The organism is Corynebacterium sp. MSK150, assembly GCF_030229215.1.
GTDB lineage: Bacteria > Actinomycetota > Actinomycetes > Mycobacteriales > Mycobacteriaceae > Corynebacterium.
In genome coordinates, this window is sequence record NZ_JASPHM010000009.1 from 54648 (window position 1) to 103339 (window position 48692).

General features: G+C 58.5%; 49 protein-coding genes and 3 pseudogenes (1 of these 52 only partly in view). 22 read left to right on the forward strand and 30 right to left on the reverse strand.

The genetic code is table 11. From position 1 onward, the window contains the following. From betT to QP941_RS07150, 3 genes and pseudogenes are all read left to right on the forward strand, one after another. Positions 1-255, forward strand: partial view of a choline BCCT transporter BetT gene (gene betT / locus QP941_RS07140; protein ID WP_284868511.1) — the 3' end only. It extends 1995 nt beyond the left edge of the window; 255 of the gene's 2250 nt are visible here — the last part of the coding sequence; its start codon lies beyond the left edge, outside the window; it ends in the stop codon at positions 253-255. A 45-nt stretch (positions 256-300) separates the two neighbouring features. Next, positions 301-1878, forward strand: coding sequence for an aldehyde dehydrogenase family protein (locus tag QP941_RS07145; RefSeq protein ID WP_284868512.1), 1578 nt, complete (start codon positions 301-303; stop codon positions 1876-1878). A 149-nt stretch (positions 1879-2027) separates the two neighbouring features. After that, positions 2028-3324 (forward strand): annotated as a pseudogene (locus QP941_RS07150) (IS3 family transposase). A gap of 239 nt (positions 3325-3563) precedes the next feature. Here the strand turns inward: QP941_RS07150 and QP941_RS07155 are convergent. After that, entirely contained in the window at positions 3564-4109 is a 546-nt protein-coding gene (locus QP941_RS07155; RefSeq protein WP_284868514.1) for an NADPH-dependent FMN reductase, read from the reverse strand. Between the two features lie 38 nt (positions 4110-4147). After that, a pseudogene (locus QP941_RS07160) lies at positions 4148-4838 on the reverse strand (alpha-ketoglutarate-dependent dioxygenase AlkB). A gap of 189 nt (positions 4839-5027) precedes the next feature. Between QP941_RS07160 and QP941_RS07165 the strand changes: the two are divergent. Together QP941_RS07165 and QP941_RS07170 are read left to right on the forward strand one after the other, a co-directional pair. Continuing rightward, complete coding sequence (locus QP941_RS07165; protein WP_284868516.1) at positions 5028-5459, forward strand: MepB family protein; 432 nt, start codon at positions 5028-5030, stop codon at positions 5457-5459. Between the two features lie 118 nt (positions 5460-5577). Further along, entirely contained in the window at positions 5578-6288 is a 711-nt protein-coding gene (locus QP941_RS07170) for an ASCH domain-containing protein (protein ID WP_284868517.1), read from the forward strand. A gap of 94 nt (positions 6289-6382) precedes the next feature. On the opposite strand, the gene QP941_RS07175 is transcribed toward QP941_RS07170, so the two are convergent. Next, positions 6383-6712: a hypothetical protein gene (locus tag QP941_RS07175; RefSeq protein WP_284868518.1), complete on the reverse strand. Its 330-nt coding sequence runs from the start codon at positions 6710-6712 to the stop codon at positions 6383-6385. A gap of 170 nt (positions 6713-6882) precedes the next feature. Here QP941_RS07175 and QP941_RS07180 point away from each other — a divergent pair, with 170 nt between their 5' ends. Both QP941_RS07180 and QP941_RS07185 read left to right on the forward strand, forming a co-directional pair. Further along, a complete protein-coding gene (locus QP941_RS07180; RefSeq protein WP_284868519.1) occupies positions 6883-7548 on the forward strand; it encodes a sugar O-acetyltransferase in 666 nt (221 codons plus the stop codon). Further along, entirely contained in the window at positions 7549-9816 is a 2268-nt protein-coding gene (locus QP941_RS07185; protein WP_284868520.1) for an ATP-dependent RNA helicase, read from the forward strand. Here QP941_RS07185 and QP941_RS07190 read toward each other — a convergent pair whose 3' ends face one another. Beyond that, a complete protein-coding gene (locus QP941_RS07190) occupies positions 9817-10587 on the reverse strand; it encodes a TSUP family transporter (protein ID WP_284868522.1) in 771 nt (256 codons plus the stop codon). A 118-nt stretch (positions 10588-10705) separates the two neighbouring features. Here QP941_RS07190 and QP941_RS07195 point away from each other — a divergent pair, with 118 nt between their 5' ends. Further along, the gene (locus QP941_RS07195; protein ID WP_284868523.1) at positions 10706-11797 is read left to right on the forward strand and encodes an AbrB family transcriptional regulator; all 1092 of its coding nucleotides are present in this window, start codon (positions 10706-10708) and stop codon (positions 11795-11797) included. On the opposite strand, the gene QP941_RS07200 is transcribed toward QP941_RS07195, so the two are convergent. Further along, on the reverse strand, positions 11794-13464 hold the full coding sequence (locus QP941_RS07200; RefSeq protein ID WP_284839396.1) for a DUF885 domain-containing protein: 1671 nt from the start codon (positions 13462-13464) through the stop codon (positions 11794-11796). The two genes, QP941_RS07195 and QP941_RS07200, sit on opposite strands and share 4 nt — an antisense overlap. A gap of 69 nt (positions 13465-13533) precedes the next feature. Next, a complete protein-coding gene (locus QP941_RS07205; RefSeq protein WP_284767222.1) occupies positions 13534-14103 on the reverse strand; it encodes an LOG family protein in 570 nt (189 codons plus the stop codon). A 108-nt stretch (positions 14104-14211) separates the two neighbouring features. On the opposite strand from QP941_RS07205, the gene QP941_RS07210 reads away from it, so the two are divergent. Beyond that, complete coding sequence (locus tag QP941_RS07210; RefSeq protein ID WP_239279337.1) at positions 14212-15345, forward strand: ROK family transcriptional regulator; 1134 nt, start codon at positions 14212-14214, stop codon at positions 15343-15345. On the opposite strand, the gene QP941_RS07215 is transcribed toward QP941_RS07210, so the two are convergent. From QP941_RS07215 to kdpF, 14 genes are all read right to left on the reverse strand, one after another. Next, positions 15328-15924 carry an HAD-IA family hydrolase gene (locus tag QP941_RS07215; protein WP_239279338.1) on the reverse strand — a complete coding sequence of 199 codons (597 nt, stop codon included), beginning with the start codon at positions 15922-15924 and terminating at the stop codon, positions 15328-15330. The two genes, QP941_RS07210 and QP941_RS07215, sit on opposite strands and share 18 nt — an antisense overlap. Positions 15925-15937: 13 nt before the next feature. After that, on the reverse strand, positions 15938-16291 hold the full coding sequence (locus tag QP941_RS07220) for a hypothetical protein (protein ID WP_239279339.1): 354 nt from the start codon (positions 16289-16291) through the stop codon (positions 15938-15940). A gap of 82 nt (positions 16292-16373) precedes the next feature. Further along, entirely contained in the window at positions 16374-16871 is a 498-nt protein-coding gene (locus QP941_RS07225) for a ferritin (protein WP_239279340.1), read from the reverse strand. 285 nt (positions 16872-17156) lie between these two features. Then, positions 17157-18638: a SulP family inorganic anion transporter gene (locus QP941_RS07230; protein WP_284868524.1), complete on the reverse strand. Its 1482-nt coding sequence runs from the start codon at positions 18636-18638 to the stop codon at positions 17157-17159. Positions 18639-18659: 21 nt separating this feature from the next. Further along, entirely contained in the window at positions 18660-19172 is a 513-nt protein-coding gene (locus tag QP941_RS07235) for a phosphoribosyltransferase (protein ID WP_150851023.1), read from the reverse strand. Between the two features lie 73 nt (positions 19173-19245). Beyond that, entirely contained in the window at positions 19246-20649 is a 1404-nt protein-coding gene (gene amn, locus QP941_RS07240; protein ID WP_284868525.1) for an AMP nucleosidase, read from the reverse strand. Positions 20650-20882: 233 nt separating this feature from the next. Beyond that, positions 20883-22031, reverse strand: a complete 1149-nt coding sequence (locus tag QP941_RS07245; protein ID WP_284868526.1) for an MFS transporter — start codon at positions 22029-22031, stop codon at positions 20883-20885. Continuing rightward, complete coding sequence (locus tag QP941_RS11675; protein ID WP_005326349.1) at positions 22024-22329, reverse strand: ArsR/SmtB family transcription factor; 306 nt, start codon at positions 22327-22329, stop codon at positions 22024-22026. The genes QP941_RS07245 and QP941_RS11675 overlap by 8 nt, the downstream gene beginning before the upstream one ends. A gap of 585 nt (positions 22330-22914) precedes the next feature. Next, entirely contained in the window at positions 22915-23628 is a 714-nt protein-coding gene (locus tag QP941_RS07255) for a response regulator (RefSeq protein ID WP_284767216.1), read from the reverse strand. Beyond that, complete coding sequence (locus QP941_RS07260) at positions 23621-26215, reverse strand: ATP-binding protein (RefSeq protein ID WP_284868527.1); 2595 nt, start codon at positions 26213-26215, stop codon at positions 23621-23623. The genes QP941_RS07255 and QP941_RS07260 overlap by 8 nt, the downstream gene beginning before the upstream one ends. Positions 26216-26227: 12 nt before the next feature. Continuing rightward, positions 26228-26779: a potassium-transporting ATPase subunit C gene (locus QP941_RS07265; RefSeq protein WP_284868529.1), complete on the reverse strand. Its 552-nt coding sequence runs from the start codon at positions 26777-26779 to the stop codon at positions 26228-26230. A gap of 17 nt (positions 26780-26796) precedes the next feature. Further along, complete coding sequence (kdpB, locus tag QP941_RS07270; RefSeq protein ID WP_284868530.1) at positions 26797-28860, reverse strand: potassium-transporting ATPase subunit KdpB; 2064 nt, start codon at positions 28858-28860, stop codon at positions 26797-26799. After that, positions 28857-30572 carry a potassium-transporting ATPase subunit KdpA gene (kdpA, locus tag QP941_RS07275; RefSeq protein ID WP_284868532.1) on the reverse strand — a complete coding sequence of 572 codons (1716 nt, stop codon included), beginning with the start codon at positions 30570-30572 and terminating at the stop codon, positions 28857-28859. Before kdpA ends, kdpB begins: the two co-directional genes overlap by 4 nt. Further along, positions 30569-30664: a K(+)-transporting ATPase subunit F gene (gene kdpF, locus QP941_RS07280; RefSeq protein ID WP_086589010.1), complete on the reverse strand. Its 96-nt coding sequence runs from the start codon at positions 30662-30664 to the stop codon at positions 30569-30571. The genes kdpA and kdpF overlap by 4 nt, the downstream gene beginning before the upstream one ends. A gap of 532 nt (positions 30665-31196) precedes the next feature. Between kdpF and QP941_RS07285 the strand changes: the two genes are divergently transcribed. After that, positions 31197-32186, forward strand: coding sequence for an esterase/lipase family protein (locus tag QP941_RS07285; RefSeq protein ID WP_284769374.1), 990 nt, complete (start codon positions 31197-31199; stop codon positions 32184-32186). Here QP941_RS07285 and QP941_RS07290 read toward each other — a convergent pair whose 3' ends face one another. Genes QP941_RS07290 through bioB form a run of 3 tightly spaced genes read right to left on the reverse strand, consistent with a single transcriptional unit; the run spans position 32187 to position 34373 of the window. Next, entirely contained in the window at positions 32187-33110 is a 924-nt protein-coding gene (locus QP941_RS07290) for a Sir2 family NAD-dependent protein deacetylase (RefSeq protein ID WP_284769375.1), read from the reverse strand. Positions 33111-33120: 10 nt separating this feature from the next. Beyond that, positions 33121-33393 (reverse strand): biotin synthase auxiliary protein BsaP, encoded by a 273-nt coding sequence (gene bsaP / locus QP941_RS07295; protein WP_284769376.1) that lies wholly within the window; start codon positions 33391-33393, stop codon positions 33121-33123. Then, on the reverse strand, positions 33393-34373 hold the full coding sequence (bioB, locus tag QP941_RS07300; protein WP_005326317.1) for a biotin synthase BioB: 981 nt from the start codon (positions 34371-34373) through the stop codon (positions 33393-33395). Before bioB ends, bsaP begins: the two co-directional genes overlap by 1 nt. A gap of 78 nt (positions 34374-34451) precedes the next feature. Here bioB and QP941_RS07305 point away from each other — a divergent pair, with 78 nt between their 5' ends. Together QP941_RS07305 and QP941_RS07310 are read left to right on the forward strand one after the other, a co-directional pair. Next, a complete protein-coding gene (locus QP941_RS07305) occupies positions 34452-35762 on the forward strand; it encodes a M20/M25/M40 family metallo-hydrolase (protein WP_284868535.1) in 1311 nt (436 codons plus the stop codon). 22 nt (positions 35763-35784) lie between these two features. Then, a complete protein-coding gene (locus tag QP941_RS07310; RefSeq protein WP_239279309.1) occupies positions 35785-36345 on the forward strand; it encodes a hypothetical protein in 561 nt (186 codons plus the stop codon). A 22-nt stretch (positions 36346-36367) separates the two neighbouring features. On the opposite strand, the gene QP941_RS07315 is transcribed toward QP941_RS07310, so the two are convergent. The 3 genes from QP941_RS07315 to QP941_RS07325 are packed head-to-tail and all read right to left on the reverse strand — an operon-like array spanning position 36368 to position 37855. Next, complete coding sequence (locus QP941_RS07315; protein ID WP_250409468.1) at positions 36368-36673, reverse strand: CHY zinc finger protein; 306 nt, start codon at positions 36671-36673, stop codon at positions 36368-36370. After that, positions 36651-37490, reverse strand: coding sequence for a hypothetical protein (locus tag QP941_RS07320; protein WP_284868537.1), 840 nt, complete (start codon positions 37488-37490; stop codon positions 36651-36653). The genes QP941_RS07315 and QP941_RS07320 overlap by 23 nt, the downstream gene beginning before the upstream one ends. Beyond that, entirely contained in the window at positions 37490-37855 is a 366-nt protein-coding gene (locus QP941_RS07325; RefSeq protein WP_284868539.1) for a heme transporter, read from the reverse strand. Before QP941_RS07325 ends, QP941_RS07320 begins: the two co-directional genes overlap by 1 nt. Positions 37856-37973: 118 nt before the next feature. Here QP941_RS07325 and QP941_RS07330 point away from each other — a divergent pair, with 118 nt between their 5' ends. From QP941_RS07330 to QP941_RS07360, 7 genes are all read left to right on the forward strand, one after another. Further along, positions 37974-38408 carry a hypothetical protein gene (locus tag QP941_RS07330; protein WP_284868540.1) on the forward strand — a complete coding sequence of 145 codons (435 nt, stop codon included), beginning with the start codon at positions 37974-37976 and terminating at the stop codon, positions 38406-38408. Further along, entirely contained in the window at positions 38405-39205 is an 801-nt protein-coding gene (locus QP941_RS07335) for a PrsW family intramembrane metalloprotease (RefSeq protein ID WP_284868541.1), read from the forward strand. Before QP941_RS07330 ends, QP941_RS07335 begins: the two co-directional genes overlap by 4 nt. Positions 39206-39300: 95 nt before the next feature. Next, entirely contained in the window at positions 39301-40497 is a 1197-nt protein-coding gene (locus QP941_RS07340) for an HNH endonuclease signature motif containing protein (protein WP_284868542.1), read from the forward strand. A 28-nt stretch (positions 40498-40525) separates the two neighbouring features. Further along, entirely contained in the window at positions 40526-41104 is a 579-nt protein-coding gene (locus QP941_RS07345) for an LURP-one-related/scramblase family protein (RefSeq protein ID WP_284868543.1), read from the forward strand. A gap of 670 nt (positions 41105-41774) precedes the next feature. Further along, positions 41775-42392, forward strand: a complete 618-nt coding sequence (locus QP941_RS07350; protein ID WP_284868544.1) for a class I SAM-dependent methyltransferase — start codon at positions 41775-41777, stop codon at positions 42390-42392. Positions 42393-42967: 575 nt separating this feature from the next. Further along, positions 42968-43552 (forward strand): TetR/AcrR family transcriptional regulator, encoded by a 585-nt coding sequence (locus tag QP941_RS07355; RefSeq protein ID WP_284868545.1) that lies wholly within the window; start codon positions 42968-42970, stop codon positions 43550-43552. Further along, on the forward strand, positions 43549-43908 hold the full coding sequence (locus tag QP941_RS07360) for a DoxX family protein (protein WP_284868546.1): 360 nt from the start codon (positions 43549-43551) through the stop codon (positions 43906-43908). The genes QP941_RS07355 and QP941_RS07360 overlap by 4 nt, the downstream gene beginning before the upstream one ends. Before the next feature lie 123 nt (positions 43909-44031). On the opposite strand, the gene QP941_RS07365 is transcribed toward QP941_RS07360, so the two are convergent. Both QP941_RS07365 and QP941_RS07370 read right to left on the reverse strand, forming a co-directional pair. Further along, positions 44032-44514 (reverse strand): hypothetical protein, encoded by a 483-nt coding sequence (locus tag QP941_RS07365; protein ID WP_284868547.1) that lies wholly within the window; start codon positions 44512-44514, stop codon positions 44032-44034. 73 nt (positions 44515-44587) lie between these two features. Further along, positions 44588-45793, reverse strand: coding sequence for a type I restriction enzyme subunit R domain-containing protein (locus tag QP941_RS07370; RefSeq protein ID WP_284868548.1), 1206 nt, complete (start codon positions 45791-45793; stop codon positions 44588-44590). 141 nt (positions 45794-45934) lie between these two features. Here QP941_RS07370 and QP941_RS07375 point away from each other — a divergent pair, with 141 nt between their 5' ends. Then, complete coding sequence (locus QP941_RS07375; protein ID WP_284868549.1) at positions 45935-46618, forward strand: hypothetical protein; 684 nt, start codon at positions 45935-45937, stop codon at positions 46616-46618. Positions 46619-46838: 220 nt separating this feature from the next. Next, on the forward strand, positions 46839-47348 hold the full coding sequence (locus QP941_RS07380) for a hypothetical protein (protein WP_284868550.1): 510 nt from the start codon (positions 46839-46841) through the stop codon (positions 47346-47348). Between the two features lie 294 nt (positions 47349-47642). Here the strand turns inward: QP941_RS07380 and QP941_RS07385 are convergent, their stop codons facing one another. Both QP941_RS07385 and QP941_RS07390 read right to left on the reverse strand, forming a co-directional pair. After that, positions 47643-48020, reverse strand: coding sequence for a hypothetical protein (locus QP941_RS07385; RefSeq protein WP_284868551.1), 378 nt, complete (start codon positions 48018-48020; stop codon positions 47643-47645). After that, positions 48010-48462, reverse strand: coding sequence for a hypothetical protein (locus tag QP941_RS07390; RefSeq protein ID WP_284868556.1), 453 nt, complete (start codon positions 48460-48462; stop codon positions 48010-48012). The genes QP941_RS07385 and QP941_RS07390 overlap by 11 nt, the downstream gene beginning before the upstream one ends. Between QP941_RS07390 and QP941_RS07395 the strand changes: the two are divergent. Continuing rightward, positions 48432-48608, forward strand: a pseudogene (locus QP941_RS07395) (IS3 family transposase); the annotation flags it as partial. The gene QP941_RS07390 and the pseudogene QP941_RS07395 overlap by 31 nt on opposite strands. Between the last annotated feature and the right edge of the window lie 84 nt (positions 48609-48692).

A 48692-nucleotide genomic window follows, 5' to 3' on the forward strand; every position in this document is an offset into this window, starting at 1 on the left:
CTCTTCCCAGTCGCGGCCGAGCGCCCCGACTTCAGCACAGGCGAGGGCGATGAGTACTACCGCCTCGAGGTCTACGATATGACCGGTTCGCTGGGCTATGACGTCTACGGCTATTCCGAGAACCAGATCATCAACAACGTGCTGGACCTTTACGAGCGTCACCTGGCCTTCCTTTACATGCAGCAGACCCAGCCGGGCGATTCCGATGTCTCCGATGGCGCCGAGCCCGAGCGCACCTGGCGCGAAGATAGCTAAGCTGGCCAGTACAACTACCTCTATGAGAGAAAGGTTGCTTTTCACTTGAGCACCCAGAACACTTTGTTCGACCCCACCCAGACCGAGCTGCTGAAGGGCGTGCATGCCGACGGCGCCCCGAAGTCCCTGTTCATCAACGGTAAGTGGGAAGCCGCCCAGAGCGGCGAGACCCGTACCATCATCTGCCCGGCCGATGGCTCCACCGTCGGCCTGGTTTCCGAGGCCTCCGACGAGGACACCGAGCGTGCCATCAAGGTTGCACGTGAAACCTTCGACAACGGCGAATGGGCCAATACGCCGGCTGCCGAGCGCGGCAAGCTCGTCATCCGCGTGGCCGATTTCATCCGCGAGCACAAGGAACTTTTCGCACAGGCCGAGTCCGCCGATACCGGCAAGCGCTACGAGGAATCCCTGGGCGATATGGATGACATCGCCAACGCCTTCGAGTTCTTCGGCACCCTGGCCCAGCACCAGGCCGGCCGCGTAGTCGACCCGCAGGATCCCAACCTGCGCTCGCGCATCGACGCCGAGCCCGTTGGCGTCTGCGGCCTGATTACCCCGTGGAACTACCCGCTGCTGCAGGTCTCCTGGAAGGTCGGCCCGGCCCTAGCCGCCGGCAATACCTTCGTCCTCAAGCAGGCGGAGCTCACCCCGCACACCGCCATGCTGCTCATGGCCGCCCTTAAGGAATGCGGCCTGCCGGACGGCGTGGGCAACCTCATCACCGGCGCCGGCGCTAACTGCGGCAACCCGCTGTCCCAGCACCCAGACGTGGACATGGTCTCCTTCACCGGTGGCCTGGTCACCGGCAAGATCATCGCCAAGAATGCAGCCGAGACCGTCAAGCGCACCGCGCTCGAACTCGGTGGCAAGAACCCGAACGTCATCTTTGCCGATGCCGACTTCGACGTCGCCGTGGACAACGCCCTCAATGGCGCCTTCTTCCACTCCGGCCAGGTCTGCTCCGCAGGCTCCCGCATCGTCGTGGAAGAGTCCCTCCACGATAAGTTCGTCGACGCCTTGGTAGAGCGCGCCAATAAAATCAAGATCGGCGGCCCGACCGATGAAAAGGCCGAGACTGGCCCGCTCATCTCTGCCGAGCACCGCGAGAAGGTCGCCGCCTACGTAGACAAGGCACGCGAGCAGGGCGCCAAGATCCTCACCGGTGGCCGCGCCGCCACCAGCAAGGACACCAACGGCCAGCACGGCACCGGCACCACCGACCTGGGCGCCGGCGTCTACTACCTGCCAACCATCATTGATGGCGCTACCCGCGAGATGGATTGCGTGCACGACGAGGCCTTCGGTCCGACCGTGACCATCGAGACCTTCACCACCGAGGAGGAGGCCATCGCCATCGCCAACGACACCGAGTACGGCCTGGCTGGCGCCGTCTACACTTCCGACGCCGGCCGCGCCGAGCGCGTTGCCCGCGCCCTGCGCCACGGCACCATCTGGATCAACGACTTCCACCCGTACCTGCCGCAGGCAGAGTGGGGCGGCTACAAGCAGTCCGGCAACGGCCGCGAGCTTGGCCCCACCGGCTTGGCTGAGTACCAGGAGCACAAGCACGTGTACCAGAACCTCTCCCCTGCCGCTTGGGATCAGTTCGGCCTGCAGTAACTAAACCGGCCACCTAGCATTCAGCCCCCGCGCTCATCGTGTGAACTGCTCCCCATTAGTTGGACTGAGAAATCAGTTTCCGATTAGTGGGGAGTAGTTTTCATTGAGAGCTCGAAGTTTGGTGAGTGAGCATCAGCGGGAGCAGTTGGTTGAACTATTTGAGCAAGGCGTGGGCTATCGTGCCGCTGCTACTGCTCTTGGTGTCTCCACATACGCCGCCCGTATGCTCTGTCGTCGGTTTAAGCTGCATGGCAGACTATGTCTTGTGGAAAAACCGACTAAGCAGCAGTATTCGTTCGAAATCAAGACCGAAGTTGTCCAACGCCACCTTTCTGGTGAGACAGCGATGGATCTTGCGCGCGAGTTTGGCCTGTCATCAGAGCACTTGGTCGGCGGATGGTCGAGGAAATGGCGTAAAGGTGGCGATGAGGCACTAAAACCGAAGCCGAAGGGCAGGCCCAAGGGTTCGGGCACGCCGAAGCCGCTTTCGGAGGAAGCGAAGCTGCGTCGCCAGATCGCGCGGTTGGAAGCGGAAAACGCATATCTAAAAAAATTGCGGGACTTGAGGAATCAGGGACACGCCTGAAGGTCCAGGCGATTGTCATCCTCAAGTCACGGCATCGTCTGCAATACCTTTTGGATGCGGCCGGCATGGCACGGTCGACATTCTTCTATCACCAGAAACGACTCAGCGATCCGGATAAGCACGCTGCGCTCAAAGACGCGATCCGGGGAAGCTTCGAGCGCAACAAGTATCGCTACGGCTACCGACGAGTGCTACTTGACCTGCGCAACCAGGGGTGGGTGGTCAATCACAAGCTCGTCTACAAACTCATGCGCGAGATGGGGCTTCGAGCCAAGGTCCGCCAGCGCAGGCCATATGTTTCTTATAACGGGACGATCAGCCACATTGCCGACAACACACTTGACCGCAAGTTCACTCCAGATAAGCCAAATACCGTCTTTGTTAGCGACGTCACCGAGTTCAGGGTCGCAGGCCGCAAGGTCTACCTGTCACCGGTGATGGATCTGTTCGACCGTTCAATCGTTGCCCACACCGTGGCTACATCGCCGTCGACAACGTTTACCGCCGATTCTTTAACTAAAACGATTAAAACGTGTGCGCCTGAGCCTGGGTGGATGATGCACACCGATCAAGGTTTCCAGTACCAGCATTCGTCCTGGCGCAACCTCATTCATGACAACGGCGGTGTTCAGTCAATGTCGCGTAAAGCCAACTGTTACGACAACGCGGTCATGGAGAACTTCTTCGGGCACTTAAAAACCGAGATGTACCACGGAGAAGTCTTCGACACCGTCGCAGAGTTCAACCAGGCCATCGACGAGTACATCCAGTGGTACAACACCGAACGCATCCAACAACGACTCAAGGGTCTGACCCCGATGCAATATCGAAATCAGACCCTTGAAGCCCTAACCGCCTAGAATTAAACCAGTCCAACTTTCGGGGGCCAGTTCAGTGAGCAGCGGGGGCTGAATTTTTGTATGAGGCCAACTTCCGGCCACGTTATCGGCCTTGTTCACCTACCAAGCGGGCCACAACGTGGCCGCTGTGTAGTTCCCAGATGCACAACAGGCACATAGCGGCGATTCCGCGGCAGGAAATCTACGAAACGTGCTTGTTTCGCACGCAGCGCCACACCCTAGGCGCCAGCGCGCACTGACTACGCGGAAAGGGCGTCTTCCAGCTCAGCCAGCAGGGAATTGGTGCGCTCCACCTTGAAATCTGCGGGGCGGAACTCGCCATCGGCCCAGTCGGTGAAGAAACCAAAATCCAGCTGGTTGCGCAGCTGCGGCATGGAGAAGTTCACCACGATGGTGCGCCATGCTTCCACGCCGCGGATTGCCCCGGCGGGGCCGTAGCCTGCAAACGCAACCGGCTTGCCGGCCCACTCTGCGGCCAAGCAGTCGAAGGCGTTCTTGAACGGGCCCGGCACGGAGCGGTTGTACTCCGGGGTGACAAAGACGAAGCCATCGCAAGCATCGACCGCATCGGACCATGCCTGGACCTTCTCATCCGCGTACTGCTTATTGGCGGCAGCCGGTACAACTTCGGTGGTCAGGACCGGAATATCGAATTCCTTGAGGTCCAGCAGGGTGTACTCCACGCCGTCCTTGCGGCCCTGGGCCAGGTCATAGAGCCACTCCCCCACTTCCTTGCCGGCGGCTTTATCGCGGGTGCTGCCGATGATGATGCCAATGCGAGACATGAGAGAACCTTCTTTCCTTCAAGCTTTATGTAACACCTCTAGCCTACCGCCCGTGCCGAAACTTGTCTGATGGTGATGTTGATACGTCCCTCCGTCAGCCCGCACCCCTCCGGCAGCGTGTCATCGTTTACGCGCACTACCCCGTGGTAAGCAAAGCGCTTTGGGCCACCAAAGACCACCAAATCACCACTACATAGCGTGATATCGTCCCACGGCCGCGTGCGCGCCTCGGTATGCCCCATACGGAAAAGTGCCTCATCCCCAATGGAAAGCGAAATCACCGGGGCGGGCGATTCCTCAGAATCATCCACGTGCATGCCCATCGCCGATCCCGGCGGGTAGTAATTCACGAGTGCCATCTCCGGCACAAAGGTCTCCACCCACGGTTCCAGCTCGGGTGCTACCTCGGCCGCGGCGCGCAGTGCCCCCCGGCGTAATCTGCCGCAGACTCTCCGGCACCGGCGGAACCCGCGTGCCGTCCATATTGTCCACATACCGATAGCTGGGATAATGCCAATACCTGCCCAGATGCAGCTGAAATACGCTCATCTGCCCGCCCGATTTCAGCCGCGGGCGCACCATTGCCATCGGCGTAGCCGCGTACTCGCGCGCAATGCCGCGCATTTCCTCTACCAAAGCCTTTTGCTTATCAACGCCCACCCATCCCGGCACATGCCCCACCCCCGGAGCTACACGCACGCTCGGCCGCGGGAGCGAATCAAAAAGCATGACCTCACCCTAACCCCCAGCACCCCGATAAATCGATCCAGAACTTTCCTTCGACAAGGCCCAGAATGCGTTTAAGATCAATCGGACCCAGCCCTGGACACTTCAAACAGCGTGGGGAATTTGTTGCCCTCCGCCGCTTTCCTTAAGCTTCAAATTTGGACGAAAGTAGCTGTATACATCGCGTAGAAAATGAAGTTTGACTCCTTTTACCAATTCATGACGGCCTTTAATTTAGAGGGCACCATCAATGAAACAAGTGATAATGCGAATTATGAATCGGGAATAGCCGAGTTGGGAGCTAAAACCTGGCATGTTCGCACAGCACGCACCACGCCTTCTAAGCCGGGGGCCTTTGTAGCATTCTGGCAACGCAACCATGAAGGGGAACCCGTGCCTTTTGAAGATTCTTCCTGCGGCGACGGTCTCCTAGTCTTTGTGATTCAAGGAGATCACCGAGGTGTGTTTCAATTTAGCAATCAAGATTTGCAACGTCTCGGTATTACCTCCGGAGCAGCCCCAGGAAAGAGAGGGTTTAGGGTATATCCACCATGGTGTGAGGGGCTGAACTCCAACGCTTTAAAGACTCAAGAGCAGCAACAGGGATCGTTTACAGAATTCTGATTTGTGTGTACACAAGCAAGTCGATCACATCTGCACACCCAGCACGCAGAAGGGTGGTAAACGCTCAACTTACGCACTAACGCGGTTAAAGCGCGTTGGCAATTATTACCCTTAAAGAGTGATTACCAACGAACTTCGAAATTTACTGGCCAAAGCAACCACCCATGCACAGCGTTTTCAAGACGGAGAAGACCACACTGTAGCCGCAGCGCTTCTTACCAAATCAGGAAAACACGTTCTCGGTTTGAACGCGCACCACTTCCTCGGTGGTCCTTGCGGGGAGATCTCGGCTTTAGCCAACCATGCTGCTAGTTATCCAGAGGACCCAATCCAAGCAGTAGTCGCCGTATACGGACCTACTGGTCAAGTTATTCCTCCCTGCGGTAAATGCCGCCAGGTGCTTTTTGATGTTGATCCGTCCATTCGGTGCATCGTTCGCGGAAGCAATGGACTTGAAGCACCTTCCGTGGAAGAACTCTTGCCATTCGCATTCAACTGGCGAGAAATAGAACAAGAGCAGCGCATCTACATGTGGGAAGGCTACGAGGAATCAATTCGTAGCGGAGAAAAGCAACAAACCATCCGGGTAGATGATCCTTTCCATGAAGGAAGTGCCCAAATAGTCTTCGAGAAAGAATCCGGAGAGATCGTCACCATTCCTGCACAGGTCACAGCCGTTACCTCCGCCCAGCGAAGTAAATTGTCGGAAAAGCAAGCTCGAAATGACGGTTTTGGCTCTCTCACCGAGCTTCAGAAAGCGCTAGATACTCACTATCCCGGATTAGGTGACGATGACGAAGTAGACGTCGTCGAGTTCAAACTGCGGTAATCCATCCATACCGAAAGGTGGAATAGCCCTCCTCCCCACGTGCAGAATTCACCTCATCGATAACGTCATCCTTGCGGGGTGAAGATTGCGGGGGCTACCGCTGGGGGTCTTCTATTTCCCTTATCCAGAAGTTCATCATCTCACCGATAGGATCCGAGGAGGAAAACACTTCGCTCGCTATTTCCCTAGGAGACCAAGTATCCGGAAGGTCTTGAAATCCTGCGCCGATCTTTCCAAGCGTCACTGCTGAAGAGTTTTTGATTGCGCTGAGGATGGTAACGACATCATCATACGTAGCATAAAACGAGTTTTTCCCATTCGCCCCAGTTGCATCAGCAATACAGATCCAGTCGTTAAGTTCCGCCATATCGCTCAAAATATTATCGACGATTTTTCTTGAATCTGTTTCCATATGCTCACTCATTGTGCTTGGCCTTCTACTAACACTCAACCTTAACTCTGAGAATCAGCAACCGCTTTGCCGATGTCGTCTACAAATTTTATCGAGCCAACAAAAGCGGCATGTGAGTTTGTGATTTACCGGAACCTAAGTGATTTCCGCAGATACTTATTAAGCACCACCCACCCTCTACAATGACACCCATGGATGCACAGGAGCGGCAGGACTTGGAGCGCTACGGCTCATGGGAGCGGATGACTGGTGGGCAGTGGTTCTTGCCGAGCATGCCGGAGGCGAAGGAAGAGCACCAGCGCACTTTTCGCTTGGTTAAGCAGCTCAATGAGCTGCACAATACGGACCAAGAGCGTGCCGAAGGCATCCTGCGCGAGATACTGCCGGATGAATCTGCTGTGCCGGGCCTGCACGTGCCGCTCAACCTGGAGTATGGCTGCAATCTCGTATGCGGCGAGCGCGTCTTCATTAACTTTGGCGCTACCATTTTGGCCCAAGCCCAGGTAACGCTCGGCAATGGTGTCATGGTGGGTCCCAATTGCTCCCTGATTACGGTGGGGCATCCGGTAAACGATCATGAGATGCGCGCCGGCGGCTGGGAGATAGCCAAGCCCATCACCGTCGGTGAGAACACCTGGTTCGGCGCTAATGTCACCGTGCTGCCGGGCATCACGATTGGAAAGAACTGCGTCGTCGGCGCGGGCACGCTTATTAGCACCGATATACCGGATAATTCGCTGGTTCTCGGCACTCCCGGCCGCGTGGTGCGCAAGCTGGAGAATAACGAGGACGCCTGGGAGCGCCAGGATCTCAACGGTCCTGTCGAAGGTTTTGGAGCCGCCAACTAGATGTTTGATCTCGCCAGAATCGGCGCGGGCCTGCCCGTAGCCGAGACCATCGATTCGCTACCTGAAACCGGAAACGTTGTCATTCAGGCCCCACCCGGTACGGGTAAAACCACGCTCGTGCCACCGGCGCTGGCCAATCATGCGGCAGGGCGCGGAAAGGTCATCGTCACCGCCCCGCGCCGTGTGGCTGTCCGCGCGGCCGCACAGCGCTTGAGTGCTCTCAGCGGCACCCCGGACAAGGTCGGCTTTGCCATCCGAGGCGAGTCCCGCAAAGGCAGTGAGGTCGAATTCGTCACGCCGGGCGTGCTGCTGCGCCGCCTGCTTAAGGATCCGGAACTCGAGGGTGTCGCCGCCGTTGCCATCGATGAGGTCCACGAGCGCCAGCTCGATACGGATCTGGTGCTGGGCATGTGCCTGGAACTAGCCGAGCTACGCGAGGACTTCCGCGTCATCGCCATGTCTGCCACAGTGGATGCGCAACGCTTTTCCCAGCTCATGGACGCGCCTGTCCACGTCACCGAGGCAGTGACCCACCCGCTGGATATCCACCACACCCCCATGCCGGGCAGGGCGGCGGGGGCGAGGGAGTTTTACGGGGACGTCGCCAAGCAGGCAGCCCGCCAGCACGAATCAACGCTGGTCTTTGTGCCCGGCGTGCGCGAGGTCAATCTCGTGTGCGATGCCTTAGCAGGCCACAATGTGTTCCCCCTGCATGGCAAGCAAACCACCGCGGAGCAAGACGCCGCGCTGTATACCGATGAGCGGCGCATCGTCGTGGCTACCTCCATCGCGGAGTCTTCGCTTACCGTGCCGGGCGTGCGCGTGGTGGTAGATGCCGGGCTCTCCCGCGTTCCCCGGCGCGATGCGCAGCGTGGCATGTCCGGATTGGTGACGGTTTCTACCTCCAAGTCGAGTGCCGATCAGCGCGCTGGTCGTGCCGGCCGTGAGGCGCCCGGCACCGTCATTCGCTGCTACTCGCAGGATGATTACCAGCACTTTTCTCCGCATACCACCCCGGAGATCCTGTCTGCGGACCTGACCCAGGCCGCGCTATTTCTGGACTGCTGGGGCGCGGCCTCGGACTTCCCGTTGCTCGATCCCCCGCCGGCCCAGGCCCTGGCATCCGCACAGGCGACGCTTCAGCGCATTGGTGCCACGCAGGAGCTCGCCCTCCTGCCCACCGATCCGCGCCTCGGCGCCTCTTTGCTCCGCCACGGCAGGCAGGCCGCACCCATCATTGCCTCGCTTGCCGACGCCCCCTTAACCCCCGATCTCACCCGTCACCGCCCACCCCAAAGGGAGGTCAAGCGGCTCGCCCGCCTCGTCGACGATTTCGGCCCCGCCGATCCCGGCGAGGTCGTCGCCACCGCCTTTCCCGAGCAGGTGGCCAAACGCATGGGCGAGGATTACCTGCTGGCCAGCGGCACCCGCGCACGGCTGCTGGACAACTCGGGCCTGGCCGGCGCCCCGTGGCTTGCCATCGCAGAGGTGTCCTTGTCCAATGCGGGCAATGCCATCATCCGCTCGGCCGCTCGCATCGAGGAAACCGCAGCCCTAGAGACTATCGGCGTCACCGAGGAAACCCGCGCCTTCCTGCACGAAGGACGCGTACGCGGCATCAAGGTCAAGGCTGCGGGCGCCATCACGCTCTCTGAAACCCCTGTCAAGGTCACCGGCCCCGCGGCCGAGGAGGCGCTTGCCGCCGGCATCCGCGAAGAAGGTTTGGGTCTTTTCACCTTCAGCAAGAAGGCCCAGAGCCTCAAAGACCGCCTGCGCCACCTGCACGCTCACTTCGGGGATCCTTGGCCCGATGTCGATTCCGCGGATCCCGCCGAGTGGCTCGGCCCCGAACTGCACAGCATCGCGGAAGGAACTCCCGCCGCCAAGCTCGATATGTACCCGGCGCTGCAACGCCTCCTACCCTGGCCGGAAGCCACCCACCTGGACGAGCTCGCCCCCGAGCGCCTCCCGGTTCCCTCCGGCCGCGATGCCTCCATCGACTGGTCAGGCGACCGCCCCGTGGTCCACATCAAGCTGCAGGAATGCTTCGGCTTGGCCGAATCCCCCGAATACTGCGGCCACCGCGTGCAATTCCACCTACTCTCCCCCGCCGGCCGCCCGCTCGCGGTGACCGATGATCTCGCCAGCTTCTGGTCCGGCCCTTATGCCGGCGTGCGCGCCGATATGCGCGGCCGCTACCCCAAGCACCCATGGCCCGAGGATCCATGGAATGCCGTTGCTACCGCGCGCACCAAGAACCGGATGTAGCTAACCCCACTGCTGCCAGCCCAGGTAGCAGCTCATAACCACGACCAAGGTAAGCAGCGCGTAGCGGATGAATTTGGCACCGCCACCAAGTACGGTACGAGCGCCGAGGAGTGCGCCGGAGATATTGGCTACACCGAGCACGATGCCAAGCGTCCACCACACGTGCCCGCCAATAATAAATACGATAAGCGCACCGAAGTTGGTAGCGGTATTGACCACCTTGGCCATGGCCGCAGAGGTCAAAAAATTCTGCGCAAAAATAGAGGTAAATGCCATGATCAAAAACATTCCGGTACCCGGACCGAAGATGCCATCATAAAAGGAAATGATGCCGGAGAGCACCAAGACCACGACGGTCCGCCAACCACCACGGGTACCGGCCGAGTCGCTGCTACCAAAATCTGGCTTGAAGGCAACGAAGATGCCCACGGCCACCATGAGCACGATGATGATGGGGCGCATGACGTCTTTATCTAGGCTCGAGGCCACGCTGGCTCCCAGCCCAGAGCACACCAGCGCGATGAGGATAAAGCGCGCCATTTCCGCCTTATCTAACTTCACCTTGCGCGCAAGGGTCACGGCTGCCGATCCGGTGCCGGTTACCGAGGCCAGCTTGCTCGTTCCCAACGCTGCCGCAGGCGCGAGGCTGGGAAGGACCGCGAGCAGCAGCGGGATGAGGATCAATCCTCCACCGCCGATGACCGCATCGATCCACCCCGCAGTCGCGGTACCGAGGAAGAGAATCACCCACTGCGCCACATCGATTTCCATGCCCCGATCATAAATCTTTAATCATGTATTGTGATAACTCGCCCCTATCCACTGCCCGCGGTAATGAAAGGAAGGGGCGCTAGACTCAAGTCGCAGAGGTAATTTGAGGAGGGCGCGCATGGCCGCACAGCAGGAAAGCAGTGGACTTAATGCCCACACCGTGGCGCGGTGGGCTATCGTCGTCCCAATCTCTGTCCTTTTGGGCTGGCTATTTAGCCTGTGGCATGTGCCCGCCGCGTGGATTCTCGCGGCCATTATCGCCTCGGGCGCCATGGCTCTCATTACTGGCGAAGACCTCCAGGTCAACCGGACTTTTTATAATATGTCCCGCGGTTTTATCGGCATGATGGCAGCGCTTCCCCTCACCGTGGTGCCCCTGGGCCAGCTGGTGGGTTTCCTGCCCGCGGCGGTGACGATGTCCTTTGTCACCATCATGGTTGGCATCGTCGGCGGCTTGCTGTTGCACCGCGCGCAGCCGCGCGATGTGTCCTCAGAGACAGGAATTTTGTCCATGCTGCCGGGTGGTGCCTCGCTGATGCCCGCGCTTGCCGACGAACTCGGTGCCGACTACCGCTACGTCGCCCTCACCCAATACCTGCGCTTATTGGTGGTCTCCGTATCGCTACCGGCCGTCGTCGCGCTGCTTGATACCCCGGCCGGCAAGGGCGCGGATCTCACGGTGGAGGGAGAAACCACGTGGTGGATCATCGCGCTCGTTCTTGCCATCGCCTTGCTGGGCGAGAAATTGGGAAAGCTGCTGCACCTGCCGGCCACGGCCGTGCTCGGCCCCCTTCTGCTGACGGTGCTGGTCTCCTTCGTGCTGCCGGAGGGCCACACGCTTGAGCCGCTCTATGTCTTTAAGGTGATGGCATTCTTATCCATCGGCTGGGTTTGCGGCGGCGGGCTATCGCTGCCGGCGCTTAAGGCCTTTGCCAAGCAATTGCCCGCCACGATTCTTTTCATCGTGGTCATCATCGGCATCTGCGCGGCCACCGCCTGGCCGCTGACTAAGTGGCTACACATCTCCTACTTTGAGGCCTACCTGGCCACGAGCCCCGGCGCGCTCGAGACGGTGCTTGCGCTCTCCGCCGAGGGCGGAGCCGGACCAGCGGTCATCGCGGTACAGCTCACCCGGCTCATTGCGGTGCTCGTCATCGCAGGCTACCTGCCGCAGCTGCTGCGGCTGGCGAAGCGCCTGCTGCGGCGTTAGTTGCCCAGCACGGCCTCGCGCAGGACGGACATCGGCACGGAGCCCAAGGCGAGGGCCTCCGAGTGGAACTCGCGCGCGCTCATGCCCTGCTTCTCAGCCTCGGCACGGGTTTCCTGCCACAGGCGCTGACCCAGCGCATAGGACGGCGCCTGGCCCGGCCAACCCAGGTAGCGGTTGACCTCAAAGTTGAGGTTGGCATCATCCATGGCGGTGTTTTCGCGCATGAAGGTCTTTACGTGCGCCTTATCCCAAACACCGGAGGTAGAGCAATCCGGCAGCTGCTTGCCCAGGTGCAATCCGATGTCCACGACCACGCGGGCAGCGCGCAGGCGTTGCGCATCCAACATGCCCATGCGGAAGCCCGGATCATCCATGTAGCCCAGCTCGGCCATGAGCTGCTCGGCGTAGAGCGCCCAGCCCTCGCCGTGACCGGAGTTCCACGTCACCGCGCGGCGCCACAGGTTGAGGTCTTCTTGCACCAGTGCGGAGCCGAGCTGCAGGTGGTGGCCCGGCACGCCCTCGTGGTGGACGGTGGTCAGCTCCTGCCAGGTGTGGAAGGTGTCCTGGCCCTCTGGCACAGACCACCACATGCGGCCCGGGCGGGAGAAGTCATCGCTCGGCGGGGTGTAGAAAATGCCGCCGGTGCCGGCCGGATCGATGCAGCACTCGATCTCTTCCACTTCCTCCGGAATATCGAATTCCTTGCCGTTGAGCTCGGCAATGACGCCATCGGCGGTGGACTGCATCCACTCCACCAGCGCATCGGTGCCGCGCAGGGTGTAGCGGTCCTCGTGGTTGAGCTTGCGCATCGCCGAGCGCACCGAACACTCAGAGCCGTAGAGCTCGTGAGCGATCTTTTCCTGCTCCGAGCGCAGGCTGCGCACCTGGTCCAGGCCCCACTCATAGGCCTCGTCGAGGTTGACGGCATCGCCCACAAAGAGCTTGGAAAAGCGCTCGTAGCGCTCGCGACCCACGGCGTCCTTGGTGGGTGCCTGGGGCTGCAGATCATTGGAGAGCCAATCGGAGAACTCGCCAAAGGCCTCCTTAGCCTGCTGCACCTCGGCGGAGTCGGCGTCGAGGCCGAGGGACTCGAGCATCGAGTCGGCGTCGGCAAGCCGCTCGCACTGCACAATAACCTCAGAGATCTGGCGGTGCGGTGCCACCATGCCGTGGGAGGCTGCCTCTTCCAGGGAGCTGCGGTAGCCGGCCAGGGAGGTCTTCACCTTGGACAGGCGGGAGCGAATGGCATCGCGGTCCTCGTCCGTATCCTGCGGCATGAGCAGCAGGGTATCGCGGATGGTCTGCACCGGGGAGGCGATGTTATTCAGGCAGCGCACATCCTCGCTGTGGTGGTGCAGATCTAGATCAAGGCAGAGGCGATCGCGCAGGACGGCCGCGGTGACATAGTCCACGTCATCAAAGTCATCCTCATCATCGGACTCATCGGTGGTGTCATCCAGGGCATCCAGGTCCGCGACCATTTCGCGGGTGCGGTCTGCGATGGCGGTGAAGTACTCGGGAGAGAAATCCTGCAATTCGCCCTCGTAGCCGTCAATGCCCCACGCGGTGGCATCGGTGGGGGAAAGCTCGGCTAGGTCGTGAACGAAGTTATCGCACGAAGCGTCCAGTAGAGAGGGCTGGCGCTTAGCGGTCTGCTCAGAACTCATAACGAGGAAGTCTATCCCTAAGTATCGCCTATAGGCCACCCGGGCGGGCTGAAGTTGCGAACTTGTTAACTAATCGTTGTCCCACTTGGTTCCGGGGTAGCTCCAGCCGCTGAATTCATCCAGGATATCCTGCGGTTTTTCCTTCATTACCAATGCGTCCACAAAGCGCGGCAAGATGAAGCCGGACTCGGCCATGGCGGCGTACATGGCGTAGAAAGGACGCCAAAAATCCTCGGTATTTACTAGGCCCACCGGACCGCGGATGGTACCCAGCTGTTGCAGGGTGAGCACCTCGGTGAGCTCTTCGAGGGTGCCGACGCCACCGGGGAGGCAAATATAGGCGTCGGCAAGCTGCTCCATGCGGGTCTTGCGCTCGGCCATGGAGCCGACTACTTCGAGGGTGGTCAGGCCGGGGTGGGAGATCTCCAGATCCACCAGGGACTGTGGCATCACGCCGGTGACGGTACCGCCGGCGGACAGGCAGGCCTCCGCTACCTCGCGCATCAGGCCGATATTGCCGCCGCCGTAGACCAAGGTCAGCCCGCGTCGGGCCAGCTCCGTGCCCAATTCCTGTGCCGTTTGTGTATAGGCCGGGGAGTTTCCTGTTGCTGAACCACAATAAACCGCTACTGACTGCATGCTCTCCAGCATAGGTATCTGCGCGCCCACCACCACCTTTAGACTATTCGGTACATGAACCTTTTATCAGGTTAGACAAAGCAGTCTGGGATGCTTATACTCCTTTTTATGATCAAACCTGGCCCAGTGTTCACGCGGCCCCGCACACCGGCTGCAAAGTGCCTCCATTTGGTGCGTCTGAACCCGATCATCACCCGGAGCGAGTTGGTGGAAGCCACCGGGCTTTCCCAGCCCACCATCACGCGCGCCACTACTTCCCTACTCAACGCGGGCCTCATCCAGGAACGCACCGACCTCACCCAGTCCCGCGGGCGCGGCCGGCCAACGGTGCCGCTTGAGGCGGCCGATAATGACTGGGCGCTCGGCGGCATTTCCGTGGGCACCAAACAGACCTACATCGGCCTTTATGACATCAAGGGCCGCACGTTGAGCGAAGAGGAATTGACCACCCCGGTGGCTAACCTCAGCGAGGATGACTTCCTCGAGCACATCATGGCCGGCATCAACCGCATGATGACCAACCTGAACCACCGCTTGGTCTCCCTCGGCGTGACCACCTCCGGCACCGTGGATGATAACGGCCTGGTCACCGCGGAAAACCTCAATTGGCACGGCGTGGACATTGCCGAGCGCCTGCGCTTCCAGTTCGGCGTACCCGTGGTGGTCTCCTCCGCCATCCCGGCCATCCTCGGCTCCGAAACCCAGGCGGCCGAGATTGGTACCAGCGAGCGCGTTCTGGTGCTCTTCGCGGATGATTCCATCGGCTCCGCCCTCTCCGTGGAGGACGAGGTCAGCCCCATTATTCCCGTACCCCCGACACACTCCGAGCTGCTGGGCCATGGCGCGTCCGAGCGCCTGCTGGCCACCCAGCACATCCTGGAGGCGATACGCCGCGAGGGCGTGGAGGCAGCCTCGCTTGCCGACGCCGCCCAGGCCGCCGACTCCCACCCCGCCGTCCGCGCCATTTTGGACGAGCGCGCCCGCCAGTTGGGCGCCATCACCGCGGAGCTGGTCAAGGCCCACTCCCCGGCCACCGTGGTTATCGCCGGCGGCGCGTTTACCGATGACCCGAAGGCCCCCAAGCAATTTGCCGCCACCGTCCGCGCCTCCGCGGGCGAAGAGTTGCAGCTGCGCATGATCCCCGGCCATAAGGAGATCGTCCGCGCGGTAGCCCGCACCGTCGCCACCGATCAGCTACTGCGCCAGCCGCTGGATCTGGGCCGCTCACTCCAGCACGCTTAGCACCTCGCGTACCGAGTCGATGCCGCGGAAGAGGTGGGCGTTGAGGCCGCAGTAGTTCGCGCCTTCCACGTAGTCGATGCGGTCATCAAAAAAGTGCGTGTCCTTCGGCTGCGCGGCGAGCGCATCCACGGCCACGCGATAGGCTTCTGGGTGCGGCTTGGCCACGCCAATATCGCAGCTGAACGTCACCGCCGCGCAGTCCTCGAGCCACGGTTGCTTCTTACGCACTTGGCCCGCCAGCGTGGTGGGAATATTGGACAAGATGCCCACGCTATAGCCTTCCCCGATAAGGCCCTTGACCAGCGCCACCATGTCCGGGTCCGCCTCCAGGAGGCCGCTGTTTTCACAGGCTACCGCCTCCGCGACAGGAACCTCCTCTAGCCCGGCGCGGGCCGCTACCTCGTTCCAGTAGTGGCTATCGCTAAAGATGCCGGCATCGTAGTCCGGCCGATAAAACCCGTAGGCCTCCCACATCGCCTCTGCATCTGGCGGCGCGAGGAGGCGCTCCAAGTCCGCATGGCTTTCTGGGGTGGCCGGGCGCATGAGCACGCCGTACATATCAAAGAGGAGTTTGGGCATAACGGGGGCCAGTTTATGCGCGTTTCGGCGCTTGGGTCAGCACGGCTACAATTCCCACACCCGCACCAGCGACAAAGAGAGGCAGCATCGCGGGAGCCTGGTCCATGGACAGAGCGAAGATGCCGCCGATGGCACCAATGAGTAGCATGCCGCCGAGGCTATAGAGCGAGCGCGTAACTGCCCCACGCGTGCCGATGACGCTATAAACCAGCAGTGCGAGCCCGGCGAATGGGCCGAGCATCAGTGCCGCAGTGGTCAGAAATACCCCCAAGGCCATGTGCGTGGACATGATTGCTGCTCCCACGATGAGGAAGAGCGCCAGAACTAATAGGGTTATGGCGCACAAAGCCTTGCGTTGCGTTGACATAGAAACAATCCTCCCACCGCACCACAGTGCTATGGGAGGATTGAGCTAAATCTTGATGGGTTTGTTATTCACCCACGCCCACTTAGGCGCCGCCTTCGGTGCGGCCAGCCAGGCGCTCATCGATGCGCAGCAAGCCAGAGCCGTCATTGCCCACCAGCTTGATCTGGTCCAGAATCTCAGAAACGGTAGCTTCTTCTTCTACCTGCTCGCTCAGGAACCAGTCAACGAGCTGGCGGGATTCCAGATCCTGTGCCTCCAGCGCCGCGCGGGCGATGGTGCGGATCTCCTCGGAAACCTTCTGCTCGTGCTCGAGGGAAGCCTGGAAGGCGTCCTGCGGGTTAGCGGCCTTGACGGAGCCAACCGGGATGTCATTGAGCTCTACACGGTAGCCGCGGGAGAGCAAGTGGTCCGCAATCTTCTCGGCGTGCTCGCGCTCCTCGGCGGCCTGGCCCATAAACCAATCACGCATGCCTGGGAAGGAGAGGTTATCCATCTCGAAGGCCAGCTGGGTGTAGACCATGGAAGCACCGTATTCGCTAATAACCTGGTCATTCAACAGGGTTTGCAGCTTCTCGTCCATTGTAAAAACCTTTCTGTGCAGGGAAATCAATAAGTGCTAAGCACCACAGTACAGAAGATTTCCCCGCGATCCAGCAAGGCCTACTTAAGTAAACTTGCACGTCATTACGCTTTTTTAGATTGGATAACCTAAGTTAGCCAAGACAAAGCTTGCCGCTACACGCAGGCAAAGGTCCCCTAAAAAAGCGAGGTCATCACAGATCCTCCGCCTTGACACGAGCGCGACTCGACGACCACCGCAACAGCGAACGTTTAGCCCCGCACACCTCGGACAATAAATGTGATTTTAGTCACCCAAGCGGCCACTAAGGCGATTTAGGCGCTGCGCGCTCGCTCCTTCCAGACCACGGAACTCTACCTCGATGTCCCGATCGGCATATTTCTTCTGCACCGCATCCAACGTCGCCACCGTAGAGGCGTCCCATACCTCGGCCTTGCTCATATCAATGACGACGCGCTGGGTATCCAGCGTGTAGTCAAAGGCGTAGACCAAGTCATTGGAGGAGGCGAAAAAGAGCTGGCCGCGCACCGCGTACTCGGCATCCCCAATCTGTTCTACCTCCACTAGGTGGGCCACGCGGCGGGCAAAGCCGATTGATGCCGCCACCACGCCGAGCACCACGCCCACTGCCAAGTTATGCGTGGCCAGCGTTCCTACCACCGTCACCAGCATCACGAGCGTTTCTGATAGCGGCATGAGCTTCAGCGTGCGCGGGCGAACCGAATGCCAATCCACCGTCGTTGCGGCTACGATGATCATCACCGCCACCAGCGCGGCCATCGGAATACGACCGACGGTCTCGCCAAAGAGCAGGCAGAGGATGAGGAGGAATACGCCCGCGAGGAACGTCGACAAGCGCGTGCGCGCCTGGGACGCCTTCACTCCGATCATGGTCTGGCCAATCATGGCGCACACACCCATGCCGCCAATGGCCGCGGCGAGGATATTGCCCACGCCCTGGCCAAAGGACTCGCGCGTCTTATCGGAGTGGGTATCCGTAATGTCATCGACCAGCTTGGCTGTCAGCAGCGATTCCATCAGGCCCACCAATGCCATGCCAAAGGCATAGGGCGCAATCAGCTGCAGAGTATCCAGGTTCCACGGAATATCCGGCACGAAAAGCCCCGGCAGCGAGGTGGGCAGCTCGCCCTGGTCCGCCACATCGGGCACCTTCCACCCAGCCGCCACCGCAATGATGCTGACCACCAGAATGGTAATCAGCGGGGCGGGAATCACCGTGGTCAACCGCGGTAGCCCCAGCATGATAGCCAGGCCAATGGCCACCAGCAGATACACCATCCACGGCACATCAATAAGGTGCGGCAGCTGCGTAGTAAACATCATGATGCCCAGCGCATTCACAAATCCCGTCATCACCGAGCGCGGAATAAAGCGCATGAGCTTAGCGACGCCCACCGCGGCCAATACCACCTGCATGATTCCCGCCAACAGCACTGCGGCGACCACATAATCATGCCCATGCTCATGCGCGAGCGGAGAGACCACCAGTGCCACCGCACCGGCCGCGGCGGAAATCATCGCCGGCCTGCCGCCAGTAAAGGCGATGGCCATGGCCATCACCACGGAAGAAAACAATCCCACCCGCGGATCCAACCCTGCGAGGATGGAAAAGCTTAAGACCTCTGGGATCAAAGCAAGCGCCACCGCCAGGCCGCCAAAAACCTCCTTGCGCAGGCGCGCAGGCGAGGAAAATGCATAGCGGAAACTGGCGATGACGCCGGTAGGAGCAGGCTGTTCTTTAATCACGCCTGCACATCCTAGTGGACTTTAGGAGCCTTCCTTAAACGAGCCATCCGCGGTGATCACGGGCAGCACGGACCAGGCGAAGTTGATCCACTGATCGGTCTTCTTCCACGAGAAGTCCGGCTCAAAAATAGTCTTCGGCTTGGTGTAAATGACGGCCGAGCGCACATCGTCTGCGGTTTCCTTGAGCAGGTTAACCACCAGATCGAGGGTCTTGCCGGAGTCCGCGACGTCATCGACAACCAGGACCTTCTTGCCCTTCAACGAATCCGTATCCAGCTGCGGAGAAAGGATTACAGGCTCGTCTAGGGTCTGTCCGATATCGGTGTAGAACTCCACATTGATAGCGCCCATGGCCTTCACGCCGATGGCATAACCGATAGCGCCGGCTGGGATCAGGCCGCCGCGGGCGACGCCCACGATGAGGTCTGGGAACCAGCCAGATTCCACAATCTGTTCCGATAGGTTACGGCTCGCCTCGCCGAAGACCTCCCAGGTGAGGTTTTCCCGGTCCGGGTGGATCCAATTTTCAGTCACGATTGTGTGGCTCCTTTTGCGTCATGGGCTTTCTTTGTAGTTTAACGAGCGATGCCTGCCAAAGGAAAGGCACCTACCGGAATGGGACCTCGCCCAAAGTCCGGCGCAGCTTGCGGGTGCGCAAGCGTTCCGGATTCTCGGCCAGATGCTCCATGGCGCGCACCGCACACATCACGTGGGCTTCCTTCGAATTGGAGTAGAAGGCCTGCGCCTGCGCCGGCAGCTTCGGCACCGCATGCAACGGCAGGTCAGAGACCGACAGCAGCGTGCCATAAGGTACACGGTAGCGGTAGCCATTGGCCGCAAGCGTGCATGACTCCATATCCACTGCCACCGCGGTGGAGGTGCGCAGCCACTCCCACAGATCCCGATTGGTGCGCCACTCCCAGTTGCGATCATCGGTGGAGAGCACCGTGCCGGTACGCATGAGCGAGTTATCGTCGCCGTATACCGCCTTTACCGCGGATTCGAGCATGCGCTGTACCTCTGGAATCGCCGGGATGGGAGAGGTCGCCGCAACCTTCTGATCCAAGATGTGGTCATTGCGCTGATAGGCATTGCCCAAAATCAGGTCACCGATGCGCATGCGGCCGTCCATGCCGGCGCAGTGACCAATCATGATCCATGCCTCCGGCCGCAGCACCGCCAAGCAATCCGTAATGGTCTTGGCGTTGGAGGGCCCTACACCGATATTGATCATCGTAATGCCATCACCACCGGCAGTAATAAGGTCAAAGCGCGGCATTTGGTACCGGGAGGTCAAGGTTAAACCGTCCACATCGAGGTCCACCGCATCATTGGGATGGATGGTCTCCCCATTGGGCAGCACCAAGGCGGTATAGCGCGAGTCTTCCTTGGTCAGCTCGCGCAGACCGAATTTCACAAACTCGGTGGTGTGCATCGCATAGTTAGTAAACAGAATGTATTTCTGCACCGTATCGACCTCGATGCCGGTGTAATGCTCGATGCGCGCACAGGCGATATCAAAGCGCTGGGCGCCAAAGTGGAATAGCGGCTTTTCCTCGCCGTGGAAGGCATCCCATTCGCCATCAATGATCGCATCGTTGACCTCATCCAACGTCGGCCGCGGAATAGGCCCGCGTTCCTGTGGTGCCGTGGCCGTGTCCTTGATGTACTCCGGCGGGATGCGCTGGTCCGATTGGCCAACAAAAATATCGCACGGATAATTGCCCGCCAAGCGGGTGAGCTGCTCGTGCAGGTAGTCCCGAATGATGTGCGGCTTGGAGATTACCGCCGAGTACTTGCCCGCCTCGTTGACGTAGCCAAACGGCTCGGAACGATCGATCGGCTGCCATTTGCGGATATCCACCGTGACCTTGGGATAGACGACATAGCGATAGTCATCAAGGTTTCCTGATTCCAAAGTCTTGCGCGCAAGCTCGCAGGAATTCTCGTAAATCTCAATCAGGCGATTTACCGCCTCATCAACGGAGTGGACATGCTGCAGATCGGTCATAAGCGCGAGTGTAGCGGGGACTTCGCAGCGCGGCAGCGGTCCGCGCATTTCATTATTCTTTTCCGCGGTAGCTTCAGTGATACCGATACTGACATGATTTACTGCGAGAAAATCAAAGGCCTAGGATCAGTCCTTTTAGCTGCTAAGAGTGTCAAAGCAAAGGTCTCAAAGGGAATGCGACGAAGAGCTCGACTATGTCAATTCGGGCATCGTCCCATCAATCCGAAGTATTCCTAATTCACATTGTCCCCAGTATGAGAGCGAGAAGAGGCACTGGCCCCAATACTGCAGACGATTCCTACTAGGACTGCACCTAATGCTCCTAACAGGATTCCCGTGGAGGAGGGCAACAGTAATCCACCCACTGCGGAGCCGACTGCCGAGCCAAGGTAGTTCGCAGATGCATTAACAGCAACAGCAGTCGCCCCTTCATCAGGGTTTGCACTGAGCATCGAATGCTGCTGCGGCGCCATAGACGACCACCCCAAAAGCCCCCAAGCAAAAAGACACACCACTGCCACCACGTGGCTCGAAGGGAAGAGCAGCAGTAGAGCGAAATCAATCACGAGTAATGCAATGATAATGACCGTTAGTTTTCGTGAACTATTAACCTTGTCAAGCACCCTCCCAATCCCAAAAGCACCCACTGCCCCGCCGATACCCCAGACCCACATGCCAGCAATGGTGCCTACCTGCACACGATCAAGCACTACAGGAATATAGGTGTACAACCCCAGCGAACCCACTCCAACAAAGAAAGTAACTAAGGTCGTCAGGAAGTTATCCACTCGGCCGATGACTCGGAGTCGCTGCCCCAACGAGGAGGAGGGCACAGCTGGTACCACACTCGCCTTGCGCAACGCTAGACCCGCTAACGCCACTATTCCAATGGCCGAGACCAAACCGATGGTAGCCCTCCAGCCTAGCTGTTTAGCTACCCCCAATCCCACCGGTACGCCCACGACAGTTCCCACCGCTAAGCCAGCCAGCACCATTGACAGTGCGCGCCCGCGATACTTTGCTGGGACAGACATCCCCGCTACGGCTGAGGACAGCGGCGAATAAATTCCCGCTGCCGCACCTGCGATTAAGCGCGACACGAGAAAAACGCTCACTGTAGGCGAGACTGCAGTCACGACATTCGCCAAAGAAAACACAGCAACAGCTCCAAGCAGACCACTCCGTGGATCTTTGCCTGCCTTACCCGAGAACAGCGGACCAGATATTGCGTACGCGCCGGTGAAGGCGGTAACGCCCAAGCCGATCACACTGCCACTTGTACCCAAGTCGTTTGCAATCTGTGATATCAGCCCAGCGATAACATATGCGTCCAATCCGAGCGCTACACTGCCCAAAACTAACGGCCACAGCTGTTTAAGCATTCGAAATCACCATATCGAGCAAACCAGGGAACCGTTCGTCTAGATCGCCTCTGCGCAAAGAGATAACACAAGTTCGTCCCTGGCTTCTTGTCCACGTCACACCGGCTTCACGCAGCTGCCGAGTGTGGTAGGTCAGGGTAGATCGAGGCAGGTCATCAGCGAGCGTCAAACTATCGTGCTCCTGACCGTCTGCCAGGCGCCTAACCATCTCTAACCGGATGGGATCACTTACCGCAGCCAGAACACGGACGAATTCAAGGTCCTCGGTGGCCGGATGCTCATACTTTCGTGGGCTCATCACAACTCCAATCGTGCAAGAATTCCTGAACGATTGACCACAGTAAGCTACCCGAGAGATTCGTGCAAGATTTCTTGCACGAATTCAGGTGCGCAGATAAAGCCCCACCCAGACAGCGATAAATGAACACCGGAGTCTTGAGGAGCTCTATTTTTAGATACCAAGCTTTCAACCCCAGACGTCTCTAATTCATAACCTTCAACGTTGGCACAATAAATCGAGCCAAGTTTATGAAAGTAGAGAGCCTTATTCCTTCTTCTAACGGTGCGTACAACGTAGCTTGATTTAATAGACCCTTCTACCCAAAATATGCTCGAAGGTTCTTTGGTCAGGAAAGCATGACAGACACCGTCACCCCTTCAGGGAAAAGCAACTAATCTGCAGCACCAGAAATGATTTAGAGAACGAACAATCGCTGGTGACCAGTTGAAATGTTTAGTTCTCACGCGCTTGCAGTTGGTTAAATGCGCAGAGCACACCGAAGCCCTCGACGCATAAGCGTTATGGATACCAACTCGCACCCCTCCACTGCACAGAATTGCCACTGCAAGAGTAGTTCCCTGCAGAAAATGGCGTCAGCTACTCCTAGACTCCTGGGGAGGTAACAAAGCGGTATCCCAACCCGGGTTCAGTAAGCAGATATTGGGGATCAGAGGGATCGGTTTCCAGTTTGCGGCGCAGCTGCGAGGTGTAGATGCGCAGGTAGTGGCTTTGTCCTTCGAAGCCCGGGCCCCAAATCTCTGCGAGCAGATCTTCTTTGCGCACCAAACCGCCGTGGGCACGCAGCAGCGTCGTAAGCACGCCCCACTCAGTGGGGGTCAGGTGAAGAGGCTTTCCTGCCTTGGTGATGGAGTGTCGTGGGACGTCGATAAGCACATCGCCCGCCCGCACCATCGTGGCTTCCCGCTGGGCAGATGGATGCTGGGGGCTGCCATGCCGCAAAGCCACGCGCACACGGGCCAAGAGCTCTTCCATGGAAAAGGGTTTGGTCACATAATCATCAGCACCGCGATCTAGAGCCGAGGCACTAAATAAAGGATCGGACCGGGCCGTAAGAATCAGAACGGGGATTGCTGACCATCCACGAATCCCATCAAGGACTTCCCGCCCATCCATATCCGGCAGACCCATATCCAAAATCACCACATCGGGCTGGTACAGGGAGACCACCTGCAGACCCTCCGCCCCGGTGCTGGCTGCATACACCTCATATCCTCGTGCCTTAAAGTTAATGCTCAAGGTGGTGAGCAAACGCGGATCATCATCCACAATGACAATCGTGGCCTTTTTATCAGTCATGGCTTTTCTCCTCCCACAGCGGGATACTCAGGATAAAGGTCGCTCCTGGGGTGGCCTCTACGGTGATAGTACCGGCCATGGCCTCCACAAATCCGCGAACGACGGAGAGGCCTAAACCTACCCCGTTGTCATTGCTGGTATCACCCAAGCGTTGAAAGGCTTGGAAAAGCTCTCGCTGCTTTTCTGGTGAAATTCCCGGCCCTTCATCGCTCACACTCAGCTCCACGCGTTCATCCTTAACCTGCGCATCAACGTTGACTGGTCCGCTCGGCGCATAGCGCAAAGCGTTATCGAATAGGTTCGCCAGCACGCGTTCCAGCAAAACGCTATCCGCGCAACAGGTGCGGCCACGGAGTCCAGAACCAATATGAATGCGACCAAGTTGGTCCTTGCTATGTCCAAAGGCACAGGAGGCAATAGCCCGATTGGCTACCTCATATAGCTCGACAGTTTCCCGGCGTGCGGTTACCGCTCCTGCGCTCAAGCGCGAGTGGTCCAATAGGTTGGTCACGAGCAGCGTGAGTTGATCGATGCTAGCTGCGGTTTCCGCCAGCAGTATTTCTTGATCCTCTGGACTGAATTCGATTTCGGAATTCCGCAAAGAGGACACAGCCAGCTTGGCCGTTGCTAGGGGCGTGCGCAGATCGTGGCTCACGCTCGATAGCAGCGCACGACGCAATTCATCAGCGGCAGCAATGGCATCGGCACGTGCGGCTTCAGCCGAAAGCTTGTCGCGGCGCACGATGCCGGCTAAATAGCCTGCCACAACCGCCACCAAAGCACGGTCGCGGGCGGATAACGCTGGGCCTTCCATCACAATCTGGACCGTAGTGTCCTCGCTGGAGACCAACGTTTCTACCTCACGTTTATGAGTCTTTGCGGGGATATGCAGGTGTCTACTTTGCCGGGGCGAGGCCGCCGAAGCGTGCCAGGTAGAGAGTATGTCCCCGGAGGCGTCAAGAAGCACGGCCTTATGGCAGCCGAAGGTCTCTCCTACCTTGCGAAGCACTGCGTCGATGGGAGATACGTCCGCACGGCGGTTGAGGGCTGCGCGGGAAAAGACCGTCAAGAGCTCAGCATCGCGCGTGGCAATGGACGCATTATGGTGCTCTATTTTGGTGCGCCGCACTTGTAGGCCCACGGCCAGGGCAATGGCTACCATGACCACGAGGATGACAGCGTTAGCCGGCTCAGCAATATCGAAGGTGTACAGGGGCTCGGTAAAGAACCAATTGACCGCCAAGCCCGAGGCAAACGCAGTAATTACCGCCGGCCACAGGCCAGCGAGCATGCTCACGAGGAGGATCAGCGCAAAGTAAAAAGCAGAACACGTGCCTGTTCCCAATGCCGAGCCGTCGATGCCTTGCAACAGTGCGGTCAAGGCGATGAAAGCGACAGCCGCGCCCACCCAAGACACCGCCCGGCGCGGAAGGGAATGCAATGGTCGCAGCAGTGGTGAAAGAGGCGAGGGCTTATCGGACGGAAGATTAACAATGTGACAATCAATCTTGCCTGAATCCCGCAACACGGCCTCAGCAACGGTGCCGCGCCAGTGCAGGCCTAAGCGACGCCGTGGTGAAACCCCCAGGACCAACTGGGTGGCGTTGACGCTGCGGGCAAAATTAAGCAGCGCTTCTGGCACCGAGTCACCGGTGACCTGATGCAAACGGGCACCCACGTCCTGAGCCAAGGATTGTAGTTTGGACAGTTGTTGAGCGGAACCTGCAACAGAAGATTCACCGGAAGAAAAGGAGTCCCCAAAAATTACGTGGACGACATGTAGCTCGGCTGAGGATTTGGATGCGATGCGGCGCCCGCGGCGAATGAGCAGTTCTGCGTGCGCGACGTTCTGAATGGCCACAACCACCCGTTCCCGCGCTTCCCAGGTATCGGTAATGTCCTGCTCAGAACGGTAGGATGCGAGAGCCTCATCAACCTGGTCCGCCAACCACAACAGGGCAAGCTCCCGCAATGCAGTCAGATTGCCCACCCTAAAATAATTATTCAAGGCTGGGGCAATGCGCGCTTCTTTATAGACTTGGCCATCCCTCAAGCGGGTGCGTAAGAGCTGCGGGGATACATCCACCAACTCGATCTCGTTCGCCGCACGCACCACCTCGTCTGGCACCGTCTCCTGCGGGGAAATACCGGTGATCTGGTTTATTACGTCATTGAGGCTTTCAAGGTGCTGGATGTTCAGGGTAGAAATCACATCGATTCCTGCGGCTAGGAGTTCCTCTACGTCCTCCCAGCGCTTAGCGTGTTCCTCACCGCGCGGATTGGAATGGGCAAATTCATCGACCAGAACGGTTTCCGGCTGGCGCGAGATGATGGCTGCAGTATCGAGTTCTCCGGTGGATAGCCCGGCGGCGTGGCGCCGCGGGATGGTCTCAAGGCCATCGCACAGCGCCCGAGTGAATTCGCGCCCGTGGTCTTCCACGACGCCAATAACTACATCGCGGCCGGCCAGCACAAGGCCGTGCGCCTCATTGAGCATTGCACAGGTCTTACCGGACCCAGGCGCCGCGCCGAGGTAGATCTTCAGAGCGCCACGCTTGGTGCTCGCCGGAACCTTCTTGTCGTTCATATAGCACTCATCTTATGAGCAGGACGGGGGAATGGGCAGCGCTCGGTTGAGAGTAGTGACGTTGACTGCGTCTTGGCCCAAGAACCCGAGGCTGGCATGCTCTGTGTTGTCCTCGATGAGGCTTCGCACTTCTTCAGTGCTCATCCCCTGCTCTCGAGCGACCCGCGGAGCCTGTAGTTCAGCGTACGCAGGGCTAATGCCAGAGTCGACACCAGAGCCGGAACCGGTTACTGCATCCGTGGGAACATCTTCTGGGGCGGCGCCTTCGCGCCTGGCGATATCCCCGCGCCGCTCCTGCACGGCTTTTTCTAGCTCGGAGCTACTAGCGCCGTAATTGCTCATACCTTCGGAACGGGGGAAGAAGTACGGGCCTTCAGTCTGGCCATCTTGAAGCTGGGTCGAACCAGCTAGGCACTCACCTTGGTAAATGAGGTTGCCCTCGGCAGAGTCCGGCTTGATGCGGGAGATTCCCCACACGGCAGTGGGATAGATTATTCCTAGTGCGACAACGCACAACAGTACGGCTACGAATCCAGCGGCGAGGTTACGAAAATAGACACGCATTTTTGGTCCTTCTTTTTCTATATACCTGGAAGCAGGTTGACTACCTGGTCAATGAGCCAAATGCCTAGGAATGGGGTGATTACGCCGCCCAGGCCCCAGATACCCAGGTTACGGCGGAGCAGGGACGAAGCAGAGGCCGGCTTATAGGCCACGCCCTTGAGCGCCAATGGGATAAGAGCAACGATGATGAGCGCATTGAATACCACTGCAGACACAATGGCGGATTGCGGCGAGTGCAGGTGCATCACGTTGAGGCGCTCAAGGTGCGGAAGCTGGGTAGAAAACAAAGCCGGCAAAATGGCGAAGTACTTCGCTAAGTCATTGGCCAAAGAGAAGGTGGTAAGCGCCCCACGGGTGATGAGCAACTGCTTGCCAATGCGCACGACATCGATAAGCTTGGTCGGATCAGAATCCAAGTCCACCATGTTGGCGGCTTCCTTCGCTGCAGAGGTACCAGTATTCATGGCCACACCCACGTCCGCCTGCGCCAGCGCCGGCGCATCGTTGGTACCGTCACCGGTCATAGCGACCATGCGGCCATGCGCCTGTTCCTCGCGGATCCTGGCCAGCTTGTCTTCTGGGGCGGCCTCCGCGATGTAATCATCGACGCCTGCCTCTTTAGCAATGGCCGCTGCCGTCAACGGGTTATCGCCGGTCACCATAATGGTTTTGATGCCCATCTGGCGCAGTTCGGCGAAGCGCTCCGCCATGCCCGGCTTGACGACGTCACTGAGCTGCACCACCGCAATAACCCTGCGGGTGCCGTCGGATTCTTCCACAGCAACGGGCAGCGGGGTTCCACCACCTTCAGCAATCTGGGTCACGGAGTCTGCAATTTCTTGCGGCCAGTCGCCACCTGCTTCAGTTACCCACCGGCGCACAGCATCACCGGCACCTTTACGCAGCTTTCGGCCTCTCAGGTTAAGCCCAGACATGCGGGTAGAAGCGCTAAATGGAATGACCTCAGCGGTCTTTTCTTCCTCTCCTGCTGCGGTAGAAAGGCGATAGTTTTCGGTCAACCACGACACGATGGAGCGACCCTCTGGGGTCTCATCGGCAACCGAAGCAACGCGGGCTATCTCCGCAGCTTCCTGCTCATCGACACCGTGCGCAACGATAAGCCCGGTGGCCTGCCGGTTGCCATAGGTGATGGTGCCGGTTTTATCCATGAGTAGGGTCGCTACGTCGCCCGCCGCCTCCACCGCTCGTCCGGACGTAGCCAGAACATTGTGGTGCACGAGGCGGTTCATTCCCGCGATTCCCACCGCAGATAGCAGGGCAGCGATGGTGGTTGGGATGAGGCAGACCAACAGGGCCACCAGCGAGAGCGGGGAGAGCTCCGCGCCGGTAAACAACCCCATTGGGGCCAGTGCGGTAACCGCAATGAGGAAGAGAATAGTCAGGGTAGACAGGAGGATGCTCAGCGCGATCTCATTCGGGGTCTTGCGGCGCTCCGCTCCCTCCACCAAGGCAATCATCGTATCGACGAAGGTAGATCCCGGCTCCGAGGTGATCCGTACCAAGATGGAATCAGACAAGACCACGGTACCGCCGGTTACAGCACAGCGATCGCCGCCGGCCTCGCGAACCACGGGAGCAGACTCGCCGGTAATGGCAGATTCATCGACGGTTGCCGCGCCTTCAATGACGTCGCCGTCGCCCGGGATCGTCTCTCCGGCTTCCACGCGCACGATAGCGCCCTTGGTGAGCTCAGAAGCGGCAATGACCTCGATGCCGCCATCGGTGACCAGGTTAGCGGTGGCGTCATCGCGCACGGCGCGCAAGCTATCCGCTTGGGCTTTGCCGCGGCCTTCGGCATATGCCTCAGCAAACGCGGCGAACGCAATGGTAAACCACAACCATACGGTCACCACCCAGCCATAAACGCTGGGGCTAAAGATGGACCACAGGGTAGTCAGCGCGGCGCCTACCCACACCACGAACATGACGGGGTTGCGGGCTTGGGCGAGTGGGGACATCTTGTGCGGCAACGACTTTAACGCTGCCGCAGCCAACCCACTGGTTTTGGTGGCAGGGCGCTGAGGAGTGCGTTGCTCAGTGGTCATAGTTGGTGTTGTCATGAGAGTGCCTCCGAAATGGGACCCAAGGTAAGAACGGGGAAGAAGGTAAGGGCGGCGACCAACACAATGACGCCGATGGTAAGCAGCGCGAAGGTCACGCCGGACGTCGGCAAGCTGCCGGCGGTAGTGGCCTGCCGGCGTTGACCGGCTAGGCTGCCCGCCAAGTACAGGGTGAAAACGATGGGGAGGAAGCGGCCCAGCAGCATGGCGATACCGAGGGTGACTTGCCACCAGGGCTCGGTTACCGTCAGGCCCGCGAAGGCCGAGCCGTTATTATTCGACGCCGAGGTAAAGGCATAAAGCACCTCGGAGAGACCGTGCGCGTTATCCGGGGTTCCCGGCGCGCCGAAGTTGGTAGCGGAAAGCTCCACCAGCTTGCGCTGTGCCACCGATGCCCCCACGCCTACCAGGACGAGGACAGGCATGGTGAGGATGTACAAGCTCACCGCGGAGATTTCCTTGCGGCCGACCTTATTGCCCATGAACTCCGGTGTGCGCCCAACGAGCAGGCCGCCGATAAATACGGCGAGGATTGCCACCATAAGCAGACCGTAGAGGCCAGTGCCCACGCCGCCCGGTGCAATTTCGCCCAGGAGCATATTGAGTATCAACAAGCCACCACCCAATGGTGAGTAGCTATCGTGCATCGAATCGACCGCGCCGGTAGAAGTGCCCGTGGTAGACACCGCAAAGAGTGCGGAGGCGTCAATACCTAGGCGCTGTTCGATGCCCTCCAAGTTGCCGCCGGCAGCCTGGGCTGCCGCACCGGTGGTAGTGTGCTGCGCCCATACCACCAAAGCAACCATAACGGTCCAAATGCCGCCGATGACGCCAAGCAAGGTCCATGCATGCTTCTGGGATTTCAGCATTACTCCGTAGGCACGAATGAAACAGAAAGAAATGACCAGCAAGGAAAAGATTTCCACGAGGTTGGTAAAACCAGTGGGGTTCTCAAAAGGGTGCGCCGAGTTGGCGCCGAAGATGCCACCACCATTGGTTCCCAGCAGCTTGATTGCCTCCTGGCTAGCCACCGGAGCGCGCGGAATATCCACGCCCGCGGAGCTCACCAAGTTGGAGCCAAAGGTTTGCATGGTTCCGCCCAAGATAAGGACGAAAGAAATCAGTAAAGAAAGCGGCAAGAGAATGCGCACCAAACCACGCGTGAGGTCGACCCAGAAATTTCCTATGAGGTGCTGCCCACTCTCAGAGCCCAGCTTGTCACGGCTATATCCCAAGTGACCGATACCGCGAATGAGCGCAACCGCCACACACATGCCAACAGCCGCGGAGGCAAAGTTCTGGACGGTCAGGCCGAGCATCTGCGCACCATTGCTCAGGGTTTCTTCGCCCGAATAGGACTGCCAGTTGGTATTAGACACGAATGACGCCGCCGTATTAAACGCCATCCACGGTTCCACCGCTTCGGTGCGGGGATTTCCAAAGCTAGGCAAAACGGTTTGGAGACGCTGCACCGCGTAAAGCACGAGTACGGATGCCAAGCTGAAGCCAAGCAATGCACGGCTGTAGTTCTTGCTGTTATGCCCACGGTTTGGGTCAACGCGCAGGACTTTATACACCGAACGCTCTACCGCCCAGTCCTTGTCAGAGGTGTAGCTGCGTGCGATCCAATTGCCCAAAGGAACATATGCCGCCGCGAGTAAGACGACGAGGGCGAGGAACTGCGGTAACACCGCCCCAATGCTGGCGATCATGCGAAACGCTCCGGATCGACTAAGGAAATGATGAGGTAGGTCACCAAGGCCACAACAATGATGAGGCCAATGACCGCTGTAATGGTGTTCATGGTTATGCATCACCGTCCAAAAGCTCGTTGAGGACGGAGGGACAGCCAACCGTCAGGATGGCTATCAGGATTGCCACGATGTCCAACATGTGGAAAACCCCCTTGTGCGAGTGAAACTTTCCTGTGCCTGACAGGTATTCCTGCCAGGTGCCGGTACCAAGGCAGCACCTGCTAAGCACAAACGTTAGGACCGCGCCCCCGCTGCCCTAGGCAATCTTTGCGCTATCTTTACGCCTCCCGCTCGCAATCTTTATATTTCCTTTACGCCCCTTTTGCGCCGCCTTTTCCGGCCAGGAATCGCCCCTTACCCACAACGAAGGCCCACCGACAGCGCATCGGTGGGCCTTCTCCCCATGACTAATCTCTCGGCACCCAAGGAGGGAGTGGAGCGCACCCTCCTGCAAGCACCGCCCGTGATTAGGCAAGCCTAAGTTTATAAACCTTTCGTAGGATGGTCAAGGGTTTGCCCATAAATTTCTTCACCCCTGACAAAAACACAGTTAACCTGCAATAACGAGTACAATCCGGAACCATGGCTGAGTTGAAATCCACTATTTCCGAACAACTCCGCAAATTCTGGCGTGCCAACGAGAAGGAATTGACCGATTCCCCGCGTCGAGGCGTCGCCTCCCCTGCCGAGGCCACGGCACTGCGCGAGGAGGTCGCGGCCGAAATCGCGGACCTCATCAAAGCCCAGAAGGTCAAGACCAGCCCGGGCGACACCGCCCTCGATGCCGATGCCGCCGCCACCCTGCCCCTTGGCGCGCGCATCAAACCGCGCGGCGTCTTCGAAGATGACTGGAGCACGCGTCCTACTGCGCAGCGACCGTGGCCGGTCATCCTCATCCACGGCACCTGCGATACAAAAGGCGTATGGCAGCTCCTAGGCAATGAACTGCGCCAGGACGGCTGGGCCGTCTTCGCCCCTGACTATGGGCACCGCGCTACCCAGCCGCTTGCGGAATCTGCGCGCCAGCTTGGCGCTTATATCGATACCGTCCGCGCGGCTACCGGCGCGGACAAGGTTATTCTCATCGGCCACTCCCAAGGTGGGCTGCTTGCCCGCTATTGGATGCGTATGGAGGGCGGGGCCGAAAACGTCCTGCACCTGATGTGCATTAGCGCCCCGAATCACGGCACCACCTATGGGGGCATAGCCAGCCGCCTCATCCGCACCCCGCGCCAAGAAGCGGTGCTGCGCTCCATCATCGATGGCTGGTTTGGGCCGGCGGGCATGGACCAGGTCGTCGGCAGTGAAGCGCTGCGCGAAACCAACCGGGACGGCGATCTGGAATCCGGCGTGAGCTATACCTGCATTGCCACGCGGTCCGACGCCGTCGTTGTCCCGCCTGAGACCTGCTTTCTCGACCCCCGCGGCGTCGCCGAGGGCACGGTCCGCAATATTTATGTCCAGGACTTCGACCGCCGCGCGATGGTCTTGCATGAGGATATGCCGATGGATAAACGCGTCCGTGCGATCGTGCGCACCATTTTGGAACTGGTGGAGAGCATCCCGCGCTAGTTATAGCCCCAGCTCATCGAGTACCGCGTCAAAGGCCGGACCCACCTGCGTGCGCCACAGCGTATCCACTTTCTGATCACCCCGGCCGGGTCCGCCATTGATAACGGCCACGCGCTTGCCCTGTTTCTTTGCCTCCAGCACAAAGCGGTACCCGCTCATAACCGCCAGCGAAGAGCCGGCCACCACGAGCGAACGCGCCTGGCCCAGCAGTGCAAAGGCGGCATCGCGGCGCTCCGCCGGCACGGGCTCGCCAAAGTAGACGACGTCCGGCTTCAGCAATGCAGAACCACAGCGCTCGCACCCTGCCATGCGGAAGGCTGCCACGTCCGCTTCAGCGAGCGTCACGTCACCGTCCGGGTTCACCTGATCCGCCTCCACCACGAGGCGTTCCAGGTACCCCGGGTTCGCTGCAGCTAGGCGCGCATCGAAGTGCGGCCGCGCCTCCCGGTGCCCGCACATCAAGCACACCACGGTTTCCATATCGCCATGCAGTGCCACCAAGCTCGCGGTTCCCGCCTGTTTATGCAGACCATCCACGTTTTGGGTGACCACGCCATTGACCAGCCCGGCGCGCTCCAGTTCCACCAGCGCATAATGCGTGCGATTCGGCACCGCAGAATCCATAACCCGCCACCCCACAAAGCTGCGGGCCCAATACCTATGGCTCGCGGCCGGGTCGTGGCGAAATTCCTGATAGGTCATCGGCCGGTGCCTACTGAGCGAGCCGCGCGGGCCCCGATAATCCGGCACGCCCGATTCCGTAGACACCCCAGCCCCAGTCAGCACCATCACTGGGCCCTCGCGCAGCTGTTTGACGACGTCCCCTAAGGCCTTCCCCTCCTCCGTATGCGGCGCCGATTCTTCGACCACTCGGGCGATCGAACGCAGCGCAGACTGGTGGGCAAGGGAGACGGCGGGATCCATGCCCCCGATGCTAGCTTTCGGGCAGGTGCTCTACATAAAGCCAGTCCGAATCCAGCTCCCCGTGGCGCGAGCACTTAGTGTGCCAGCCATCGGGGCGCACCTGGGCCACCATGCGGCGGCCACAGATCTGGCAATAGCGAGGCACGTCGAGGCCGGCTGCGGCCGCGGGGTGCAGCGTGAAGACCTCTTCGATCGGCTTGCCGGTATTCGGATGGAAAATCGGCTCGTCCCCGGAGAGAACGGCAGCGGCCAATTCGGATGAGGGCTCGGATAAACCCGGCACTACAGGGCCTTAATCGGCAGATCGATGCGGTGCAACATGTCCACATCCTTTTCAATCTGCTGGCCCAGGGTGGTCAGGTAGTTGCCGGCGATAATGGCGTTGATGCCACCGAGCAGGCCGCGCTCAGTGCCGTCGTCGCCAAGCGAAAGCTCGCGGCCACCAGCAAAGCGCAAGGTGGTAGACGGCATGGCCAGGCGGAACGCCGCCACGGCGCGCAGGCCCTCACCCAAGGGAACCAGCGGGCGATCCGCGAATGGGGTGCCCGGACGCGGGTCAAGGAAGTTCATCGGCACCTCGCACGGGTCAATCTCTGCCAGCTGCGCAGCAAACTCGGCGCGCTGCTCTAGGGACTCGCCCATGCCGATGATGCCGCCGCAGCAGACCTCCATGCCTACCTCGCGCACGTAGTCGAGGGTCTGCTTGCGCTCCTCCCAGGTGTGGGTGGTGACCACATTAGGGAAGAAGGAACGGGAGGTCTCCAGGTTGTGGTTATAGCGCTGCGCGCCCATATCCTTCAGGCGCTGCGCCTGCTCGCGGGTCAGGGTGCCCAGCGAGCAAGAAATCTCAATATCGACGGCGTCATTAATCGCGGCAATCGCCTCGCCCACCTGGTCCAGCAAGCGATCATCCGGGGACTTGACCGCAGCGACGATGCAGAACTCGGTGGCGCCGGACTTAGCGGTCTTTTGCGCCGCCTCCACCAGCTCCGGGATATTCAGGCGCACGGCGCGCACCGGGGACTCAAAAAGGCCGGACTGGGAACAGAAGTGGCAATCCTCTGGGCAGCCGCCGGTCTTAATGGAGATAATGCCTTCCACCGATACGTCTGGGCCACACCACTTCAGGCGGGTCTGGTGGGCAATATCGGCGATCTCCTCCAACTGGGAATCCGGAACCTGCAATACCTGCAGTAGCTCTTCCTGGTTGAGGCCTTTGCCTTGCTCCAGGGCTTTCTCACGGGCGATATCAACGATGCTCATGGTGGTAAACCCTACTTGAACGGCGTTCAACTTTGGTTAAAACCACATATAAATCTGCACGGAACTACCCTCGGGAGCATGACGCTTTATGATGACACCCTCTCCCTCCTCCAAGAGCTTATCCGCAATGCCTGCGTTAATGACCTCACCCCGGATTCCGGCCATGAGGTGCGCAATGCGGATAGCCTGGAGAAATTCTTCGCGGGCGAAGACGTGCAGGTTGAGCGCTTCGAGTCTCACCCGGGCCGCGTCTCCATCGTGGTGACCGTCCCCGGCGATCCGGACAAGGAACCGCTCACCCTCATGGGCCACACGGACGTCGTCCCCGTAGATGAGCCGAAGTGGACCAAGCCGCCTTTCGAGGCCCTCATCGAGGACGGCAAGCTCTACGGCCGCGGTTCCGTAGACATGCTCTTTATTACTGCCACCATGGCCGCCGTCACGCGCGAGGTCGCCCGCGCCGGTAACACGGGCGGCACCCTCGCCTTCGTCGGCATGGCCGATGAGGAGGCCCGCGGTGGCCTCGGCGTGCGCTTTATGTCCGAGAACCACCCCGACGCCTTTTCCTGGAAGAACTGCCTGTCTGAAACCGGCGGCAGCCACCTGCCCGGCGCGGTGGGCTTCAACGTGGGAGAAAAGGGCGCGGGCCAGCGCCGCCTGCACGTGCACGGCGATGCCGGCCATGGCTCCACGCCTTATGGCAAGGACTTTGCCATCGTGAAGATCGGCGAGGTCGCCCGCCGCATCGCCACCGCCGAGCCGCCCACGGCCTCCAATGAGATCTGGGAGGGCTTCGTGCGCACCTTCAAGTTTGATCCCCAGACGGAGCAGGAGCTTATCGACGGCACGGGCGACTACTCCAAGTTCGGCAACCTCGACGCCTACGCCCACGCCTTTAGCCACACCACCATCGCCGAGACCGTCCTGCGCGCGGGCGGCGCTATCAACGTGCTGCCTTCGCATGCCTACCTGGAAATGGATGTGCGCCCCTTCCCCGGCCAAACCCAAGAGGATCTGGATGACTTCCTGCGCAGCGCGCTCGGGGATATGGCCGATGAGGTAGAAATTGAGCACCTCATTACCGAAGATGCCACGCAATCCTCCACCGATACCGAACTATGGCGCGCCATTGAGGCCACCTCCAAGGAATTCTTCCCCGACAAGGACGTTGTCCCAGTTCACGCCACCGGCGGCTCGGACCTGCGCTTCGCTCGCCGCAAGGGCGGCAATGCCTATGGCTTTGCCATGCACGCCGAGGGCCGCGATATGGCCAGTGCCAATTCGCAGCTGCACAGCCACGACGAGCACCTCTACTTGGAGGACCTCGAGCTCACCGTCCGCGCCTACCGCAGCCTGGTCAATCGCTTCCTCGGCCTGTCACAGGCGTAACAAGTGTGGCAAGATGTCTGGCATGAGCTTTGCACGTAAGTCCGCGCTGCTATCTGCAGCTACCGCCCTGACCGTAACCCTCGCCGCCCCTGCCGCTGCCCATGCCGACGCCGTTGATAATCTCCTCGACAAGATGCCTGCCGGTCAGATTTCCTGCTCCCAGGCACAGCAATACTGGACCAACTCCGCTGACTACAACCAGAAGAAGTCCCAGGCCCTTGCCGTTGCCACCGTGCACCCACGCGGCAACGAGGTCCGCGGCGCCATCGGCCGCATGGACGAAGCCATTGCCCGCTGCGGCCTGAACGGCACCACCGGCCAGGGCAAGCCGGTCAACACCGGCGGCCAGCGCGGCAATGCTCCCGCACCAAAGCCAGCTCCGGCCCCTGCCCCGGCACCAGCCAAGAACGCCAAGGTCATCGAGCTGGGCACCATCCCTGGCCAGCCGACTGTCGATGTCCCCTTCCTGGGCCAGACCTTCCGCATCCCGGACGCGGCCAAGATTGCCCAGAACGCCGTATCCCAGTTCCAACTGCCACAGATCCCACAGATCCAGCAGCTGCAGCAGCTGTCTTCCTTCTAAGACGCTGGCGTGGCCGGACCGCTTAGCGGTCTAGCTGAAAATAGATTCCGGCATGCGCACTGCAGCCGGGATTAAATTTATGCCCACAGTGGGGACACGCAGGCGCGGCGGAATAGGCATGATAGTTCATTTCGGTGCGGCAGGCGCCGCAGAGTACCGAGGGGGCGTCGACAAGCATGGGCCCAAACTCATGCTCCGTGAGCTCGGCATGGCACAGCGCGCAGGCAAAATACTCGCGGCAGGTGGCGCATTTATTGGCCACCACATCCAGCGGCGAATGCCAGTGCTTGCACCGGCCCTCCGCATCAATCGCGCCGTGAATCTTCATGGCCGTCAGCATACGCGCCATCCTGTTGCCACTGGTGCTTCTTTTCCTCTGATTTCTTGGCATTGCGCACAGCCTGAATGCCCACCACGATGGCGATGATGAGCGGTACCCACACCTTGCTGTAATCCATGAGGAATACGAGCCAGTCGGGCGGATCGATGTCGATGTTGAAGTCGAAATTCGGCACCGGCAGCTCTATCTGCGGAAACTCCGGTACCGGGAGCGCGATATCCGGCAGGTTAATCTCTGGCAGCTCCCAATCCGGCAGCAACCGGGACAAGATGCGGCTGATAATCGGACCGAGCACGATCACGCCAATGGCCCAGCCGGACTTGCCCAGCCCGCCCAGAAGCGGATACAGCACCCGCTTGAAAGAGCTTTCCTCCATGGCGTGGCGGCGATTCTCTCCCAGTGAGCCTGCCGGCGGATCGAGGGCGACTGCCTCCTCGCCATTGCGGTAGTACACATCCAGGAGCTCGCCAAAGGGTGATGCCTGAATATCCAGATAAGGTTTACTGCGCGGGGCGGAGTTCTCAAGCAGAGTGAGGTCTTCTTCAATCTTCTTCTTGAGCGAATAGCGCCCTGCGCGGGGCCGATCGTGGCGGCTGCGTACCTGACCATTCACCACAATTTGCAGGCGTGGGCTGGGGTTTTTCTGCCAAAGCCGAAGGCGCTCCGGCAGCGAAGCATCGCCTGGAACCGGGGTGAAATCCTTGGCCTTCTTCGGCCACTCGCCCATCTCTGCGAACTCGGCATCGTACCCGCGCTGCACCTCGATGGTGCCCACTTCGGGGTGCTCTAGGCGCCACGTCTCCATTAGCTCTTCCCTGCCTTAGAGCCCACCCCAGCACCCAACTTGCTCGCTGCCCATGCCAAGAAAACAAACATTGGGAGGTAAATCCAGGTTCCCTCATTGAAATACAGGAGCATGGCGGCAAAATAGGCCAACCCTGCCACACAGAAAATGGTCCAGGAGGCGCGGAAAGTGGCGCCGTCGGCAAGAGCAATGACCACCGTCAGCACGGCCATGAGGATGAGCAGAACTACGCCGGAGACTAGGTGATAGACCGCGGGCGGAAGGCCAACAAAGACCGCGGCCATGGCAATAGGTGCCCACCACTGCCACCACACACGGGTGGGCTCGTCCTTTGCTTCTGCTTCTTCCGCTAGCTCCTCAAACACGCACCCAACCTATCACAGGGCTTGATATTGCTTATGGAGGAGAAATCCTCCCTGTGGTCGGCCTATTCCTCCCCACGGAGGATACCGTGCTGAACAGGGCGTACCTAGCGTTGAAGGCATGAAAAACACACCACTCATCCTCGCGGCGGGCGTAGTATTCGGCGCCATCTACGGCACCAATGCGCTCCTGCCAAACCTTTATGACAACCCTACGTCTGAAGTGCAGGCCGGCCAGGCCCGCATCCCCGGATTATCCTGCACGGAAGAAAATGGCTCCACCAGCAGTGAACCACGCTGGGACTGTGACGGCACCCAGATCCGCGCTAAAGAAGTCGGCGTACAGGACAAAGACCAAGCCACCCGACGCTACCTCCGGGCAATGGGTGAAGGTACGGCCATGCCGGAAGGAGACATCGACCGTGACGGGGATAAGCGCACGCTTAGCGATGGCGACCTCGTAGCCATCAGCATCGAGGGCGATGGCCCCACCACGTTCCTCTCCCTGCGCGGACCGCGCGCTGCAGAACTTGCCCAGGAGGTAGAAAAGGCATGAAGAATCTGTACTGGCTATCTATCGCTTTCGGCCTTGTAGTCGCCGGCTTCTTCTTGGCCGATCGCCGGTTTACCGAGGTTGGGCTCATCGGTGCGCTCATCTGCGCTGGCCTGACGCTTGGACTGGGATTCTGGTGGTTTAAGCCGCGGCCGATGTGGCAGGGCATCCTATGGGGTGCGCTCGCCCAGCCGGTGGTGTTTAGCCTCAACAACCAAATGGTGGGGATCTCAAACAAGCTGGGGCTCACCCACCTCGACGCAGCCTTATACTCGCCGCTTCCGGAAGAAACCATCAAGCTCCTCGGCGTTGTCATTATTATTGCAGCCTTTGGGAACGTGCGGCACCCTTACCAAGCCGCCGCGATCGGAATGGCGGTAGGCCTTGGTTTTGACGCCATGGAGAATATTCCATTCCTCCTGCGCGCAACCATCACTAACCTGGATGGCGATCTCTGGGGCGCCATTATTACCGGTACCGGGCGAATCCTCACTGGTGCCTTTAGCCATGCACTGTATACGGGGGTTGCGGCGTGGGGCGTCGGCAAGCTCTACGCGGGGGCACGCCACGGATACTGGCAGGTGGCCGGATTCTGGCTGGCCGCTATCGCCCTGCATACCCTGTTCAATGCCTCGCTGATCATTACGGGTGATTGGCCGGTGACCATTCTCCTTACCGCTCTCATTACGTGGACACTGATTATCTGGGGCCTGCGTTTCATACGCAAGCAAGAGAAGAAAAATGCGGCACAAAAAAGCGAAACTACTCTATCCACCAAGGATCCAGAATATAGCTCTTGAGCTGTGTAAATACGAAGGAAGGGGCTCGTGTCCGAGGGGTGTTATAAGGTGTGAATCGTACACAAGTTCACACGATTATTTAGGTACGATGCGCCATGGAAGAACCCTACTTTTCCACGACCAACACCACCGACCCCACCACACGCTTAGCCTTTGAGATGCGAAAGGCGGAGTACGAGTTCTGGGTGAGCCAAATCCCGGATCTCGATTCTGATTTCGAATTAGTTACCCAATCCCTCTACCGCACCACCGGCGTTAATGAAGGCCGGATCGGCCATATCCTCATGGCGCTGCACCGTCTGGAGGAGCTGCCCGAGCTCCAGGCGCTGCAGCACCGCCTCTACCATTTGGACCTCGACCGCATTATTGCCATTAATAAGTCCCTCAACCGCTTGGGAAACCCCACACCGGAGGTGGTGGCGCGCATCGATGAGCAGCTCACCGCCTACCTCACCCCTACCCGGCCGAACCAGGCCATGCGCACGCAGGCGCAGATCAAGCGCAAGCTCAACGAGCTCATCAACCTCGCCGATGACACGCTGGCCGTCACCCAAGGCCCTACCCAGCCGCGCTACACCATGGAAAACTGGGGCGATAACACCTCGGCGGTGACTTTGAGTGCGGACCCGGCGGTTATCGCGAGCGTCGATAAGTGCGTCCGGCAGACCGCGCTGGAGCTAGGTTGCTCGCTTGCCGACGCCGCCGTTGCGCTCCTCACCGGCCGCACCCAAGCCCCCGAGATCATCCTCAACGCCTACAAGGCCACCGACGTGCCCAATTCCCCGGCGTTTATCGAATCCGTAGGCTGGCTCGACCCGGCGCGCTCCAATGCGCTGCCCTACACCAAAATCCGGGAGATGGATCCTAACCACGAGGTCAAGGGCTACGTCACTCCCGCCGCCATGGCCGCATACCTGGAAGGCGTCGACGGCACCTGCCGCTACCCCGGCTGCAACCGCCCAGCATCTGCCTGCCAGAAGGACCACCGCATCAACCACGCGGACGGCGGGCCGACCGCCCCGGCAAACCTCGCCTGCTTATGCCAGCACCACCACAACATAAAGACCGATGACCGCGTCTTTTATGTCATGGATCCACACACGCGCGACATCATCTGGCTATTTGAAGATGGTACCTGGACCACCACCGAGCCCTCCGGCCCGCTGGCGCAGAAGAACAAGAACTGGGTACAGACCTTCGCCCAAACCATGACTGCCCACCGCGCCCGGGCATATGAAGAGGCCCAAGAGCTCATGCGCCAGCAGAAAACCACCCCTAGGGAGGAGGAATAAATCCGCCAGCTTCCCTACAGTGGCTGGCATGACGCAAAATTTATTCACGCTAGATGAGCTCGTAATTACCCAGACCAAGTCCTTCCTCAACGATCAGTTCATGATCACCGATCTAGATGGCACCCCGGTGGGCACCATCCTGCAATCCACCAGTCTCAAAGACATGGTGTTTAAATCCTCTCGCAGCCTAGAGGTCGCACTCACGGACGCCGAGGGCAATCCCCTCCAAACGGTCATGACGATTTCGGACCCGCCGAATTTTCTGCGGGATACCTACGAGGTGCACTTGCCGGGAATCGAGCAACCCATGGCCGTTATCACCAAGCGCTTTTCCATGCTCAAGACAAAATTGGACTTGACCATGGAGGGCTTTCCTGACGTCGAAATTCACGGCGACTTCTGGGATTGGAACCTTTCCATCACTTCAGAAGATCGCCTGCTTGCTGACGTCTCTAATGAATGGACTGGCATGGGCAATTTCTTCATGGGCAAAAACACGTACCGCCTGCGCATCACGCCGGGACTCAACGAGCAGCAGCACGCCGCCATCCTCGGTGCCGTGATGAGCATGGATATGCTGCGCACCAAGCAAAAGAATAGCGACTAGGACATACAAAAAGAACCGGAGTGGAAAAGTTTTTCCATCTCCGGTCTTGGTGGTGTGATGTTCACGATGGCAGCTCAGCATGGCTTTTCAAAAAGTATCTCCCGAGCTGCGGATATGGAATCTCCCGAGTATTAATTCCGCTACTAAGGCGCTTCAATCGGCCGCAAAATAGGCCGCAGAATCACCGCTAAACCATTTGCTTCCCTTATCTGGAACATGCTGTGGACATGAAAAAGCTCGCCCAGCAGGACCAAACGAGCATTAGCACATTTGTTTTATAAAATCTCCCAGAGGTTTATCGGTCGACATTCCTCAACTGGATTGACAGCCTTATCCTTCCGGCTCCTCGGAACGCCAAGGTGCGGTTTCAGAACTGTAAGTTGTAAGCACCATGTCACACCACAGACGAGCAGCATTCACTGCAAGCTCTGCATGCCGCTGCTCTAGCCCCAACCGTAAACTCTTCCATTTCCTTTCCACTCTTAATTCAGTCTCTTAAAAAATACCGAAATAGACGAAACGCAACGCAGGACGCATTATCTTGCGCTTCCTCTGAGTCTGTTGCGGCGGCAAGTGAACTACAAATTAGTAATGGAACGATTGTCCCAATAGTTAGCTTGCGGGATTCTGACAATTCAGCTCCATCCAATTCGGTAAAATTGACCATGCCATGACAAGTCGCTGGAATCACAACACGGCCTACCATTCTGAACTGCTCGCCGCTGCCCCGGGGCCGGATTCGAAAGTCCTTGACGTTGGTTCGGGAGACGGACTACTAGTCAGCAAATTCGCGGAGGTAGTCCATGACGTAAGAGGCATAGACTCAGACCCCCATGCAGTCAAACAGGCCAGGGCCCTTCTGGCCACCGTCCCAAACGCAACTGTAATTCTCGGCGATGTTTTCGACGCCCCAGAACTACTAGGACAGCAGTTCGATCTCATCACGGCGGTGGCAACACTCCACCACCTCCCACTCGAACCGGCACTCAAACGGCTCGCAGAACTCCTATCACCCGGAGGAGAACTATTCGTGATAGGGATTGCCTCCAACAAAACTGCGGCCGACTGGTTCATCTCCGGAGCACTCGTCATCCCAGTGCGTTTGATGAGTAAAGCCCATCGTGAAGAATATTATCCCGGTATGAAGACTTCAAAACCACAAAAGTCGCTGAAAGAAATTTGCGACATAGCCAAAATTGTTCTCCCCGGATGCCGCATTCAACGACGTTTTTACTACCGATACACACTCAGGTGGACTAAACCATCCGGCGGATCTACTAACTCCTAATCCAGCAACCCAACCACCTGGCACCGACACATTCGACAAGTCAGTAGCCCCTGAGTCAGGCCGGCAACCTTCCACCCCTGCACGAAACGGGGCGAGTGAAAAGCATTTTGGAACCTCATCGACTTCGCTCTCCAAGAGAGCCCAGCACCTCTACTCACACCCCAAAACCGGAAAACCAAAACAGCAGATAGGAGACTCTTTCAAGCTTTCTGCTTCCGGTGCTCTAATTTGTTCAACTGCTTGTTCTGGGCGAGTCAACAATAAGGTTCAAGGCAGCCTAACTTGACCCCTCCCGATCCAAACACAGAAAGCTCCCGGGGCTTCACGAAGTAGACTTCAGGATGATCCGACCGATCAGCACAATAGATTGTCCCCAAACCAGTCTTCGCGCATCCAAAAGGCATCAGGTTGAGAGACCCATTTTTGATACTACAACCGGGATATCAACACCTCACCCCTATTCGAGTAAGGCAGCTCCAGATTCCGCTAAACGGAGATACTCGGATACTTCCTCGTCAGTCATCGCTTTTGAAGTTCTCTTCCCGATCAGCAACAAAACTGCTACCGTGATGAACATGTTCACTGAACACGTTCATCAGAATTCACGGACGCTCTCAAAAAATGCAACACACCTAAAAGTTCTCACCGCCGCAAGCGAGCTTTTCGAAAATACGGGATATGCGGATACCAGCATCAGAGCAATTGCGAAGAAAGCAGAAGTAAGCGTTGGCACAGTGATGTCTGTCGGTGAAAAACGCGCATTACTGGTTCACTGCATGAGCTACCGAATCGCCCAAATCCATGACGAGCTCAGAAATCAGCCACCAGGAGATCTGATTTCTGTAATCGACCCATTTTTGGATATGTTTGCAGGACACAGCGATCTTTCCCGCTCCTTTGCATCTGCCCTTATCGAGTTAGGTGATCAAGGTCAAGAGCTCAAACGCTTGGAACACCTACTGACAGAAGAAATCCTTCGGCGACTTGCATCGTCCATTTTGACCGAAAAAGATTCTCGTAACTTCGCGGGAGTTTTGTACCACGCCTACCTCGGGTTACTTATCGGTTGGGCAGTCGGGCGCTATTCGTCTCAAGAACTCAAAGAACAAGCACGCACCATCGTCAATCGATTAGAAAACGCATATGGAGTCCAATTATGAACCTCGAAACAACCCCCTCCTGGCCCTCCATCATCCTGGCCATCATTCTTTTCGGTGATGTCATACTGTCGATTCGCCCCGCGCACTTCATTGAAAAATGCCTCACCGGCGTGAAATTCCCACGCCAATGGTGGTGGGCGCTCATCTATATCAAATGCGTCGCTATTTCCGGTCTAATAATCGGACTGTGGTTGCCCGGGATCGGAATTGCGGCACTAGCAGGCATCGTCGCATATTTCTTTGCCGCAGCCTTTGCTCACTTAAAAGCTCGATTCATCGGCACCGAATTCTGGATTAACTGTTTAGGAATGCTCATTTTCTCTATAGTGGCGCTTATTGTGACACTCGCAGTATGAATGTGCCGACGGACTACGCACCATTGTGTACCCCTGCACACCGTGGGGATTTTCGCCTCCGAAGCATAGCCATGCACCCGACAGTAAATGTCGTCGCAGGAACCCACCTAGGGCTTAGTGAGGTCACTTGGCTGTAGCTTCGTAGAACAACTGTTGAGTGTTGTAACGGCCAGGGAATCGCTGCTCAATCCATCGGGATACCTCCCTGGCACTGTAGACGCGTAGCCTGCGGCCGGTGGTGTCATCGAAACCAATCATCGGGGTGGGTGCGCCTGGCACTCGCCGCAGCTGGGTGGCAAGACGGTGCGGTGGCATTCCGATGACCTCCGCCATATCCCGCACGGTCTGCCAATCGTTGTGGTTCGCACATTCGTACTGGTGGAGGCGATTTTTGTGGAGCCAAGCGGACACTTCGGCTCGGTCAAAGGTTGTATCATGCCCTGACGAACCCAAAGGCTTCGGAAAGTCGGAATACACACGCGTCCACTGATGCATGTCGTCTCGACTCAGCCCCACCTCGGCGGCAATCTCCGAGAGAGTCATCGGCTGCGACTGCGGCTCCCACACCGGCACGTCATCCGCGGCACTGTCGTCGTAAATGCTCATGCGTCATCCTGGCGTTACTGCGCCCCTGCCCTGCCGGTGCTACGGGTAAACGGCCGGGAGGGGCTTGGGCGGGCTACTGGGCGTTGTCGTTGGCCGCGCGGAAAAGCAGTGTTGCCATCACTTTGCGCAGCTTGTCGATAGAAACCATATCGCCGGTAAACAACTCCCCCAACTGCTCGTTGGCCGTCATGAGGGTGAACAGGGCTGATGAAAGCTCGTCGGACAGTGCCGGGGCCTGTTCCAGCTGCTCGCGGGTGTTTTCGCGCGCCATCTCCTGGAGACTTTCTTCCTGCTGGAGCATTTCGTACAGGTTGAGCACGAATGAACGCATCACAGGCGTGTTGGTGGGAATTCCAGCGGCCTCCAGAATCTGGTTGGCTTCGTCGAACGCAGCGAGGATTTCCGAACCGGGTTTAGCCGCCCCGCCACCACCAAAGGTGGGCACCTCCAGCCCGGCCAGCTCGCCGTCGCCGTCGGTCAGCCCGAGGTTCATTGGGTCGGTGGCTGCCTCGACGCGCGCGCCGATAACGTCCACTCCGGCAATGTCGACGATTTCGTCGTCGTTTTCGTCGACGTGCAGGTTGCGGTAGAGGTATTTGGCGACCACTGCACGTTTAACCATGGAGGGGTCCTCGAAGTTGACGATTTGGGAGAGAAACTCCCAACTTTTGACGTAGGTGCGCAGTTTGGCGCGGAAGTCGAGGAGGCGTTGGATCGTCTCATTATCCTGCGGCTTGGCGCGGCGGGCGGCGTTTATCTGGTCGTTCCAGCGCTCGATGGGGTGTTTGAGGCGGTCACGGAAGTTTTCATGACCTGTGGTGTCTTTGGTTTTGAAATAGATTTCGGCGACCGCATCCATGTCAGCCTCGGTGTAGATGCCAGCTGCGTCGAGGTCGTCGGCGACCTCAAACAGGATGGATGGGTCAACGTTGTCCGGCAGGGAATCTGACTTGTAGTAGAGCTGGAAGTCCTCAAGCACTTTGGCGGGGTCTTTGACGAAGTCGAGAACGATAGGGTCAGTTTTGCCGTCGCAGATACGGTTAAGCCTCCACAGGGTCTGCACGGTGGCAACGCCGGAAAGCTTCTTGTCGACATACATGGCGCACAGGCGGCGCTCGTCGAAGCCGGTCTGGAACTTGTCTGCGACAATCAGCACACGGTACGGACCGTGTGCGTCTTTAAACGACGTTTCCACATCCCGCACCTCGGGTGGTTTGATGTTGGCCTCGTTGTGCTCCTGACCGTTTTCGTCGGTGAGCTTGCCGGAAAATGCCGTCAATATGTGCACGTCGGTGTAGGCGGCTATACGGTCGAGGAACCTGTCTGCCCTACCCCCACTTCTAGGCCGTTAAATATGCGATACTGATAGAACTTTAAAAAAGGAGTAGCGATGGGCCGACGAGTTCTAACCGTCACAGAAATGACTTTCCATCAAAAGCGGGTTCACAACGGAGAAACCCGCTCACCCTCAGATCTCGACGGAAAAGATCTTCTCAATATATTCCACGACTGGGTGAACGATATCCTCGAAGAAGACCAGACCTTCGGTAAATATCAAACGTTTGTGGTGGTCAAATCTGCCAAACGGGTTGCCGCGCGGGTGTTATTGGTAGATCTTCGTGTCGGTTCCTACGGTGAGCCCGGAGAGGTGCGGGACGTGAATACCAAGGAAATCGTTCATATAATTACCGATGATGAAGCGCCCGTGGGATCAAACCGCGCACTGCTATTTGTACCCCAGATTGGCGAACGCGCTTACTTTCTAGCAGAAGAATCCTCACGCGGTTCGGGGGGAAGCCGCATCTTGGCCATGTTCAAGCACCACTTCTCGGAGTCCATAGACGCCATAACTATGACAACAGCTAGGGAAACTGAGGCCGAAACGTGGACCAAATTAGCTAATTTGGCGGAGATTGAGGTTCGAATAACTGGTAGAAGCGTCGACATAGCTGACGGCCCGGACATTAAGGTGGGGCGACTTTCCCATCTAGCGCGACCCGTACGGGGCTCAAAATACTTCCCACGTCATTTGCTTAAGAAGCTGTCAGATAAAAAAAGTACTCAGTCAGGTCGTTTCCGTACCAGATCTCGATCCCGATCATGAGGTGTACGTCACGATGGAATATGGCGACCGCTCAAAAAAGTTTTTATTGGGGAACGAGACAGGACCCGCTATCCGTGAGGTGTTGTCCGAAGCAGGGGACACGCCCCTAACCGATGAAGAGCTAATCGCCCGCTGCACAGAGAGAATAGGCGGTCTCCTCCAACGTCATCAGGAATCGTGGGACCCTGCCTGGAGCAAACCCCAGGAAGGATGATGCCTGATGGGTAAGTCATCGCTGCGGCGCGTCCCTGCTGACCACTTTCGCACCCTCTATAACGATCAAACGGGTAAAGCGGATTGGCTGGCCTGGTCCGCTCAACTAGGCGTCCCCTGCCTCGTAGGTATCGGAACGGGACTAATGGGCGGAAAGCTCAGCGACGTGGGCGATGCGGTTGCTGGTGTATCTATAGTGTCCGGGCTACTTTTTTCGATGTCGATTTTTCTTTTTCAACTGCGAATGTCGCTGAGTCAGGATAAACGCCTAACAGAGAACGATTATCACCTGGTTGACGAGTGCATGTCCAACACTCTGTGGGCTATTGTATGGGGCCTCGCGCTTACCGTTTATCTTGTCATCGTGGGATCCTGGAATGGCATGAGTCAAGGATCATGGGCATCCCCCCTCACCGGCATCGCAGCGGCGGCAGGCATCCACTTTCTCATTGTCATAATGATGTGCATTAAACGTCTGCGCCGTTCCTATGAACGCATCGCAATGAAAAGAGCGTAGTTACTACTCGTTTAATATATTCCCTCAAGTTAGAGGAGCTGCACCTGGGGCGCACCCAACCCCAGCACGTGTCAAGACCCAAGGTAACAATGCACCATAACCTAGAGCGCTTAAGCGCTCGTCGGGCATGGTCAGCATAGAAAAGCCGCCGAAACCTCGGCGGTTTTTCTCGTGTCAGACAATCGCTAGCCGTGACTGCGAACACCAGGACGTGACAGTGACACAGGGCAAGGAAGTCGCTTGTGCGACTTCCTTGCCCGAACTAAACCCGTGAACTAGCACTACGTATAGCAACTAATAGGCGTAAATAGACATCGGAATCGTATATGCATCTTTTGCAGTACCGCCGCGCATAAGCTGGCTAAGCTTTGCTATATGCGTGCCGTCCTCATCCGGAGCTGGACTTTCAAACGAAAATGAATGCACGAGAAGCTCTTCGGAACCGTCGAGCGGCTGAGTCACAATACGCAAATTCTCTCCGTCGCTCGTTGCAGATACAGGGCGACGGTCTACACCAATAAGAGGTTCAGTTTCTCTAATTTCCTGATGCACAAGATCGACTTCCAGGAGCGTTCTTCGACCCGAAAAGTACAACACACTTCCTTCTTCGTAACGAGAAGAACTATTTACACCTGGTTCCGGTAGATCCTTGAGTTTTCCTTCATGTTTCAAGGTTTGTTTCTTGCTTAAACCATCGACTGAAAAACATCCGCACTACTAAATTCGTCAGGAAATGAAATATAGGAGTTTTCTTTCCCACACCCAAGAACAGAGAAAATTCTGAAGCGACTATTCCAGTAGGCCCGTCGAGACGAGACTCAGACAGTAATCCGTCAACTCCCATACGCACAAGCGTTAATCCGCTGCCATCATCTTCATCGCGTTCTATCCAGACAGCTGTTTTATCAGTACAAGCCCTCAACGCGACCGGTCTCATATCACGAGTTACCACATTTGTAGTGTCCTCAGTAGCAAGCACAATACGGCTAGCGTACGGACTGTCACTCTTACTTTCATTAAAAACAAACACTGCCGTTTCGTCGTTTACTGAACCAGGCAATCGTGTGCGCCAAGGAAACAACGGGCTTGATTCACCATTCAGACCACGGTTCACAATATGTGAGCATCGTCTACAACAAGCGCTTTGCCGAGAACGGTATCGCAGCGTCCACTGGGAAGGTGGGCGACTCCTATGACAAGGCTTTGGCTGAGGACGTCAACGGCTCCTACAAGAACGGACTGATCCATAGGCGCTCGTGGGCCGATGTGAAGTGCCCCGAGTTTTGTTCCTAGGCATTTGCCTTGATTTCTATTATTGCTTGGGGTGAGTTCTGCTTCCAAAAT

Coding starts and splice junctions, on each gene's coding strand:
- QP941_RS07155 (WP_284868514.1), bottom strand. CDS start 4,109: ATGTCTCGCATTGGCATCATCATCGGCAGCACCCGCGATAAAGCCGCC.
- QP941_RS07165 (WP_284868516.1), top strand. CDS start 5,028: ATGAAGTTTGACTCCTTTTACCAATTCATGACGGCCTTTAATTTAGAG.
- QP941_RS07175 (WP_284868518.1), bottom strand. CDS start 6,712: ATGAGTGAGCATATGGAAACAGATTCAAGAAAAATCGTCGATAATATT.
- QP941_RS07180 (WP_284868519.1), top strand. CDS start 6,883: ATGACACCCATGGATGCACAGGAGCGGCAGGACTTGGAGCGCTACGGC.
- QP941_RS07185 (WP_284868520.1), top strand. CDS start 7,549: ATGTTTGATCTCGCCAGAATCGGCGCGGGCCTGCCCGTAGCCGAGACC.
- QP941_RS07190 (WP_284868522.1), bottom strand. CDS start 10,587: ATGGAAATCGATGTGGCGCAGTGGGTGATTCTCTTCCTCGGTACCGCG.
- QP941_RS07195 (WP_284868523.1), top strand. CDS start 10,706: ATGGCCGCACAGCAGGAAAGCAGTGGACTTAATGCCCACACCGTGGCG.
- QP941_RS07200 (WP_284839396.1), bottom strand. CDS start 13,464: ATGAGTTCTGAGCAGACCGCTAAGCGCCAGCCCTCTCTACTGGACGCT.
- QP941_RS07205 (WP_284767222.1), bottom strand. CDS start 14,103: ATGCAGTCAGTAGCGGTTTATTGTGGTTCAGCAACAGGAAACTCCCCG.
- QP941_RS07210 (WP_239279337.1), top strand. CDS start 14,212: ATGATCAAACCTGGCCCAGTGTTCACGCGGCCCCGCACACCGGCTGCA.
- QP941_RS07215 (WP_239279338.1), bottom strand. CDS start 15,924: ATGCCCAAACTCCTCTTTGATATGTACGGCGTGCTCATGCGCCCGGCC.
- QP941_RS07220 (WP_239279339.1), bottom strand. CDS start 16,291: ATGTCAACGCAACGCAAGGCTTTGTGCGCCATAACCCTATTAGTTCTG.
- QP941_RS07225 (WP_239279340.1), bottom strand. CDS start 16,871: ATGGACGAGAAGCTGCAAACCCTGTTGAATGACCAGGTTATTAGCGAA.
- amn (WP_284868525.1), bottom strand. CDS start 20,649: ATGACCGATCTGCAGCATGTCCACTCCGTTGATGAGGCGGTAAATCGC.
- QP941_RS07245 (WP_284868526.1), bottom strand. CDS start 22,031: ATGCTTAAACAGCTGTGGCCGTTAGTTTTGGGCAGTGTAGCGCTCGGA.
- QP941_RS11675 (WP_005326349.1), bottom strand. CDS start 22,329: ATGAGCCCACGAAAGTATGAGCATCCGGCCACCGAGGACCTTGAATTC.
- QP941_RS07255 (WP_284767216.1), bottom strand. CDS start 23,628: ATGACTGATAAAAAGGCCACGATTGTCATTGTGGATGATGATCCGCGT.
- QP941_RS07260 (WP_284868527.1), bottom strand. CDS start 26,215: ATGAACGACAAGAAGGTTCCGGCGAGCACCAAGCGTGGCGCTCTGAAG.
- QP941_RS07265 (WP_284868529.1), bottom strand. CDS start 26,779: ATGCGTGTCTATTTTCGTAACCTCGCCGCTGGATTCGTAGCCGTACTG.
- kdpB (WP_284868530.1), bottom strand. CDS start 28,860: ATGACAACACCAACTATGACCACTGAGCAACGCACTCCTCAGCGCCCT.
- kdpA (WP_284868532.1), bottom strand. CDS start 30,572: ATGATCGCCAGCATTGGGGCGGTGTTACCGCAGTTCCTCGCCCTCGTC.
- kdpF (WP_086589010.1), bottom strand. CDS start 30,664: ATGAACACCATTACAGCGGTCATTGGCCTCATCATTGTTGTGGCCTTG.
- QP941_RS07285 (WP_284769374.1), top strand. CDS start 31,197: ATGGCTGAGTTGAAATCCACTATTTCCGAACAACTCCGCAAATTCTGG.
- QP941_RS07290 (WP_284769375.1), bottom strand. CDS start 33,110: ATGGATCCCGCCGTCTCCCTTGCCCACCAGTCTGCGCTGCGTTCGATC.
- bioB (WP_005326317.1), bottom strand. CDS start 34,373: ATGAGCATCGTTGATATCGCCCGTGAGAAAGCCCTGGAGCAAGGCAAA.
- QP941_RS07305 (WP_284868535.1), top strand. CDS start 34,452: ATGACGCTTTATGATGACACCCTCTCCCTCCTCCAAGAGCTTATCCGC.
- QP941_RS07310 (WP_239279309.1), top strand. CDS start 35,785: ATGAGCTTTGCACGTAAGTCCGCGCTGCTATCTGCAGCTACCGCCCTG.
- QP941_RS07315 (WP_250409468.1), bottom strand. CDS start 36,673: ATGAAGATTCACGGCGCGATTGATGCGGAGGGCCGGTGCAAGCACTGG.
- QP941_RS07320 (WP_284868537.1), bottom strand. CDS start 37,490: ATGGAGACGTGGCGCCTAGAGCACCCCGAAGTGGGCACCATCGAGGTG.
- QP941_RS07330 (WP_284868540.1), top strand. CDS start 37,974: ATGAAAAACACACCACTCATCCTCGCGGCGGGCGTAGTATTCGGCGCC.
- QP941_RS07335 (WP_284868541.1), top strand. CDS start 38,405: ATGAAGAATCTGTACTGGCTATCTATCGCTTTCGGCCTTGTAGTCGCC.
- QP941_RS07340 (WP_284868542.1), top strand. CDS start 39,301: ATGGAAGAACCCTACTTTTCCACGACCAACACCACCGACCCCACCACA.
- QP941_RS07345 (WP_284868543.1), top strand. CDS start 40,526: ATGACGCAAAATTTATTCACGCTAGATGAGCTCGTAATTACCCAGACC.
- QP941_RS07350 (WP_284868544.1), top strand. CDS start 41,775: ATGACAAGTCGCTGGAATCACAACACGGCCTACCATTCTGAACTGCTC.
- QP941_RS07355 (WP_284868545.1), top strand. CDS start 42,968: ATGTTCACTGAACACGTTCATCAGAATTCACGGACGCTCTCAAAAAAT.
- QP941_RS07360 (WP_284868546.1), top strand. CDS start 43,549: ATGAACCTCGAAACAACCCCCTCCTGGCCCTCCATCATCCTGGCCATC.
- QP941_RS07365 (WP_284868547.1), bottom strand. CDS start 44,514: ATGAGCATTTACGACGACAGTGCCGCGGATGACGTGCCGGTGTGGGAG.
- QP941_RS07375 (WP_284868549.1), top strand. CDS start 45,935: ATGACTTTCCATCAAAAGCGGGTTCACAACGGAGAAACCCGCTCACCC.
- QP941_RS07380 (WP_284868550.1), top strand. CDS start 46,839: ATGGGTAAGTCATCGCTGCGGCGCGTCCCTGCTGACCACTTTCGCACC.